Source organism: Runella limosa DSM 17973 (assembly GCF_000482465.1).
GTDB classification, from domain to species: domain Bacteria; phylum Bacteroidota; class Bacteroidia; order Cytophagales; family Spirosomataceae; genus Runella; species Runella limosa.
Genome location: NZ_AXVJ01000044.1, coordinates 1 through 57,671, shown reverse-complemented (window position 1 = coordinate 57,671; position 57,671 = coordinate 1). Strand labels below are relative to the sequence as shown.

Below are 57,671 nucleotides of genomic sequence, written 5' to 3'. Positions count from 1 at the left end.
AGCCAAGTAAACTCACTGCTGTGCCCACTACGTTGGCGTATGGTTTACAAGATGAGTATTTGGTACAAATTGATACCAAAAAATACGAAGAAGATATACGAATGGCCATTCCTCATTTAGAGGTCGTCACGTTTGAAGGCCGCCACACTGTTGACAGTGCTGTCTTACACCAAATTGTGAAAGGATAAATACCTATTTATTACCACAGCCATCAATATAGGCCGTAAAAACACTGCCAGCTTCGGCCTTAAAACCAGGGTTTAACTGTACGTATTTTTGGGCGTCGTAGGTCACTTTTGTCGTGGCCATGACTACGTTTTTGGCTTGAATGTTAGCGCTCACTTCAAATTTTACAGCTTCCGTAATGGGGTGATTTAAAAGCAAAACGGTTGTACAGGGATCGATTCGGTACAAAATTTTATTCACCTCCAGCGTCGAACTTGCGGTGTTTTCGAGTAATGCCCATGCCGTGTTGGCGTCGGCGTTGTGGCTGGCTAAATTTTGTTCAAGACTAATCGTAACCACTTTATTTTCAATGGATTTTAAGTATAAACTATCAAGGAGTTGATTGACGGTGGTGTAATTTTTGAAAGAACGCCCCACCAAGTTATTGTGCAAATCCATGGCGGAAGCCGCATTTTTTACCAGTGCTGTACCTGCGTCATTGTATTCATAAGCCGAGGTAAACTGCCTTACAATTTCGGTAGCCGTAGCTTCGGTAGCTCCGATGTCTTTAAGTTTTTTGACGGAAAGGGCATTCCAAACCGAGTGCCGAAAGGCATTAGAGCTATTGTCGTTTTGCGCCTGTGCACCCGCCCCAAAGCGTTGGTCGGTATAGGTGTTGGCTTCGTTTCCTGCGTCAAAAATTAATTGGGCTTGAACGGGATACTGATAGGCCAGTGCTTGAACGCGTGGATTAAATCCCAAAAATAAACTAGGGAAATGTCCTTTGGAATGAACCGAAAGTACGACAAAAATCAGCAGTAGCGACGTAATAAAACGACGTAGCATATTGGTTGGTTAGGGAGGAGTTAGGCTAGTAAAGGTACGTGAAAATAGGGATATTTTACAACAAAATACCCGACCCACTCTAAATTGGCGGATCGGGTATCAATGTCCTTGATAACACCACAAAAAACAGAAGGCTTTTGCTTGTACCAAACGCCTTTGTTTGATGTTCAAAGCTGCAAAAATATTCTTAAAACAAGATTAAATTGGCCTTAAACTTTACTTAAAATATAATTTTGGCGACTACGGGCTGATGGTCAGATGGATAGCGTTGGTCTTTGGCATCGGTTAAAACGCCGTATTTCAACACTTTGATGGGCGCACTGACAAAGATATAGTCGATGCGCTGCTTCATGGGAGCCTCAAATTTGAACGCGTTGAAAGTTCCTTCGGGGCCATAGGCTGGAGTTGCTGATACGTCGTGGGTATCGTTAAGTGCGCCTTTCATGAGTTGAATTTGCTCAGTTTCGGGGGTTGAGTTAAAATCTCCCGTACAAATGACCAACGCATTCCCCGCAATTTCCTTCATTTTTTTGACCATCAAATGCCCCGATTGACGGCGTGCTTCTACGCCTTGGTGGTCGAAGTGGACGTTGAAAAAGTAAAACTCTTTTTTGGTATTGAGGTCTTTAAATTTTGCCCAACTACAAATCCGATTGCAGCAAGTCGCGTCCCAGCCTTTGCCTGGGGTTTCGGGGGTTTCGCGAAGCCAAAAGTCACCCGATTGAAGCAATTTGAAACGGTCTTTTTTGTAGAAAATAGCCGAGTGCTCGCCTGCTTCTTTTCCGTCGTCACGGCCTTTGCCTACAAATGCAAATTCAGTCAATTCAGCAACGCCGTTGAGCTGATGACGCAAGGCTTCTTGCGTGCCAAAAATATCCCATTCGTGAAAACGTACGAGGGCTTTGACGTTTTCTTTGCGGTTGGGCCAAGCATTCGGGCCATCGTTGGGGGTATCGTAGCGCAAATTGTAAGTGGCTACATTGATGGCCTTTGATGGCTGTGCGTGACTGGCAAAAAATGCACAAAGCGCGAGAATTGGAACTAGAAATAGTGTTTTCATTTATTTACGTTTAAGACTGGATAAATACTCAATTAAATCAACCAACTCTTGCTGACTCATAGATTCATGCAAACCAGCCGTCATCAGCGATTCGTCAAGTTTTTTCATCGAAACTACCTGACTCATTTTATAACTTTGGGAAGTTCCTCCTGGGAATTTGAGCAGCAAGTCAGTTTCGGTTTTGCTGGCTACAATTCCGACCGTCGTGCTGCCATCTTTGAACTTCACTTCGTAGCCTTCGTAGCCAAAACTTACCCCTGCACTTGGGTAGAAAATAGCCATGTATTGACCATCTTTGCCAAGTTTGCTACCAATTTCGGATAATTTAGGCCCAAAATCTGACCCTTCGCCGTTGACTTGGTGGCAAATAGCGCAGTAGTTAGCAAACACCGTTTTGCCGTTGGCTACGTTTCCTGTGAGGGTCATTAGCTCGCTGACGGGAGGGAGTTTTTTGCCCGTTTTGGTTGGAGCTGCGTCGAGGTATTTGGCGGCCTGAATCTTGACGTTTTTGCGCCAAGCACCGCTTACGCCTTGCACGGCCACCGCTTTGTAATCGTTGGCGATTTTACCTTGTTGGAGCAAGTCGAGCACGAGGTCTTCGCCGTCCATGCTTCCACCCAACGCTCGCGTAGCTTCCGTCCGAATGGCTTTGGAACGTTTGGAGTCTAGTGCTACGGTTTTTAGGATGTCTAATGATTGTTTGCTACCAATTCCACGAAGTGCAATCAACGTATTTTGGGCTTTGGCGGCGTCTTTGCCATTGATAGTAGCCCAAAGAAGCGGAGTTTGTTCTTGTTTCAACAATTGGCGAGCCGCGTCGCGGCCTTCGCGTTGCATGGGTTTGTCGAGGGCGAGTTGCAACAACCGTTTTGCTTCACTGGCAGGCTCAAACCGTTGTACCAAATCCATGTATTCACCCGTACCGTAGCTGGCGTCGAGCAGCTTTTGGAGGTTTTGCTGTGCCAAAGGCGAAGTTTTAACAAAACCTGGGTCGAGGTGGCGGAGGCAAAGTTTGGTAATTTCGGTGTCGGTATTCGTTTTCATCAAATCCAGCAACGCTGTCGATTTTTCAGTCGCCCCTGGGTTAAAATCAAAAGCCCTGAAATAACGAAGACGGTCTTTCAACGCCACGTTTTTATCCCCCGCCAACGAGGCCAACAACGGCACCGAAGCAGCCGTCCGTGCCCGCCAAACGAGGTCTTTTCCTTTGGCTGAGGCAGTTGGGTTAGGCCCTGCAAGTTTGAGCCAAGTGCCAAAAAACTTATCCCATTGACCATCGGCCGATACCCCCAATGCTTCGAGGTACCAGCGGTCTTGGCCATCGTAGCGGTTGGCCAATTGAGCCCAAATATCCGCCGCGAGGTCGTCGGTATTATGACGAATCGCTAATGCCACTTCACGACGAACCTGCGGTTCTGAGTCAGAAGCTAAGAGATTCAATTGCTCAACAGTCAACGGCAATACCCCTTTGGCCGTAATTTGGCGCGCGGCCCGAATGGCGGTAATGCGTAAATCAGCGTTGGCATCTTTTAAAGCCGCACTGACGTAGTTATGTCCATTGGGAAGTTTGCTCAACAACCACAACGCGCGCGCTTTCATGCGGGGGTTGGGCGATGTTTGGTACATTTTAGAAAGCTCACCTTCGGCACTTTGGCCTAGGCTACGAATTTTGTTCCACGCCAAATAACGAACCGAAACGCTGGGGCTTTGAATGGCTTTGAGCGCACCTTCCAACGTTGTGAAATCGTGGGCAGGAATTTTGTAAGAGGTATTTTGGGGTGTGATTCGGTAGATGCGCCCACGGTTCAAATCGCCCGCTTGGTGGCCACCTACGCCTGGGTCGTACCAGTCGGCGGCAAAAAGCGAACCATCAGGAGCGACGCACACGTCCGACGGGCGAAACCATTGGTTGCGTTTTCCGTACAGTACATTTACGATATTAGCTTTGTAACCTGCGCCATTTTTTTCAACGGGATACGAACGAACCACGTTAGGCCCCGCATCGCAGTGAATCATTTGGTTTTGGAAAACGCTGGGCAGCATATCGCCTTCGTAAATGACCATGCCCGTAGGCGAACCAGCGCCCGTTTGGAGTAAGTTCGGAACTACGCCAGGGTCGTTGAGGTGCCAGTGACGTAGGGGAATTTCGGCTTCGATGTTGGTGCGATTGGCACTCCAGCCAGCCCCCGTCATTTCGTCGGTATAACCGTAGTTGCCGTATTCCATCACGTAATTGATACGGACTCCCTTGTTACCATCGTCGTCGTTGTCCGACTGCCACATAGTGCCATAGCTATCCACGGCCACTTCGTAGTTATTTCGGAAATTGTGTCCCAGCACCTCTACGTTTTTGAAGTCAGGGTCACAGCGGAACACCATGCCTTGCTTGTATTTTTTGCGGTCGATGGGCTGCCCATCTTGGTCGAGTACAGGCTGACCTTTGCCGTCTAGTAGCTGATTGCCTTCGTTTCCGAAGTTAAAATACAGTTTTCCGTCGGGGCCAAAGGTAAAAGCGTGCATTCCGTGGTCGTGCTGTTCGCCCTTAATTCCCTGAAAAATAATTTCTTTTTTGTCGGCTTTATCGTCACCGTTTTCGTCGGTAAAGAGCCACACATAAGGGCTTTGAGATACCAGCACCTTATTGCCCATGACCAAAACTCCCAGTGGAGCAGCCACTTCTGGCCCTTGATAAAACACTTTACTGGCATCAGCTTTGCCGTCTCCGTTGGTATCTTCCAAAATAAGGATGCGGTCACCTTCGGAATGGGTGGGATTTCCCGTAATGGCAGGGCGGTAGTTGTAGGCTTCGAGCACCCATACCCGCCCCCGATGGTCGATGTCGATATTGGTGGGGTTGGTAATCAAGGGTTCGGAGGCAAAAAGATTGGCTTCTAGGCCATCCGCGACCTCCAACGCACCTACCGCATACTTGAGGTCGTGTTTTTGCTCTTGCGTAAGCTTTGCATACACACTGTCGAGGCTGTTTTGTGCGCCTCGACTTGGGTTATCGTTTTGATAACTAGCGACTAATCCACTGGTCATAGCCAGCGCGCCTAGTCCCCAAAGGTATTTTTTCATGGAGGTCGTTCATTTATGTGATGGTACAACAACTTCAGTAAAAGAAAAAAGCTCTTTCTTTTTAACCTATCTGTGGGTAACTAACTGGTGTTAAGCATTGGTAATAATTCAGGTTGATAGAGGCAGCCCTCGGGATGCTTGCGCCTAAGAAATAGGAGAAAATTGAAGAAAACGCTACCTTTAGGGCTTATTTAAAACGTACAAAACAGATGTCAGCAAATCCAAAAGTTTTCTTTGATATTACCGCCGATGGCGCTCCGTTGGGTAGAGTTATTTTTGAACTTAGGGCAGACGTGGTGCCCAAAACCGCCGAGAATTTCCGAGCATTAGCTACGGGCGAAAAGGGCTTTGGCTTCAAAGGAAGCGTTTTCCACCGCATTATTCCTCGTTTCATGCTCCAAGGGGGCGATATTACCAAAGGCAACGGAACGGGTGGAAAGTCTATCTACGGAGAAAAGTTTGCCGATGAAAATTTTCAGTTGAAGCACATAGGGCCAGGAATCCTGAGCATGGCCAATGCAGGCCGCAATACCAATGGTTCTCAGTTTTTTATCACGACGGTTACGACCGAATGGTTGGACGGAAACCACGTGGTGTTTGGGGAAGTGGTAGAGGGAATGGATGTGGTGCTACAAGCTGAAAGCTACGGCAGCCCGAATGGACGGACTTCTAAGAAGGTTGTGATAAGTGATTGTGGTGAAATTAGTACTGTGAGCTAGTGGGCGTCGGAGACGCTAGACCGAGTGCGCCCCAAATTGTAGTTTGGGGCGAGGCTCGCCAGTGTCTTTTCCATCTTCCACTATGACGGCTTTCCACGTACCGACTAGGTTTTTTTCAATGGTGGGGGCAACTCACTCCTCGGATTTGGAGCTACAGCCGATAAATAAAACAGCAATAATGAAAAAAGCAGCAAGGTGTTTGAACATAAATAAATGGTTAAATGAAATGAATTATTGAATGTGTTTGGGGGCATAAAATGTTGATGGATGGGATTGCAGTTATAAAATGCTATTTATTTGGGGTACACAGCATTCAAAGAAAACTACGCACAATTGGGTTGCACAATTACGTATTATTATCTATCATAATACCCATGTGCTACAAAAAAGTCCTCCAACGAATCAGCCAATTTGATTAAAATAGGTACGTCTTTTTCATCTACTACATCATAATCAGCATAGTATATTTTGTTTAAATAGGGTTCTTTATAGCCTATAAAAACCGATGCACCCGAGTATGGTGTACTGGCAATAGGTAATAAACAGTCTGTATAAAAATAAGTATTTGAACCTTTTTCAATATCTTCTTTCAATATATTGAAATCAAAATCAATACGCGCGATAGTGAAAAAAGCAGCAAGGTGTTTGAACATAAATAAATGGTTAAATGAAATGAATTATTGAATGTGTTTGGGGGCATAAAATGTTGATGGATGGGATTGCAGTTATAAAATGCTATTTATTTGGGGTACACAGCATTCAAAGAAAACTACGCACAATTGGGTTGCACAATTACGTATTATTATCTATCATAATACCCATGTGCTACAAAAAAGTCCTCCAACGAATCAGCCAATTTGATTAAAATAGGTACGTCTTTTTCATCTACTACATCATAATCAGCATAGTATATTTTGTTTAAATAGGGTTCTTTATAGCCTATAAAAACCGATGCACCCGAGTATGGTGTACTGGCAATAGGTAATAAACAGTCTGTATAAAAATAAGTATTTGAACCCTCTTCAATATCTTCTTTCAACATATTGAAATCAAAATCAATACATGCAAGAGAATAAAATTCAAGAGCACAGTTTGCTTCAGATTCGCTTATTTGAAAATAAAGATTATTTTCATCTGTGAATCTAAGGCCGTTTGACTGCAATAAAACTTGTTTGTAACCATTAGGAATACTAATACCGTATTTTTCCTCTATTTTGGTTATTTCTTCAAAAGTAGCCTGCGGGCGTAACTCTGTTCTCTTTAATTTTTTAATATCCATATTAAAAACAGTTTTTAATAAATTTAATTGCTTCGGTTGGCGAAGGTAATCTCCCTATTATATCTTTCCCAAGGCTGACCTCCTTAATAAGAGAATAACCTCCTAAATGTGCTACTCTATTAACATTCTCTGGTATCAACATCATGTGCATACCATCTTCATGATGATGCCATACATGTTTTATTCCATTGATTGTTCCCTGATATACAGTGTTTGGAGAATCTCCTATTAAGGCTGCTAACTTTTGGTTGGCTTTTGCATAATCAGAGTTTCTATCATTGCCGCTACCCATATTGTCAATCTTAACGATAGCACTAACTCCATTAGCCATCGTTGCTATGAATGGGGTCATATCAGGAAAACCATATTCTGTAAAACATACAGAATTACGCCCATATACTCTTTTTATATCTCCTGTTTCATCAACGATTGCTTTGGCTTTTGATGGTTTAAGAAGGCGGTTATTTTCTCCAACAAATTTCTTTAAATAAGTATTATTATCAACAAAATCCCACCAGTCTTGTGGTTTTTTGAAAAATTTCAAACTTCCATTAGCAACCCTCCAAAGTAAATTACAAGCACTTACCTGTGTCTCTGCACTCATTCTCAATCCTTCACAACCACCGCCATCCACGAGTTCTAAGTCTCCTATAACCTCGTTGTTGCTGTTAGGCATTTTGTATTTTACACCATTAAGGCGGCGAATTACTTTTTTGCTTAAGTCGGTGGTAACGTACTGCCCAAGTGGTTCAATAAGCCCATTTGTTACTTTGGCTATTTTTGTGCCTGTGGCAGATAGCACATCCACTACCCCGCGTGAGGCCGTTTTTACAAACTTCCCACCAAGCCCATTAATAGCATGGTGAATGACCTTGATTTGGTCACTGATATTATCAACTGCCTTTAGAATTTTGGTAAATTTAGCGGCTTGTAGTCCTGCCTTCAACTCACCAATACCTACAAACATACTTGCTACTTCAAAGGCTATTTTACCCTGTTCGTAGCGGCAAGAGTTTTGTAAACATACCGTTTGGTCGATGTACTGGCCTGCCTGTTTTTTGATTTGAACCCATGCTTGGTCTCTGACCGTTTTATTGGTGACCAATTCCCGAATCATGTCAAAAGTCTCAAAGGTTTTTGTCATGATTTCGATACACTTAGGCGAAGGATTAAATGTACCAACGTTTGGGGAATAGCAGGTGGCTATGTCGAGTATCGAAACGGCAGAAGAGAACAATTGGCCAACGGTACTATAAGCACCATCTATAAAGCCCGCTACAAAAGCAGGGTCAGCTTGGTAATAAGCTAATGGTGGAGCAATGGGTACATCCCACAAACATTTAGGAATGATACCATCGGGGGCTGTGGCAAAACCACTGCTTGCACAAAGTTTGAGCACCTCATAAATTTCTTTCCAACCCCAACTTTGAATCTTAGTTGTACCTTGATAAACAGCGTTTTTGGCTTGACAGACAGTAGTAACTGCTGCTAATCTGGCGATACGCTGTTGGTCAATTTCGCTGCTAAATGTGGTATCAATGGGCTCATTACAATCTATGCCGCTGGTATCGGCAACAAGAAAACTAAGACCTTCTAAGGACTGATTATATCCCGCCAACATAGCGGCTTTAGCTTCTGGAGAACGGGTTGTGATAAGTGATTGTGGTGAAATTAGTACTGTGAGCTAGTGGGCGTCGGAGACGCTGGGCCGTGTGCGCCCCAAATTGTAGTTTGGGGCGCGCTTTTAGTTTGGGGCGAGGTAAACTAAATAAAAGGAAAGGCTGTTTTTAGGAAAAAATAGATAAATGGCCCCAAAAAACAAACTTCCCCAACCCACCCTCAAAGACCGTTTTGCGGCACTCAAGTATTTGCCCCCGTTTTTTAAGGAAATTTGGAACACTCACCCGTGGATGACAGCGGGCAATGGGCTGCTGCGTTTGGTACGTTCGGCTATTCCTTTTGGTACGTTGTATTTGGGTAAATTGATTATTGATGAGGTAGTAAGACTAATCAATTCCCACTCGACGGATACGTCTTGGTTGTTGTGGTTGATTGGCCTTGAGCTTGGGCTGGCGGTGTTGTCGGATGGCCTCAACCGCGCCACTTCCTTGCTCGATGCGCTCTTGGGCGATTTGCACGCCAATCGTTCTTCCATTCAAATCATGGAACACGCCGCTACCCTCGATTTGGCCCAATTTGAAGACCCCGTTTTTTACGATAAACTCGAACGCGCCCGTCAGCAAACCGTCGGACGCACGGCTTTGTTGGCCCAAACGTTGGCGCAGTTTCAAGACATTATTACCATTGGTTTTCTAGGGGCGGGCTTGGTGGTGTTTAGTCCTTGGCTGATTTTGATACTGATAGTGAGCATCTTACCCGCGTTTTTGGGAGAGTTTTACTTCAACGCCGAAAGCTACGCCCTTTCTTACCAATGGACGCCCCAGCGCCGCGAACTCGACTACCTGCGTTATGTAGGAGCTAGCAACGTGAACGCCAAGGAGGTAAAGCTTTTTAACTTGTCGAAGTTTTTGACGGAGCGTTTTCGGGAAGTATCGAGTGGGTACTATGAGCAAAATAAAAAATTGGCGATGCGACGGGCGTTTTGGGGCGCGCTGCTGACGGCCGTGGGGACGGCGGGTTACTACGGCGCTTACGGGTACATTGGACTAGAAACCGTCAAAGGAAGCATTACGCTGGGGAGTTTGACGTTTTTGGCAGGGTCGTTTCGGCAGCTAAAATCGTCGCTCGAAGGGATTCTGAACCGTTTTACGAGCATTTCACAGGGGGCATTGTACCTCAAAGATTTTTTTAATTTCTTTCACCTCCAACCCGAGGTGGCTTCGCCGCTGCATCCGCGCCCGTTTCCTAGTGTTATTCAAGAAGGTTTTGTGTTTGAAAACGTCAGTTTTCGCTACCCAAATGTGTCCAAATGGGTGTTTCAGAACCTGAATTTTACCCTAAAAAAAGGCGAAAAACTGGCGATAGTGGGTGAAAATGGGGCAGGAAAAACAACCCTTGTAAAATTGTTGACCCGCTTGTATGATCCTACCGAAGGCCGTATTTTGCTAGATGGCGTGGATTTGCGCGAGTATGATTTGGGGGAATTACAACGCCACATTGGGGTGATATTTCAGGATTATATTCGTTTGATGATGACCGCGCAGGCCAACATTGCCGTGGGCGACATCGAGCATATCCACGAACTCCAGCGCGTGCAAACCGCCGCCGAACGGAGTTTGGCGGCTAATTTGATTCAAAAATTTCCGAATGGATTGCAGCAGGTATTGGGACGGCATTTTAGTGGAGGTACGGAGCTGTCGGGCGGAGAGTGGCAAAAAATTGCCTTGGCCCGCGCCTACATGCGGGATTCTGAGTTGTTGATTTTGGACGAACCCACCGCTGCTTTGGACGCCCGTGCCGAATACGAGGTGTTTCAACGTTTCGCGGAATTGACCCAAGGGAAAATGGCCTTGTTGATTTCGCACCGTTTCTCCACCGTCCGCATGGCCGACCGTATTATTGTGATCGAAAACGGTGAGTTGTTGGAATCGGGTAGCCACGAAACGTTGATGGCTCAAAAAGGACGTTATGCCGAGTTGTTTCAACTGCAAGCCCGAGGTTATACTTAGAATGTCGAGTGAACATCCCGAAAGTTTGAAACTTTCGGGATGTTTTCATTTTGACCTAAAACTAAACCCGCGTTTTACAGCATTGTATTCACTTTATTGAAACGTAGGAGGTAGGACTTACTTACCTACGGACTCGGGCGTTGACTTTAATTCTGCCTGGCGTTACCTTTTGGTATTTTTTGAACACAATGACAAACTTAATCGGAGTGGTGTAGCCCAAAAGGTCAGAAACTTGCTTTACCGAATACCGACCGCTCTCAAGAAGCTCGCGTGCTTGTTGCATTTTGTGCTCCATAAAGTACTGATGGTAAGGTGTTTGGTACAAGCTTTTAAACACACTTTTAAACTTGCTTGGACTTACTTTAAACGAGCTTGAGACTTCGTCAATGGATGGTATTTTAAAAGAAAAATCAGAAATAATTTGCTCGTGTAATTGTTGAATTTTTTCTACAAACTCATCCTTAAATAGATATATCTCCTTGGAGGTATTAGTAGGTGCGTTTGTTGTGGATGTGCTGATTAGATTGGGGTAAATACCTACAGTAGAATGAATACAACTAAACGGAATTCGATGCTCAATGAGGAGCCTTAGAACTTGGCTTGAATCACTTTCGGAAATAACGATGCTAATGTGCTCATTAGCAGGAGATGGTAGAGGAATATTTGTAATGGTTCCAGAGTTCATAATACAATTGTTTAAAGAAAAGAGGATCATCAGTAGAATAGGAAATTAGATACTAAATACTTTGCAAATAAGTGTTGAGTTGTTCGTTTTCGTCGAGTTGTAATTTTTTCTTAATGCGTACCCGAGATAATGTAACACTTTTGGGGCTTATTCCCAGAATTTGAGCTACTTGTTTGGGAGATAAATTAATTTTTAAATAGGCGCAGTGTTTTAGATCTAATTCGGTAATTGAGCTTGAGCGTTGACGAAGTATTTCAAAAAAATGAGGTGAAACAGCTTCAAAATGAAGCTTAAACTTATCCCACTCATTTTCATTATTTGTATTGCTATCAATGGTTTTTAGAAGGTGTTTTATCTTGGTTCGTAAGCTAGGTTCGGCGTTTTCGTTGAGCTGCTCAATTTCTTTTTTAATATTTTGTAACAAATCACTTTGTTGGCTCAAATGCAGCGTAGTTGTGGCAAGTTTTCGCTGTTCAAAATCAATTTTTTGCTGTAATTTTTCTTGTTCTAATTGGGTAAGCTGTTTAGCGAGTTGGTGATTCCGATAAACCAAAAAGCCAAAAGTTAGGGTAATTAATAAAATACAAATACCAATTATGATGGCGTATCTTAGCCGAACATTGGCTGCCTGAACCTCTTCGTCTTTTTGCGCAAGCTCAAAGCTTGTTCGTTTAGCAACGGAGGTGTAAGTGCGCTCATTTGAATAAACAGAGTCACGCATTCTGACAGATTTCTGACTATTTATGAACGCATTTTTAAAGTCGCCAATTGTATAATAGTAATTGGTCAACAGATTATGCGCCCAAATCTTGGTCGAAGAGAATCGTGCTTTTTTATAAAATGTCAAATAACTTTTTTCTGCCTTCTCGTAATTTTTTTGTTTCAGGTAAATCGTCCCAAGGATACCATCAATTTCACCTGCATTAAACGGATGAGGGTGCGCCTTGTACAGTTTTTTGGCGGTAAGAATGGCCTTCAAGGCGTCATCATAACGCTTTAATTCAAGGAGTGCAATCGCATATTCGTAGTAGTGATTTCCGCATTCGCTAGGGGCATTTTGCTGACATTTAGCAATGGCTTGTTGGTGAAATGTAATTGCTTTGTTAAGATTTTCTTCGCGGGAAAATACCGAACCCAAGGCACTTTTGGCGATACTTTCTTCGAGAAATAATTGGTTCTTTTTGGCTAGTTCACTTGCCTGAAAAAAATAATACTTTGCTGTTTTAGTGTCACTGATTTCATAATGATAATACCCCATGTCATGATAAAGACGAAAAATGGTTTTTACCTTAAATACTGAGGCATTTGATTGGATGGTTTTTTCAATATTAAGTAAATAATCTAAACACGTATCACATTCTTTGGTTGTCTCGACAATGAGCAAGTCTGCTTGGACTTGCCCTTCTAAATAGCCTATTTTTTTGGCAGCCGAGGCTGCTTTTTTTGCATATTCAGTGGCAAGGGTGTTGTTGTACCAAAAGCGATAGGTTTCGGCATAGCCCAGCAGGCAAATGACTTGTGCCAATTCTGAATTTGGATGTTGTTCCTGAAACTTTTTTGCCAATGAAAAAGCCTTGCTTGAGTCTATGGCACTGTAGGTTTCAATTTCTGCCTTGGCGGTCAGCCATTCCTTGGGCATTTGGTCGAAGCCTGCGTTACGATCTTCTGTACAGTTATTTACCCCCAAAGAAAGCATTGCAAATAACAGCCATATTTTGCACTTTTGATATACCTTTTGGGCGATGATAGCCATTTGTAACCTATCATTATGGTTAAAAGGTTGTTTTATTAGGCCATTTTTGACCCTTTTGTTTTGGAATACCCTACTTGTCTCAGTTGACGTCATCTATGTTTTGAATGAATCAGAATACACCATTGAACAAATTGTTTGCAAAGTAGTTTGAGCAGCGTCCATAAATTTCGCTAAAACATTTTTGTCGCATGTAACTCAAACAGAGCTTCAACGCAGAAAAGCATATAGCTGATGCCTAATAAAATGCTTAAATCAATGTGAAAGTATTGAAAATGATACTTATGTAAAATAAATAAGGGTTAAAAAATATACGAATAGATAGTTTGGTAAAATAACATAGATATAAAAAATGTAATATTATAGTGATTTTAAAAGAAAAATGTACTTGTGTGTATGTAATTTGAAGGATGCTAGAATTTGTAATTATTAAACCTTGTTAAAAGACATATTTTTTTAGCCTGTGAGATGTTATATTTTGTTTTTGTTAGGGTGCTTATTAAGCACCTTTTCAGGAAAGAGTCAGGTGCCCGTACTTCATTACAGGGAAACGAAGACGATTTCGCTGGGAAGCTATCTTCAGTTTTATGAAGATAAAAGTCAACTGTTTGGTATAGAGCAACTTCAAAAACTGCCACCAAAAGCGTTTCAAAAAAATACTAAAACGGCTCCTAATTTTGGCGTCCGTAGCTCAAAAGTATGGTTGAAGGCATCGGTCGAAAACCATACGTCAGGCAGTCTTTATCTGCTTTGTGATGAAGAGAATATTTTCAGGATGGAAGTGTATGTTATCGACCAAAAAGGTGCAATTAGCTATTATAAAACAGGTTTTTTGGAAAAATATAACAGCCGATTTTTTCATAATAATCAGCTGACAGTACCGCTGGGGACTCATCCTCAAACAGTTTATATCGGAATAAGTGGCGATGCTACCTTGTTGGCCTCAATGTACGTGGCGTCTGAGAGAGCGCTGGCGAGTTGGCAACACAGAAATGACACTTTTGAGGGTGTCTTTTTGGGGTGGATGTTACTCGTGTTTTTGTATAATTTATTTATTTTCGTGCAGTTACGTGAACGACTTTATTTTACCTATTGCGTTTATGTCATCACTTGTACGTTTGTGGTTATTCGGCTCGAAGGCATCGGTTTTGACTTACTGTGGCCCGATTACCCGTCTTTTAACCGTTGGATTGATACACCGTCGGTGATTAATACATGGCTGGTGATTTTGTTTGCCATGCAGTTTCTTCAAACCAAAGCCATTGTGCCGCGCCTGCATCGCATCCTACAAGTATATTTGGGGTTGGTAACTTGCTTACCCTTGCTCGAAATCTTTAACATTCGGCCACTATCCAATAACCTGACGATGCTGTCTTTTTTGGTGAGCTGTACTTTGCTGATGACAACGGCCATCACCGTGTTTTGGAAAGGATTGCAGCAAGCTCGGTTTTATTTGTTGGGGTGGACGGTATTTCTTGGCTCGGTGGTCGTAATTACGTTGTGGAAAATGGGAATCATTACAAGTACTCATTTTTTGGTATATAATGCTTTTCCTATTGGGACAATGTTAGAGGCGGCACTTTTCTCTTTTGCCCTTGCTGATCGCATTCGCATTTTTCGCCAAGAAGCTGATGATGCGCGTTCGTTGTCGCTGAAACGTTTGGAAGAAAACGAAAAGCTGCTGACCGAATACCAACGAGTTCAGGAGCAAAACCGTCAATTGCAAGAGAAAAACGCCCGTGTTGTTCTCGAAGACGCTCCCCAACCGCTCAAGCGCCTATCGGTGCCGTCGATGAACGGCGTGCTGTTGTTGCCGTTATCGGATATTATTCACATGCAAGCGATGGGAAGTTATTGCAATATTTTTTTGACGAATCAGAAAAAAGTGATGGCTTCTAAGCCGTTGGCGGATTTTGAACCATTTTTGGTGGAAAATGAATTTATGCGGGTACACAAATCTCACCTTATAAACTTACGCCAAGTCGTGCGTTATGTAAAAGGCGACGGCGGAACCCTCGTCATGACCGATGAAAGTGAGGTGAGCGTATCACGCACGAAAAAGGGGGAGCTGCTCGCAATTTTAGGGATTTGACGTACCTTTGTGCTTATTAAAGGCTAAATCCCTTTCAAATGCACCAATCATTTCAACTTACGCTGCCACCCAATGTGGCACTTGACGATACGGCTTTTCAACAGTACGTGCTTCGTCATTTGGGGATTCAACAAACCGAAACCCTCACGATTCGTAAACTAAAGCAGTCGATTGACGCCCGCTCGCGGCAAGTGAAAGTCAATGTGTCGGTAGAAGTGTATGCCGACGAAGCGGCTCCCCCTGCCATTTCCTACCAAAAAAACTATCCTGACGTTTCTAATCAACCCGCAGTGGTGATTGTGGGCTGCGGACCTGCGGGGATGTTTGCGGCCTTGCGCCTGATTGAACTGGGCTACAAACCGATTGTGTTGGAACGCGGCAAAGACGTGCGAGCGCGTCGGCGCGATTTGGCGGCCATCAACAAAGACCAGATTGTTGATCCTGATTCTAATTATTGTTTTGGAGAAGGTGGGGCAGGGACGTATTCAGACGGTAAATTATATACTCGTTCCAACAAAAGGGGCGATGTACGGCGAATACTGGAAATCTTGGTGGCGCACGGAGCTACCGAACAAATTTTATACGATGCCCATCCGCACATTGGTACCAACAAGCTCCCACCGCTGATTGCCGACATGCGCGAAAGCATTCTGCAAGCAGGCGGGGAGGTGCATTTTAACACCCGAGTGACGGATTTTATACTTGATAGTCAGTCCGAAGCGATTCGAGGTGTCATCACGTCCGACGGCAAAGAGCACGTGGGATTGGGGGTGATTTTAGCCACGGGACACTCAGCCCGCGATATTTTTGAGCTGTGCCAAAAGCGAGACATTTTTATTGAAAGTAAACCTTTTGCGGTGGGAGTGCGGATTGAACACGCCCAAAGCCTGATTGATTCGTCACAGTATCATTGCGCCGATAGAGGGGCTTATTTGCCCGCAGCTTCGTACAGCTTAGTGACCCAGACCCGCGTAAACGGCGTTCAACGTGGCGTATTTTCATTTTGTATGTGTCCAGGTGGGTTCATCGTTCCAGCGGCAACGTCGCCAGGCGAGTTGGTAGTCAATGGCATGTCGCCGTCGCGGCGCGATTCCCGTTTTGCCAATTCGGGCATGGTGGTGAGTATCGAAGAAGCTGATTTAAAGCCGTATGCCAAGTTTGGACCATTGGCGGGGTTGGAACTTCAGAAGAAAATTGAGCAAAAAGCCTGCGCCATCACGGGAGGCGGGCAAATAGCACCTGCGCAACGGGTGTTGGATTTTATAAAACAACGTACGTCCAGCAGTTTGTTGGAAACCTCCTACCAGCCTGGATTGCAGTCGCTAGACTTGCGTGAGTACTTACCCGCGCACATTGCCGAGCCGTTGCGGTTGGGCTTGCAAGATTTTGGAAAAAAAATCAAGGATTATGTCTCGAATGATGCGCAGTTGATTGGCGCGGAAAGCCGAACGTCCTCACCCGTACGTATCCCTCGCGACCGCGAAACGGCAGAACACCTTCAAACCAAGCGCCTCTTTCCGTGCGGGGAAGGCGCGGGCTACGCGGGCGGCATCATGTCAGCGGCCTTAGACGGTACGTTTGTGGCGGAGTGTCTGGTGAAATTGTATGGGAAATAGTTTTTTGTCATGCCGTAGGCATCTATCTCCGTCTGAAACCTTCCCGAAAGTTCAAAACTTTCGGGAAGGTTTTTATAAATTGTGTGTTGGGATTCTCAAATCCCAACGAAGGGGTTGCTCACAACCCTGATTGTATTCACTTGTGGAATCGCGAGGATTTGAGAATCCCTGCCTACGGCTAGGTTAGAAGCCTATGAATAGGAAACACGAGCGGGAGCTTGTCCAAATAAAAGGTGAAAACATTTCCTCATGAACTCATTTCAAAAATTACTAATTATTTGTGCTATTTCTTTTAGTTGCTCTAATATGGATTTAGATATTAAAATCACTGAAAGAACGATAAGTAAACTTTCCTTTGTACCTGAAGGAGTTCCTAGTATATATGGTATCTCACCTATTTATGTTCTTCTCATAAACAATCAAATCGCTATAACAACGAATTCAAATATGTTTATCGTTTTTAAAGAGAATTATAAAGGTAAATACGCATCTTTTAAAGATTTTTTACGAGATGCACTATTGCAAAAAATATCTTTTACTCTAAAAGAAGTTAGCGTCAATTCTTATGTTGATTCATTTTCATTAAATAAAAAAGTAGAAAAAAAGTACAAATCTGAAAGCTTTGTAGAGTTTCAAAAATCATATTGCCATAGTTCTTCAAATTCACTCTGCTTAGATAAAGAACAAACAAATCCAGATGAACTGGCAAGTGTTTTGTATTTTTTATTTATCAATAATTACCAAATTAGAGAAGATGATGTAATAGGAACAATTTGCTTTACAGATTGGTAAGAAGAACAAATAATCAATTGTATTTACTTGTGGAATCGCGGGGATTTGAGAATCCCTGCTCACGGCTAGAAAGTATTATTCCCGATGGCGCGTTCGGTATGCTGGTTGTCTAAAGGTGTGTTGGGGCGTGTGTTGGGATTCTCAAATCCCAACGAAGGGGTTGCTCACAACCCCGATTGTATTCACTTGTGGAATCGCGGGGATTTGAGAATCCCTGCCTACGGCAGCGTCGGCATTGAATTTTTTTTACCCTTCAGGCAACCCATCGGGTTATTTCTGCATTTCTATCATTGAAACCAAACGAAGTAAACCTGTGTATCGCTGGCAGAAAGTTGTTGAAATGTGCAAAGAAAACAACCGATTCGCGCAGAATAGGCTGTATGAGGGCTTTGCCGCGCGACTGTTTCGGCTTTGTATGCGTTATGTTCGGCACAGCCAAGATGCGGAAGAAGTATTGATGAATGGTTTTTTGAAGTTTTTTAGGGGCTTGCCCGATTTTGACTACCGCGATGATCGCAGCCTAGAAGCGTGGCTCAAACGTATCATGGTCAACGAAGCATTGATGCATTTGCGCCAACAAAAAGCATTACCCAAATTTACGGATACCGACGAAGCGGACAGTACTTATATGGTGGAGCCCCCCGATGAGTCGATTGATGCCGAAGCGATTTACGCCGCGCTGATAGAGTTGCCTACAGGCTACCGTATGGTATTCAACCTGTACGTCGTGGAAGGGTTTAAACACGAGGAAATTGCCCAGCAATTGTCCATCGCCGTAGGTACTTCAAAATCCCAGTTGAGTAAAGCAAGAGCTATGTTGCAACAAATTTTAAAGAAAAGAGGCTATGAGCAATACGGAACAATTTGATGCGTGGCTGCGAGAGGAGATGGATAGCCTCGATAGTTTCCCCGATAACTTTCGGTCTGGAGTAGTTTGGCAGCAATTACAAGCCGAACTGCATCCCATGGCTGAAAAGAAGTCGGGATTCGCGAGATTTTTCAGATCTAAGTCAGTGTACTACCGCGTAGCAGCGGCGGCGGTGCTCTTGTTGTTGGTGGGCAATGTTGGCTGGAAAATGCAGTGGTTTGTTTTTCAACCTATTGATAAACAGTTGGTAGTGGAAAAGGCGGAATTGGTAAAGAAACCGCTTTTGGCAACAACGAATGAGAAGAATCCCGAACTGAAAGAAAAGACACTAACGCAGTCGGTGGTACGTAAATACTTACCTCAAAAAACATCCAAAATTACCACCATCGTACAGGCTTCGAGCACTTCCGAAGCGGTGCAAAATACGGAGCAAGTTCAGGAGGCCGTGTCAAGCCCCAACGAGGTGAGTCCTGCTGCTGCGGCTAAGGTTGAAATTTCGCAAGCTCCTGTAGAAATGGCGGCGGCACAGGTAATAAGCCAATCACCTAGAAACCAGACTTCAAAAAATAGAACCAAACCTGCCTTTAAAATTATCCATGCTAACGAATTGGCTGATTACCACAAAGTAGAAATGGCCGAAGCCCGCGAAAAAGAGGCAAAAGCCAAAGGGTTTGTGGTGATTAATTGGCAAACCAACAGCGGGAATCAGTCGGAAAGTAGCATCATGACGTACCTCAGAAAAAAAGATTAAAACACTCAAAATCCTCTAAATACCATGAAAACTTTCATCATAACGATGCTCGCAGCGGGCATCCTTAGCCACGCTTTTGCTCAAAATTTACCAGGAACAAAACCTTGGATGCTCGAAAAGCACAGTCGTTATCAATTTGAGTTGGAAAAAGGCAATAAGCTTATTGTATATGCCCCCAACGTGCGCAGTTTAGAACAGTTTCAAAACATCGACTCTACCCTTGCGTTGTTTGTCAGGGATTTTAAGAAAATAAAAACGGGTCTGGAAGAAACGGCCAATGCGCGCACGGTTATTTACAAACCTCTTAGTAACGAACAGTACCAACTGGATTTGAAAGAACACACCTCCGCCCAACAGCGTTTCCAACTTAGGCCGCAAAATGCCGAACCTTTGTTGCTAAAAACATCCCAAGATACGCTGCTCATTGTGCAAAATGCAACCGCTCCCGTTCAAATTAAGGTCGAGAATCCCAAGGCTAAAAATTTGATAACGAATGAGCTGGTCTATTTTTGTTTTGTGTTGAACAACCTAGAGGATGCCGAAGCACTGGCCGAAACATTAATGGCCAATGCGCACATACGAAAAGCGTTGGAGGATGTAAAAAAATACACGGGGCACGACCTTACCGACGAACGGTTTTCGTTTGAATACACGGACACGCCTTTGTCGGGAAGGAAGTTTAGGAAGGTTCAAAATAAAAAAGAAGACTTTATCGCCGTTCATCCCTCGTTTGGAATCGGTTTGTTTAGAAATCAATGGGTGCCCAACTCGCAAGTTGATTTTACGTTTGTGCCCAACAGGTACAAAACGATTGGCTACACGGTGGGATGGCGCAGTTTGTTTTTTACTGAGCGCAACGACCAGACCCAGCGTTTTACTACCCATAGCAATGGTTTTGTGCAAGTAGGCGTTACTTTTTACGATTTTAGACGCCCCTCATCGAAACAAATAAATACCCAAAAAGTGCTTTTTGGGGCGTATTTGGGGCATTCAGTAACTAGAAATGGGCCTATTTTTGATAAAAACACTTGGAATTTTTCAATGACGGTCACAACCTATGGCATGTTTAAGATACAGCCCGAAATCTATTTTAACGGTTTCTTCAAAAGTGTCCAACCTGGTTTACGACTACAAATTGGGATTTAGGAGTTTTGTGAGGGAGAGCGATGGTGCGTGCAGGTCACCCGTTCTTTAAACAAGTATTGGGTCGTGCGTTGGGATTCTCAAATCCCAACGAAGGGGCTGCTCACAACCCCGATTGTATTGTAGAATCGCGGGGATTTGAGAATCCCCGCTCACAGCTAACAGATAGGGCGACTGTAATGCTATTGAGTAGGGAGTTGTTTATACACTAACCCCCAGCAAAAGGCTAATACGAAACGTGTTGGGGGTTAGCGAAGTGAGGGATTTCGGAGCACAAAACGGCCAATACAGCACAAAAGTTGATGCGAAGTAGAATGTTCAATTAACCACTTCACTCATTATTGAGCCAAACACCCGTTAGCAATAGTTTTATCTTTTATTAAAAATTAAAATAGGCAAATTCTGATACTCTAATATTCCAACTCGATAGGAGTATTCTGGAAGAAATTTTTCAATCTCTTTTGGTTGATTCCAATGTGTTGTAAACTTAGCAGGTTCTATAAGAAACTTTAAAAAAGTACTCTGTCTTTCTTCTATTGATAATAGTTCTTTTTCAATGATTTGTTTGATTGACTCATTATTATATTTTGTCTTTGTTAGAGAAAAATTTGAACCATTGAAAAGGTAATACAAGGTTGCTTTACCAACAGACTCTTTGGAAAGAGTTACTTTAATATTTGAATCCTTAGTTGAAGACTTAAGAAATGTAAAATCAAGTTTGTATTTTTTCTTGTCAATTTCATAACCGTTCCATTCACTCATGTCAAACGTGGATTTCATAAAAGTGATTCTACTTGTATGAATTCTTAAATATGACATTTGCATAGTGTTGACATTTAATGCGGGATAATACTTATAATCCTCTAATTCAATTTGTTCTTCGTGATTTTCGCTATTTGTTTTTATCCATTTGCACAAGTTGTTGTGCTCTTGAGCAAAAAATGAGTAATAATTATAATTTGGTGGTGGGATTGTTCGTGTTAAAATTACTTCACCTTGTGCAAACCTGTAGGTTGAGTTGAAATATGAAGAGTTTTTAATTTGCTTTTCTAATTCTCTTTGATTGTAGTCAGAGATAATTTTTTCAACACTTAGGTCAAATTCCTTTTTGATTTTAGATATTTCTTCCTCATTTTTATTTAAATAAATTAATAACTCTTCAATTAACTCAGTGCTTATGATTTTTGATTCTTCTTTCCAATTATTAAGCGTTGTAATTAATTTTGAATTTTTAAATGAAGCCTCACTTATCATTCCTGCTTCTTTATTTTTTCTTCCTCTTTTTGTGAAATTTTGAGAGCCTAGTGAGATAAATGTATTGTCAACCACTAAGATTTTTGCGTGTAATCCATTAAGATTTTTTACAAAAATCCCCTTATTAATTGCCTCTTTTAAACTTTTAAGTTGATGCCCGCGTTGAAAAAGACTGTCGCCATCTAAGGCAGTTACTATTGTTACTCGTATTTGTTCTGGAACACTTTCTAAAAGAGTAATTATTGTATAATCTAAATAAGGAGTGAATACTTCAATAGAATATTCAGCTTTTCCAACTAGGTTTACCCATTTTTCGAATAAGTCACCTGCATGAAAATCAGTTGTTGATATAGATTTATCTTCTTTCAAATGTTTTTTTAATTCTGATTAAAGTTTTGTAATTAATTGATTTTCAAATGTATAAAAATATCCCTTTTATTCGATTTTTTTGTTTAAAACTTATTAGTCGTTAGCTAGATAAATCAGCTTCTCGGGAGCAAAGGGAATTATTACCAACAAGTAAATAGAAGCCACTCCATCGTTGTTAAATATTTGTAAACGCTTGGTAGGAGGCTAAGATACCTAGCACGCAACCTACCGCTTGGAAAGTCAGCTTAATTACCCATCATTCCCAAAGTAAAAATATTAGTGTAATTACTCAAGTAGTTGAATTGGTTTTTTGCCTGCACTCATTAATCTCCCCAACAACCTCAGAAGTCAATAGAAATTAACGACATAGCGCTGGTGACGTCCAAACAAAATGGCGTTACGAGCAGTTAATGATGGGCTGCGGTAGGCAATTATTTTGAAAATTGGGCAAGAAAATCATTAGTTTTTTGTAAAAAAAAGATTAATAAAAGCATAATACCGCTAAATTGCGCTTTCGTAAAAGCAATAGTAATGTAAAGATGCCGTTTCACGATTTTATACATCGCCTCGAACAACAACTGCAGTTGCCGCTGCCGGGGCAAGACGCGCATCTCAAAATGGCATCGGCCAGTCGGTTGCGGTTAAAAGCACAACCCAACGAAAAAACGCGGCGCTCTGCGGTCTTAATTTTGTTTTATCCTTACCGCGATAAAATTTTTGCCCCCCTCATTCTCCGCCCCAAATACGACGGAGTTCACGCAGGTCAAATGGCTTTCCCTGGAGGACGTTATGAAAAAACGGACGAAAACTTGATACGTACCGCACTTCGCGAAGCCCAAGAAGAAATTGGCATCAAAGCCGCCGACGTGAAGGTGCTTGGCAAACTGACGGAATTGTTTATCCCTCCCAGTAACTTCTTTGTGCTGCCTGTGGTGGGCAAACTCCCCTACAAACCCGACTTTTACCCCGACCCACGCGAAGTGGAGGCCGTCCTTGAAGTGAGTCTCGACGAGCTGCTGGATGAAGGGGTGATAGGTCGTACTCAGCTCGAAGTGCGTGGGGTCACCATCGAAACCCCTTTTTACGATATTCAGGGGCATAAAGTGTGGGGTGCTACCGCCATGATGATAAGCGAGTTGACGACGCTTCTTGGATAATATCCTTCTTTTAACAACTTTTAAGACCGACGTTTCGTCGGCTTTCTACCGAATTTGCTAATTTTGGCACGGCTTTCGTAGAAGAAAGCCAAAGTAGCATTCTAATTGGTGTCCCAATGTATTGATTGTAAACTCAAGACTTTTCACATTTCTACTAATTATTCATGTCTAAATTTAACCGAATAAACACCCTCTCTGGCTGGCTCGTATTTGCCGTAGCGCTAGTCACTTATGTACTCACCGTAGAGCGTACAGCAAGCTTTTGGGATTGCGGCGAGTTTATCGCCTGTTCGTACAAACTCCAAGTACCACACCCTCCAGGAGCACCACTATTTTTGCTGATTGGCCGTCTGTTTTCGATGTTGGCCATGGGCGATGTCACCCAAGTAGCGTACTGGATCAACATGGTGTCGGTGGTATCAAGTGCTTTCACCATCCTATTTTTATTTTGGAGCATCACGTTGTTGGCCCGCAAAATTTTGGGTAAACAAGACGACGAGCTTTCAATGGGCGAAATCATCGCCGTGGTAGGCTCAGGGCTTGTGGGCTCATTGGCCTATACGTACTCTGATTCTTTCTGGTTTTCGGCCGTCGAAGCTGAGGTGTATGGCCTTTCGTCGTTCTTTACGGCCATCGTTATTTGGGCGGTGTTGAAGTGGGAACGCATCGAAGACGAAGCCGCAGCCAACCGTTGGTTGATTTTTACCTTCTATTTGGTAGGGTTGTCAATCGGCGTCCACTTGCTCAACTTGGTGACCTTGCCTGCGTTGGCATTGGTGTATTATTTCAAAAAATACAAACCTACCTTGTGGGGTGGAATCGCGGCGTTTGTAGGAGGTTTGGTGGTGCTTGTTATCATCAACTCGGGCGTGATTGTGTGGTTGCCGTCGATTGCGGGTAAATTTGAAATTTTCTTTGTTAACACCCTAGGCACACCTTATTCGGTGGGTATCGTGGTGTTTTTGTTATTGTTTGTGGGTACCTTGATTTGGGGAGTTCGCTACACGGCCAAAAAAGAAAACGAAATTTGGAACGTGGCACTGTTGTCATTTACGTTTGTTTTGATTGGCTACGCTTCTTATTTCTTGGTGTTGGTTCGTTCTAACTTCAATCCACCAATCAACGAAAATGATCCAAGCGACGTCATCAGTTATGTTTCGTACCTAAAACGCGAGCAGTACGGTAGTCGCCCATTGTTGTTTGGCCCTGTGTTTACGGCGCGTCCAATCAATTCGGAACGCGGAGAACCGATTTACCGTAAATCAAACGGTCGTTATGTCATTGCCGATTACCGTCCAGAATACGTATATGAGAAAAACCAGCAAATGTTGTTCCCTCGCGTACACAGCAACCAAGGGAACCACCCGCAGTTGTACCGCGACAAGCTTAATTTGGCTGAAGGTCAAAAACCAAGCATGGGCGACAACCTGTCGTTTTTCTTCTCGCACCAGTTGGGACACATGTACTGGCGTTATTTCTTGTGGAACTTCGTAGGCCGTGAAAGCGACGAAGAAGGCGCAGGCGGACTTCGTCCGTGGGATACCAACGAAGGGTTGCCCGACGTCATGGCCAGCAACCGCGCCCGTGATAATTTCTACATGATTCCGTTTATTTTGGGTCTTTTGGGTATTGTGATTCAAGCCTTCCGCCGTCGTACCGATTTCTTGGTAACGGGCTTGTTATTCTTGATGATGGGTATTGCCCTCGTCGTTTACCTCAACTCGCCACCAGTAGAACCGCGCGAACGTGATTATATTTACGTAGGTTCGTTCTACATCTTTGCGTTCTGGATTGGGCTCGGGGTATTGTTCATTTACGATTTCTTGACCAAGTTTTTGCCATCAGCCACTACCCGCGCGGGGATTGCTACTGCTTTAGGATTGTCGGCGCCGTTGCTGATGGGGGCTAAAGGTTGGGACAACCACGACCGTAGCCACCGTTATCATTCAGTTGATTTTGCCAAAAACTTGTTAAATTCTTGTGCGCCAAACGCCATCTTGTTTACGGGAGGCGACAACGATACCTTCCCACTTTGGTATGTGCAAGAAGTAGAAGGCTTCCGTACCGACGTGCGCGTTTGTAACTTGAGCTTGTTGGGTACCGACTGGTACATTGGCCAAATGAAGCGCAAAACCTACGAGTCGCAGCCGCTACCTATTTCGTTGAATTACGAAAACTTTGCGGCGGGTAAAAACGACATCGTGCCTTTCTACGAAATGCCAGCTGTGAAAAATGGTATCAATTTGAAAGAATACATGTCGTTGGTAAAACAAAACAACGCGGCGATTCAGGTGCCATTGACAAGCGGCGAAATGACGAGCATCTTGCCATCGTCGGTGTTGGTGTTGGGTATTAATCCAGAACAAGTGCAAAAGATGAACATCCTTAAATCGGAGTTGGCGTCGTTTGTAAAAGATACCATGCAGTGGAACATCGGTAAGCGCGATTTGTACAAGTCTGACCTTATTATGCTCGACATCATCGCAACCAACGACTGGAAGCGTCCGATTTATTTCTCGGGAACGTTGACCAACGAAAACTACCTCAACTTGAAAGAGTACATGCAGTTGGAAGGTTATGCGTATCGCTTGTTGCCAGTGCGTGTACCTGGCGCATCAGACGGTTACGTAAACACCGACATCATGAGCGAAAACTTGATGAAGAAGACCTTCTGGCGTGAGCTTGACAATGCCAATACGTACTACGACGGTACGTTCAAAGGCTCGCCAGCGTTCTCGGCGCGTATTGCGTTCATGCGTTTGGTTGATCAGTTGATTCGTGAAGGTAAAAACGATAAAGCCAAAGCGGCGATGAACTTTATTTTGGCCAAAATGCCAGACAAGACCATTCCTTACGACCAAATTTCGGCCAACTACGTAGGGTTCTTGTTGAACTTGGGCGAAACCAAAAAAGGACTTGAGATTGCCAACACAATGGCTACGCGGGCAGAGTCGGTGTTGAAATACAACATTCAGCATCATTCTAACCAAGACAGCAATATCCAATTGTACATCCTTCAAACGCTTGCCAATGCGTGTCGCGAAGGAAAACAAGATGCCGCTGCCAAGAAATACGAGGCGTTGTTGCAACAATACATGACAGCACTCGGTGGCTAGTCGGTGAATACTATAAAAAAAGGCTGCCCAACAAGGCAGCCTTTTTTTATGAAAATGTGCGCTTACTTTTTGCCAGCGGCGAGGAGAAGAAGCACCCAGCCGATGATCATCAGGGTACCTCCAATGGGTGCAATGGCGCCAAAAGCACGAATGCCGGTAAAACAAATGGTGTACAACGAGCCCGAAAAAATGACAACGCCCACTAAAAAGGCATAGCCCGACCAGTTGTAAAAGCGCTCGGCATTGACGGCGCAGTTTTGGAGCAAAATACCAACCAAAACGAGGCCAATGGCGTGGTAAAACTGGTATTTAACGGCCGTTTCGAAGGTGTCGGCTCGGCCGTTGGTTTCGAGCATGGCTTTGAGTGCATGGGCGCCAAAAGCCCCTAGCGCCACGGCAAGTGCTCCTAATAAAGCGCCTGCTTGGATGAAAAATTTATCATTCATACAAATTGAAAAAACGTTTTTGAACCAAAAATAGATTACTTTCTTTATAAATCCGTTTTTAGGCTAACTTTGTAGATAGAAACTTACCATAGGATTTTGACTTCCAACGGCATGAGCTTATCAGATTTTGTTACACTTTGGAAACATCGCTACCGAAAATATACCTACATAGCACAAGAATACGTACTTGCATTTGCTACAATCGTACGTTTTTTTGGGTTAAAATTGTCTTTTTTGGGACGTAAAAAACTGGTGGCTATCATTCGTACGGAGCATTTTGGCGACATTGTGGCGGCCGAACCCCTTGCGCGTCAGGTACGAGAAGCACACCCAAACGATTATATAGTGTGGGTTGTAAAGCCTGCTTTTAAAGAGTTGGTCGCAACCCATCCTGCCATCAATGAAGCCTGGGCACAGCCTACGGTATTACGCCGTTTGTTGGTTTTTAATTCGGGTATTTTTGATAAAGTGTATAACCTTGAATTTTGGCAAAGTAATTTGGACGCCATCAGCGGAAGGGTTCACAAAAACGAAGTTGCGGCTGCAAAAGATATAACCGTATTTAATTACTTTGGAAAAGGTAATTTGCTGACTATCTTTCAGTTGTGTGCTGAGTTGCTCGTCAAAGATGACGTTCCTCAATTGTACATTCCAGCGGCGGATGCACAAAAAGTTGCGAATTTAAACCTGCCTCAGAAACTAATTGTCATTCATTGCAGTTCCAATTATCCAGCCAAAGATTGGTCAGTTCCTAATTGGGAAAAGCTAATTGATTGGCTGACTGAAGACTTGGGCTATACGGTGGTAGAAATCGGGCTAAAAAGCAAAAATTTGGTGAGGAGCGCTAAGTACATGGATGCCTGCGGGAAGTATTCGTTGTTACAAACGGCGGAAATCATTCGTAGGGCTCAGTATTTTATTGGGATAGACAGCGGGCCTGCGCATTTGGCAAATGCCGTAGGTACGTATGGTATATTGCTTTTTGGTAAATTAAATAACTTCGATACGTACATGCCATACTCAGGCAACTATCAAAATGGCACAAACGCTCGTTTGTTGTGGCAAACGGGTAAAACGTGTGCCGCGCTTGAATATCAATGGGTACAGGAACAAATAGAAGGTATTTTGGCAAAAGAGACCAAGGAAGTAACGGTGTAATTGGGGATAAATGGCAATCAGTGAGTTAAGGCAGGTAGTATTTTTTTGTTGGTAAAAAGTAGTTCATTATCCTAAATTTTGGAGTATCATTGTAGTTGATTTTGACACAAATGGAAAACGATAAGTCCCATAATTTTCTTCGAAAAGGCACGTCAGGATATGGCTCGCGAGCGGCAAATAATAACCGCTGGTTGGAGTCGGGGGCGGGTACAGGAAAACTTCCACCTCAAGCACTTGAGCTGGAAGAAGCAGTGCTGGGGGCTTTGATGATTGAGAAAGACGCGCTCAATGCGGTTATTGATATTTTAAAGTCAGACAGTTTTTATAAAGAAGCGCACCAACGCATCTATAATGCGATTATTACGCTCTTTACAAACTCTGAACCTATTGATTTGTTGACGGTTACGACGCAGTTGCGTCAATTGGGCGAGCTAGAAGTGGTGGGCGGAGCACAGTACATCACGGCGCTGACTACCAAAGTAAACTCAGCGGCCAACATCGAATACCACGCTCGGGTCATTGCGCAAGCGTCGATGAAGAGAGAAATGATTTCGGTGGCATCAAAGATTTTGCAAGATGCGTTTGAGGATACGACCGACGTTTTTACGCTGCTAGACACCGTAGAGCAGTCGCTTTTTAAAATTTCTGAATCCAATATCCGCAAGAATTACGCCGACATGAGCGCGCTCATGACCGAGGCATTGCGCGAGTTGGAGCGCCGTCGCGAACAAAAAGACGGTCTGACGGGCGTTCCGTCAGGTTTTACGCAACTCGACCGCCTCACGTCGGGTTGGCAGCCTACCGAACTTGTGATTCTTGCAGCTCGGCCAGCGATGGGAAAATGTCTGGGGAAAGGAACAAAAGTAGTCATGTTTGACGGTACACTTCGCAATGTGGAAGATGTACAAGTCGGTGATTTGCTAATGGGAGACGACTCGACGCCTCGAAAAGTGCTATCATTGGCGCGAGGTAAAGAAAATATGTACTGGGTGCATCAGAATAGAGGGATAAGTTATCGGGTAAATGAAAGTCATATTTTGTCGCTCAAACGTAGCCGAAATGATGGCGGTCACCAAAAAGGCGATGTACTCAATATCGAAGTTCGAGATTACCTTAAAAAGTCGAATAAGTTTAAGAGTAATTACAAAGGCTATAAAGTTCCGATTGAACTTTCGGAAAAAGAGGTTGAAATCGACCCTTATTTCTTTGGCGTTTGGTTAGGAGACGGACATTCATACAGCTCTCGTGTCACAAATACTGATCAAGAAGTTGTCGCTTATTTGGGCACATACGCTGAGGAGTTGAACTTACAACTTGTTAAGTACCAGCAAAAGGGTAAAGCCCCCAATTATGGAATTACTTCAGGCCAAAGAGGGGTAAAAACCGAAGTGTGTTTGCAGCAGGAGCTATGGAAGTTGGATACGATTGGCAACAAGCATATTCCTGACAGTTATTTGTACAATTCTTCTAAAAATCGACTCAAGCTTTTGGCAGGGTTGATAGATAGTGACGGCCATTACCAGAGTGACTATGACTGCTACGAAATTACCCAAAAAAACAAGCGATTAGCCGAACAAATTAAATATTTAGCGGATTCGCTTGGATTCAGGGTTTCTTTGAACGCTAAAAAAGCGTCTATCGCCTCTATTGGTTACGAAACAGAAGTGTATCGTGTCAGAATTAGCGGCGATTTGACCAAGATACCCGTAAAAATTGAGCGGAAAAAAGCGCGCGAAAGACGCAGCAACATTGATTGGCGGGTAACAGGAGTTCAAGTGGAGTTCGATTGTTTTGATGATTATTACGGCTTTGAAATAGACGAGAACCACCTGTTCTTGTTGGAAGACATGACCGTCACGCATAATACGGCCTTCGTTGTTTCAAGCCTAAGAAATGCTGCTGTGGATTTTGGAATGCCCGTGGCAATTTTCTCTTTGGAGATGTCGGCGGTACAGCTGGTCAATCGTATGATTTCGGCCGAAGCCGAGATTGACAGTGAAAAACTAAAGAAAGGAAACTTAGCCCCGCACGAGTGGACCCAACTCCACCAGCGCATCGACCGCTTGATGCGTGCCCCTATCTATATTGATGATACGCCTGCCTTGTCGATTTTGGAGCTACGGGCCAAATGTCGCCGTTTGAAACAACAGCATGACATTCAAATGGTCGTCATTGACTACTTGCAGCTCATGCAAGGCGACAGCAGCAAAGGGGCAGGAAACCGTGAACAAGAGATTGCGTCGATTTCGCGGGCGTTGAAAAACTTAGCCAAAGAGCTGAACGTACCCGTGATTGCCTTGTCGCAGTTGAGTCGTGCCGTCGAAACCCGTGGTGGTGATAAGCGTCCGCAGCTGTCTGACTTACGTGAATCGGGATGTGTGACAGGAGATACGCTTATTATTAATGCAGAAACGGGAGAAAGAATGCCTATTAGGCAACTTGCTGAACGAACAAATCCCAAAGATAAAGTCCCCTGTTTGGGGGTAAATGGGCAGTATAAAGTCGGGGCTCAAGAGATTACAAATGCCTTTTATTCGGGGAAAAAAGAAGTTTTTGAACTTACTACAAGGTCAGGTAAAAGTATAAAAGCCAGTGCAAACCACCCTTTTTTGAAACTTCAGGGGTGGAGTCGTTTGGATGCGCTAAGGGTTGGTGATAAAATCGCAGTTCCTCGCCGTATCGAGGTCAGTAAGCCCGCGAATCCCCTCGTTGATGAAGAACTGATTTTGCTGGCTCACTTGATTGGTGATGGTTGTATTTTGCCAAAGCAACCTTATCATTACACAAGTGCTGACGAGAAAAATATTGAGATTGTAGCGTCGGTAGCCCAAAAATTATTTGGCATAGTAGGTAAAACTGTGCCACAAAACAACTGGCAACATTTGTATTTGCCGTCTCCGTATCACTTGACACACGGTAAAAAACATCCAATTACCCTGTGGTATGAGCAGTTGGGATTGGAGCGTGTGCACTCGTACAATAAGCGCCTTCCTGAACAACTTTTTAAGAGTGACAACCAAAAAATCGCTTTGTTCCTCCACCACTTATGGGCAACGGATGGAAATATAAGTTGGAAAAAAGCGCAAGGGCGGAAAGACGCTGCGGCGATTTATTATGCTTCCTCAAGTAAACAATTGGCCGAGCAAGTTGCGCATTTGTTGCTACGATTGGGAATACGTACTACGGTAAAGAGGATAAAGTCAGAGAAGTACAGAGATATGTATCATGTTGATGTTCAAGGAGTAGTGGCTCAACTTGATTTTTTACAACAAGTTGGTTGCTTTGGTCAACGCGGTCAAATCATTCCTGAGCTTATTGCGGCACTTCAACAAATTGAGGCAAACCCTAATGTGGATGTTTTACCCAAAGAAGTGTGGGATCTGTTTATCAAACCACTAAAAGAAGAAGCTGAGTTAAGTTGGCGTCATTTTGCGGATAAACTTCAAGTGGCTTATAGTGGAACGAGTTTGTTTCAAAAGGGAGTTTCAAGGACTCGTTTAGAAAAAATCTGTCAATTATTTCCTGCGGCCGCAATGCTTAAAGCCCTGTCCGAATCGGATGTATTTTGGGATGAAATAGTGTCTATTGTTCCACTAGGGGTTGAAGATGTGTATGATGCTACTGTCGCGGGGGTACACAATTTTGTGGCCAACGATATTATCATCCATAATAGTATCGAGCAGGACGCAGACATGGTTGCGTTTTTGTATCGACCTGAATATTACGGGTTTACGCAAGATGAAGCTGGTAATTCAGTACAAGGAGTTGGAGAAGTAATTGTCGCCAAAAACCGTAGTGGTTCATTGGATACCATTCAGCTGCGGTTTATTGGTAAATACACCAAATTTGCGGATTTGGATGGTTTTTACGGCGCTGTTTCCTCACCTACGCCATCGTTTAATCCCGAAGCCAGGGCACAAGCAGCAAGTTCGTTTGATACGCCACCTGCTTCGACGGGCGGAACGTTCAAAAGCAAAGCCAATGATTTGGGGGATATGGGGATGAATTTCCCTCCGCCAAACCCGCTGGATGAACCTCCGTTTTAAAATAAAAGGGTTGTGGATTTGTCCACAACCCTTTTTGTTAACTGATAACTATTTCGTAGCGCATTCCTTTAGCCCCAGGGCCAATGGGCACCATAAACAGCGGCAATTCGCCTGCGGTAGGATGAACGAGCACAAAAGAGCCCTGTAAATAATATTGCCGAGTAAGGTCGGTTTCTAATTCTAACGTAAAGGGTTGTCGAAATTTATCGGAAGCGCTTCCCCATGGAGTCACTTTGATGAGTTCGGCAGGATGGCTAATTTCCGACGCAAAACGAATGGTGAGTGTTTGGTTTACGAGCGGCTGAAAATCAGAAATTTTAAGGGTCTCTAACATAATCTTCAATAATTAAGAAATACCATTTTTAGGTTTCCACTCCATTAGGTAATAGTAAGTATTGAACTCACCAATTTTTACAAAACCCAGCCGTTCGTAAAGTCGTAGGGCAGGATTATTACACTCTACATGGATGGTGGTTGATTTTCCTAGCTCCGTCCCTTTTTGAATGACCGCTTGAAGTAGCTGACTTCCAAGGCCATGCCCTCGGTAAGGAGGCAAAATCGCAATATCCATGATGCGAACTTCAGAAGGACTATAATTCCAATGCACATAAAGCCGACCAATGGCGGTATGATTGGCCTCCAGAAGCTGTAAATCGGCTCCTACATAAAACTCACGGTAGTACTTATGTTGCGCGTAGAATTGTTGTTCTACAAAGTCCCTTTTTTGTTCTTCTGACCACGCTGGCACCAAGGCCAATTCCTCGGCCCTGGTGCTGGCATAAATTTCTAACAAATCAGGCAAATCAGCCTCAACAATGGGTCGTGATGTGATTTCCATCATTACGCTATTATCCTCTCGGTGGAAAAACTCCCTGTAAAGCTATGTTAAAATAAAATGTGAGATAAGGCATCATGTTGTTGTGCGGCTGGTCGCCTCCTGCGGGGGTTACAGCGTTTGCTGACATAGCCACTGTTGACCCACCAGGGTTAGTGTTATAAAAGTTTGCCCGTGCGGGATATGCTCCAGTAGGGCCTGATTGCAAACCACTATCATTTAAGGCATGGACAGTGTGACTATGCGAGGGAATTTCAGACTCTAGCAAAGATACAGTTTCGGAACCATTCATTTCACCCAAATCATGGAGTGATAACCCTGGTCCTTGGCCTGGGTGCATGGGCGTTCGGCCTTGCAAATCTGGTAAGGCAAAATTTGATTTTCCATTTCCTCCGTAGGTAGTTCCTAAGAGTGAAAAAAGAGCGGTATTTTGGGAAAGAGGTAATAATTGGCCGTCACACCAAGCCCAGCCTCTAGGGGCAAAATTGAATGGGAATATGCGTATTTCGGCAACAAATGGATCTGCCATGGTCGTTGTTGAGTTTAGGGTAAAATCAAATAAGATTTCACAGTTTGAGTAAATTTTACGGCGCTATCTAATTGATAATTAATTGCTTACGTAGAGTTAATTGCCGCCTGTTAACGATGAATTGTTCGTAAGCAATTAGCACTAAGTTGGCGAAGGAAAAATACCAAATAGTGAAATAATAAAGTTTACACAAAGGTAAGGTTGAAAGTTAGTGTGCGGTTGAGAACCTCCTGTCGAACTCATTGTACTTGGCGCTAAATTACTGAGTCCAACCGACGTGTCAGTTGAATAGAAATTGGCAGAGGCGTTGCGAGCAAAGGTCGTTCCCGCTGGGCTTCCTGTACCTCCTGAGTTCTCAGTACCTAGAAAAACATGGCTATGGGCTGGAATTTGAGACACAGTTAGTGTAATCTCCTCCGCACCGCCTGTTTCGGCCAGTATAAACCCATTGCCTTGGTGGATGGGAATCCGCCCGCGTAAATCGGGAAGAGCAAACGTAGATTGACCATCACCCCCATAGGTTGTCCCGATTAAATTAAAAAGGGTTTCATTTTCTGAAATAGGCAACAACTGCCCTCCGCAAAACATCCAGCCAGCGGGGGCAAAGTTCCCCCCAAACATGCGTATTTCTCCAACATAAGGTTGAGCCATTTTTGTAAAGTGATTAAAGGGTTTAAAAAAAAATTAATTAACAGACACCGTGTCCAACCTAAGTTGGGCTTGGGAAAATACCCTGTAAAGCAACACAAAAACTAAGCGTCAAAAACGGTTGCATGTTTAAATGGGCTTGCGAGCCTCCTGTAGCAGTAATCATTTGGGCTCCCATAGCTACCAAATTACTACCGCCTGAATATAGTTCTGAGGGGGTAGTATCGGCAATACGAGCATCAGTAGGCGCAATCGTATTTTGGGTTGTGCTGGTTGCGTTGGCTACGTGTGTGTGTGTAGGTAGTTGGGCTATACTTAACGTATGAGCCTGCTCACCACCAGGCTCGCCTAGCGTATGTCCGCTCCCCACGTGAATGGGTGTACGGCCGCGCAAATCGGGCAATGCGAAATTTACTCGCCCGTCGCCTCCAAACGTAGTGCCTAAAAGAGAAAATAGGGCTTGATTTTGGTTGATGGGTAGAAGCTGCCCATTGCAGAGTGCCCAGCCTTTGGGAGGAAAGACGAAACTCATGATCCGAACTTCGGACAAAAAAGGTTCTGCCATAACATTTGAGGGTTTAGTGAAACAATTTGAAAAACTAAGATAAATACTTTGATTCCCAGCGGGTATATACGTCTTCTTGGAGACGAATGTTTGTCACAACTTGCTTATCTGCGCGAAGGTACGATTGGAGATATACTTCACCATTGGCGCTCAGGTAGCGCCCTGTTTTACTTTCCTTTAATGGAACGAGGGCGTCAAAAGTTGAAGTGCCTAATTGGGCGGAAGCTTCGGCGATGGCCTGTAATTCAAACAAAGACCAATACGCGATTGTTGCCCAATTTCTCGCTGCTTGGCGCTGCCAAAACGGAATTATCAAGTCTATTGTGCCTAACGTTGGATGTGTTTTTTCAAATACTTGAAAGCAATACTGCTGTTCTTGATAAAAGTAAACTTGGTTGTTTGCCGCTGCAAATTCCCCCGACGTAACTGCGGATGGGGGCGTAGGTAATGTACCAGCTAAAGCAATTGAAACTGATTCAATGGGACAAACACTGACAACTTGTGATAACCATTGAGGCCACGTATGGGGAGGGGAGGTAGGCAATTGAGCAAACCCCGATAAAAACGGAAAGCTGCCCAAAGAAGTGCCTAATAGCTTGATGAACGGCCGTCTTTGCATAACTGAGTAAAAGTTTTTCTACGTTGAAGGAAAAATCTAAAAACTACTTACCAAGTATGACTTATTGGTATAGTTTTTTTTAGCTCCACGAATCAAAGATATGAAAAATAGTATATTGAAATTATTTTTTTTGGTTTTTTTTCGACTACTTTTGATTAATTAATTTGTGTTTACTCAATTTTTGAAAAACTAATACGTCATGAAAAACGCTATCCCCATTACGGTGAGTCTATTGCTCAGTGTACTCATCCCCTTTTTTTCGCGCCCTGAAGAAAAATATCAGCTAAATACTGCTACAGTTTCTAAAGAACAAATGGCTAAAGGAAACATTAAGGCCAATCTTAATACAAGGCGAAAAGTTCCGATACTCAGCCCTTTAGCGCCGCCCCCCAATGAAACAAATGTCGCTGCCCAGGTAAAAACCTGGTGGTTAGCGCCCTCTATTTCTGCTTTAAAAACAGCAACCCAAGTAGGAACCGATGTCGGTACCACTGGTCCGACGCCAGGGGATGTGTTAGAATATACCATAACAATTGCCAACGCATCGACGGTGGATGATGCCACGGGCGTAAAATTTACCGATACTGTTGATCCCAATACCACACTTGTACCAGGCTCGGTTAACTCATCACCCATTGCGGTCAATGACTCCTATTCTACCGTAGGAAACGTTTCTATTGAGGTTCCAGTAGGTACTGGGATGTTGGCCAATGAAGTTAATTTGGATGGAGAACCGCTCCAAGTAACAGGAATAGACGCGTCATTAACGCAAGGAAATGTTACACATAACTCCAATGGAAGCTTTACTTTCAACCCTGCTCCAGGGTTTGAAGGGCAAACCACCTTTCTCTACACCGTTACAGATGGTACTTTTAGCGTAACAGGCAAAGTAACTATTACGGTGACGGGCATGATTTGGTTTGTCAATGCTAGTGCAAGTACGAATGGCGATGGGCGTCTCAATTCGCCATTCAATAACATGAACGCCTTCAATGGTAGTGCATTGGATGGTACAGGCGACAACATCTTCGTATATACTGGCACTTATACCAATACGACAAGTACTGTCTTGCTGGCGCAACAAAACCTGATTGGTCAAGGGGCAGTAGGGGACAACCTTGCAGCCTTGGCTGGGGTGACTTTTTCGGTACATCCACCCATGGGTGGAGTGAGTATTCCTAGCATAAATGGTACACGCCCAATCATCAATCAGGCAGGGAATACCATCAATATGCAATCGAACAACGAAGTGCGGGGGGTAAACATCAACAATACTGGCGGAACTGCTCTACAAGGAAATGGTTTCTCCACTGCTGTCGTTCGTGAGGTGAGCATCACCAATACGGGGGGAACCGCAGTCAATTTCAACAGTGGGGCTCTGAATGCAATCATTCAAAGTGTCTCTTCTTCCAATGCCGCCGTGGGAATAAAATTAACTGCCACCACGGGTAGCTTCCAAGTAACAGGAACAGGCACAACGGATGCTTCTGGCGGAACGCTATCGAGTATCACAGGGTATGGTGTGGAGTTAAGAAATGTTACAAACATCACGCTGAAGAACATGAATCTACCTTCTGCCAATACCACAAGTGACGGAGGGAGCGATGGAGCTTGTGACGAGAATGATGTCGACGCCTGTTTTGCTGCTATTTACATGAATATAGCAAGTACAGTTTCTTTAGATAATATTGACATTGGCGCTACTGAAGAACATGGTATCATGGGGTTGAGCGTGAGCAATTTGACAATCAATAATTGCACAGCGACTAATAATGGGAATTTGAATGAAGAAAATGCCTTGAAGTTCAGAAATTTATCAGGGACTTGTTCCATCACCAATTCATCGTTTCAGAACTCCGCTTTCCGAATCTGCCACATTATAAATACAACGGGGAATTTGACTTTAACCGTTAACAACTGTACGTTGAACAACACCGCTTCTTCGCCAGTTGGGGCAGACTGTTTCGAAATGCGTACGCAGGGTACAGCTACTGCCACAGTTACATTGACCAATAATCTATTTCAAAGGGCTAGAAGTAAAGGGGTTCAAGTGTTTGCTGAAGACAATTCTACCATGAACTTCAACATGACGGGCTGTAGTGTGCAACGTTTTGGTGGAGCGATGGCGGGGGTCGAAGTAGGCTCAAATGGTACTACTGCGACCATGAACTATAATGTTAACAACAACTCAGTCATAGAGTCTTCGGGGGAAGTAGCCTTTCTTGCTTCTACTTTTAGTACCTCCGACCTCAATGGCCGTACCAACAACAATACCAGCATTACGAATAATAACTCAACGGCTACGATCTTTGCGGGGGTGCGTGTTTTACACGAAAATAATGGACAAGCCATTCTTGAGTTTAAGAATAATCCTAGCATTGTCACTTCTAACACCGATCTTCCCATAGATTTTACGGCAGTCAATGCAAGTACCGCCAGTGGGCGTTTGGATGTTACTTTTGAAAGTAATAATGTTACTAATTCCACGACTACTGTAGCGGGCCTTGAAGGGGTTATGTTGACATTGGGAGATAATGTTGGTGGTGACGCTAATACAATGTGCGGTCATATTCGTAGCAATGCGCTCACTTTGCCCACAGGTTACCCACGGGCTTTTCGGGTGCGTCACTTCAATTCTACGGTTGTTATGTTACAAGGGCCAGGGTCAGGGTCAGATATTGCTGCTAACTGGTCAGGCAACTCAAATAGCAATACAAACGGTACAACGACTGCGTATGGCCCCAATACGACGGGTGTTACTTTTGGGGTTACGTGTAATGTTCCCAGCCATGCTCCCGTCCGCATTGCAGTCGAGCCCCTTGCTATCGACCGCCCACAAACTGAAACGGCCGAAGTAGCCCAAGTGGTTGAAGTGTCAAAACAAGAAATTGATAACCAAGCTACGGCTCCTACCGCAGAAGCGATTCAAGAAGCCCTCGACGAAACTGCCCGCAAGTCTGTAGTGCTTTCGGGAGATCAAGTATCAGTAGGTGGTGTGAGTGGATTTTTATTGCCTGCGGAGAAAAGCATCACCATCAAGTTTCGGGTCACAATTGATGACCCACTGCCCCTAGGTAAGTGTCAAATATCTAATCAAGGCACAGTCACAGGAAGTAACTTTGGTGATGTTTTGACCGATGAGGTAGCTGGCGCACCCATAAGCGCTACCGTGACTCAGTTGATGAAACACTCCTTGGGAAATTTGGTGTATCAAGATGTCAACAAAAACAGCCTATTTGATGGTGGTGATTTGGGCATCAACGGTGTTTTGGTCAACTTGTACCGCGACAATGGAAGTACGCCTGGGAGTTTGGATGCTGGTGATACGTACATTACCAATACTACTACCGCAGGAGGAGGGTTATATAACTTCCCTAATCTCTGTTCTGACAAATACATTGTCCAAATTCCGTCTTCTGAGTTTGGGGCGGGCAAACCACTCAATGGTTTAATTTCAAGCCCAGGGGGCATCGCTCCTGATCCCGAGAATAATACCGACAACGATGACAATGGCCAAGACGCCATCAACAGTTCCATTGCTAGTCAAGCCATTACCTTGAATTATACTGGAGGTGCTGTTGAAAATAACACTACCCTAGACTTTGGCTTTAGAACCCCTACGTTGATAACCATTAATGATGTTACGAAATCTGAGGGCTCAGGAGGCGGAACAACTGTTTTCGCTTTTACAGTGAATCGTAGTGATAATTCAGGAACTTTTGGCCTAACCGTAAACACAGCAGCGGTTTCAGCTAATAACGGTGATTATACGGCTATTTCTAACGGAACAGTGAGCTTCACGGCAGGTGATAACCTCAACGCTACAGTTTCTGTAACAGTCAATTCCGACGACATCGTAGAGCTTAATGAAACCTTCAATGTCGTGCTTTCGGGGGCGCCTGATGGGGTCATCATCACTGATGCAACGGGCGTAGGAACGATTACCAATGACGACCAAGCTACACTAACCGTTGGTGATGTATCGAACTCGGAAGGGAATAGTGGTACAACAATTTTCACATTTACGGTTACTGCTGATAAAGTGGTGGATGTACCATATACAGTCAATATAGCTACGGCAAATGGAACAGCAACAGTAGCTGGTTTAGATTATAATGCGAATAATGCAACACTCAGCTTTACTGGTAACGCGGGGGAATCTCATACTTTTGAGGTCACAGTCAATGGGGACGTATTAGTGGAGCCTAATGAAAATTTCTCGGTAGCTTTTAGCAGTTTAGCGGCTTCTGGGCGGGATATAATTCACTCGGATATAGGTATTGGTAGTATCTCGAACGATGACAACGCTGCAATCACCATCAACGATGTGTCTCAAACGGAAGGAAATTCAGGCACTACAAATTTTGTATTTACAGTTTCGTTAAGCAATCCTGTGAGTGCCACTGTCTCTGTAGATTATGCCACAGCTCCTGGAACAGCCACCGCTGGTACTGATTATACAACCACCAATGGTACGCTTACGTTCGCCGCTGGAGAAACGACAAAAACAATCTCCGTTCCAGTCATTGGAGATGCAGTAGGAGAAGCCAACGAAACTTTCTTTGTCAATTTAAGCAATCGAGTAAGCACTTTAAGCTCAAACATTACAATCTCAGATGCCCAAGGTTTAGGAACAATAAACGACGATGATCTTCAGTTTTCTATCAATGATGTGACGGCAAATGAAGGTAATTCAGGAACGACCAATTTTACGTTTACCGTACATCGTACCAGCACAGCCACGGCCGAAACCATTAACTATGCCACTGCCGATAACACCGCTACGACCGCCGATAATGATTATACGAGCACGAGTGGTACACTAACCTTTGCCGCAGGAGAAGCAGACAAAACAGTAACTGTTGCCGTAAATGGAGATAATAAAGTAGAGCCTAACGAAAGCTTTTTTGTGAATCTTTCGGCGCCAAGCAATGGTGCAATTTCGGACGGACAAGGACAAGGAACGATTACCAACGAAGATTTCGCTACGTTGACTTTTAGTACCGTAGCAGCACAAAATGAAGGCGCTTTGGGAACAGTTGCCTATGCCTACGACCTCACTTTAGACAAAGAGGTAGTAGGAGGGTTTACCGTTAATTATAATACCAACAATGGTACAGCAACGACAGCCGATGGCGATTACCAAGATAATGATGGCTCAATAACATTTACTGGAACGGCGGGAGAAAAACATACCATCACGGTACTCGTCAATGGAGATTTAAAAGTTGAATTGGACGAAGAGTTTACAGTCGTTATTGGTTCAATATCAGGTACGTTGTCATCTTCTGTTAGCCTGAGTGGTAGCCCGACTAGAACGGCTACCATTACCAACGATGATGCCGCAACGGTATCGTTAGTAGGCAATGTAAGCCAAAGTGAAGCTGTCACCCCACAGGTATTTACGGTCAGTTTGAGCAATCCAGTGGATGTGGACGTTACCTTGAATTTTGCCACGACGGATGTCACAACAACATCAGCCGACTACACGTCGGTCAACCAAACGGTAACTTTCACTGCAGGTAGCACTACAGCTCAAACTGTGAATGTAGCTGTAACAAATGACAATATTGTAGAACCTAACGAAACCTTCAACGTCACGTTGAGTAGTTTGTCAGCATCAGGTCGAAGTGTAAGCTTGGGCGCTACCACTACAGGAACTGGTACAATTACCAATGACGATAACGCTACAGTCACCCTCACGGGGGCTATTGCGCAAGCAGAAGGCAACTCGGGTACGGTGGATTATTCCTTTACCGCTACCTTGAACAATCCTGTACAAGGGGGATTAACCGTCACCTATAACACCAACGACGGCACTGCCACAGTCACTGATAATGATTATATTGATAATGATGGCTCGTTGACCTTCGCTGGCGTGGCAAGTGAAACCAAAACAATCATCGTAAAAGTCAACGGAGATTTAAAAATTGAGAACAACGAGAATTTTGTGGTCGCTTTGGGAGTAATTACCAGCGCTCCTTCGGGAGTGACCGTGGGTGGAACATCACAAACGGGAACCATCAACAACGACGAACTAGATTGGGGCGACGCGCCTACGACAGGCCAAAGTGGTTTTGCCAGTTCGTACCCAACGACATTGACTGACAACGGTGCCCATCATACGCTCACACCAGGAGGCGTATTTTTGGGGGCTACTGTGACTGCTGATTTGGATGGTCAACCTACCGCAACCGCCAATGGCGATGCTACGGGCGACGATGGAGTCACGTTACCAAGTGCATTTATTATCAATACCACAGGCAGCGTCACTGTGACTGCTTCGGCGGTTTCTAAGCTAGATGCGTGGATTGACTTTAACCGTGATGGCGATTGGGATGATGCCAACGAAAAAGTAGCGAATGGAGCAAACTTAGTGGCTGGTGCTAACACTATTCCTGTCAATGTACCTGCGGGTGCAATTTTGGGTACATCCTTTGCCCGTTTCCGAGTTAGTACCGCAGGAGGTCTATCTCCAACAGGCTTTGCCGCAGACGGTGAAGTGGAAGATTATCAAGTATCTATTTTAAATAATCAGTTCTCTATCAACGATGTTTCTATCACTGAAGGAAACAGCGGAACAACCAATTTGACTTACACCATCAACCGAACTTCCAATGCAACGGCATCGTCCGTAAGCTATGCCATCACAGGCGGAACAGCAACCTCGGGAAGTGATTACCAAACATTTGCTTTGGGAACCATTAACTTCACCGCAGGAGGTTCATTAACGCAGACCATCTCGGTGGTAGTCAATGGTGATGTGGTCGTGGAAGACAATGAGACGGTGATTGTTACTCTTTCAAACCCAACCAACGGAGCCATCAGCACCGCAACGGGAACGGGGACTATCAACAATGACGACGCTGCTACTTTGACATTAACGGGAGGTGTTGCCAAAAATGAAGGCAACAGCGGAAATACTGCCTATACCTTCACGGCCACACTATCAGCTCCCGTACAAGGTGGTTTCGAAGTCGCCTATGCTACTGGAAATGGCACTGCAACAGTGGGAACAGACTATACCGACAACGATGGTAGCTTGACGTTTACTGGAACCGCTGGTGAAACTAGAACGTGGACGGTAGATGTACTAGGTGATAATTTGGTAGAAGCTACCGAAACGTTTGAGGCTGCGTTAGGGGCAATTAGTGCAACAAGTGCTACTCAAGCAGCTGTAATAGCGATTGCTGGAACTCCTCAAACTGCCACCATCACCAACGATGACCAAGCAACGGTATCATTGGCAGGCAATGTGAGTCAGAGCGAAGCTGTCACACCGCAGGTATTTACGGTGACTTTAAGTAATCCTGTTGACATAAATGTAACTGTGAATTTCAGTACTTCTGATGGTACTGCTACAACCGCCGACAACGACTACACAGCCGTAACCAACCAAACAGTAACGTTTACGGCAGGCAGCACCACTGCCCAAACCGTGAATGTGGCTATTACACCTGATACCAAAGTAGAGGCCAACGAAATCTTCAACGTAGCTTTGAATAGTTTATCCGCCCCGAGCCGTAACGTCATTCTAGGTACGGCAACAGGTACGGGAACTATCAATAACGATGATGCCTCAACGGTCACTTTGACGGGTGGAACGTCAAAACCTGAAACCAACACGGGAACAGTCGCCTATACCTTTACCGCTACCTTGACAAATGCCGTACAAGGTGGTTTCACCGTAGTCTATACAACAAGCGATGGCACAGCAACCGTGGCTGACAATGATTACGTTGACAACGATGGGACTTTGACCTTTGCAGGTACGGCAAATGAAACCAAAACAATCACCGTACAAGCCAATGGAGATCTGAAAATTGAAACCAATGAGGACTTTGTGGTCGCTTTGGGAGCAATTTCTGGAGCACCTTCGGGAGTGACCGTAGGGGGAACATCACAAACAAGCACCATCGAAAACGACGAATTAGATTGGGGTGACGCGCCTGATAGCTACAAGACATTGTCGGCAAGCAATGGCCCACGTCACGCAAATGCCCCAGGAGGTATTCATTTAGGATTGGTGGTAGATGCGGACTTAGACGGACAACCAAATCCAACTGCAACGGGTGATGGTACTGACGATGATGGCGTGACACTGCCATCGGTATTGGTACTTAACACCACAGCCAGTGTAGTAGTCAATGCCTCCGCAGCGGGTAATCTTGATGCTTGGGTGGACTTTGATAACAACGGAACGTTTGAGGTAAGCGAAAAAATATTTATTAGCACACCAGTGAGTGCAGGTGTTAATAACTTGACCTTCCCTGTTCCTGCAGGCGCAACGCCAAGCAATAGTTTTGCCCGTTTCCGTATCAGTTCCACTGGTGGGCTAAGTCCCGAAGGTCTGGCGATTGACGGAGAAGTAGAGGATTATGCCATTCAAATTGTAAATACTCAATTCTCGATCAACGATGTAACCATCACCGAAGGGAATAGCGGTACTACGAACTTGACTTTCACCATAATTCGTACGGTCAATGCCAATGCGTGTTCGGTGAAATATGGTATCACTGGAGGAACTGCTACGTCGGGTACAGACTATCAAACGTTTGCGGATGGAACGGCTTCATTTACGGCAGGAGGAGCGTTTTCGCAAACCATCACGGTGGTTTTGAACGGTGACAACACGGTTGAGCTAGATGAAACCATCTTAATGACGTTAAGTGATCCTATAAACGCGGCAATTTTGGATGGCTCGGGCACTGGCACTATTACCAACGACGATGCCAGTGTGCTGACCGTTTCAAGCCCATCGGTGTTTGAGGGAAGTACAGGAACAACGACCATGACGTTTAACTTGAACCTTTCTAATCCTTCCGATGCCACAGTAGTAGTCAACTATGCTACGGTTGACGGCACTGCTACCATAGCCGATAATGATTATGTAAGTACGTCAGGCACCCTAACATTTGCGGCGGGTGAAACCACAAAAACAGTAACAGTTACGATAAACGGAGATTGTAAAGACGAAGTTAACGAAACCCTTCTGCTACGCTTGAGCAGTCTAAACGCCAGCGGCCGCAACGTAAGTTTGAGCGGAGGCGGAGCTACTTTAGATGGTACAGGCACCATCGTAAATACGCCGCTGCCTACGGCGACGATAGCGGGGACAACGACAGTATGTCTCACGGGAGCAGCACCAATGGTGACTTTTACGGGGGCAAACGGTACATCGCCTTATACCTTCAATTACCAAATCAACGGTACACCTCAAACGTCATTGGTTTCAACGGGGAATACTGCTACGACGACAGCTCCAACGAGCGTTCCTGGAATTTACACCTACACATTAGTGAGTGTGAGCGACGCCAATGGATGTAGCTCGAACGTAGGAACCTCCGTAACGGTGACGGTTCAAGGCAAACCAGAAATTAGTTTGTCAACCCAGCAACAGATTTTAAACGAAGGAAATACTCAAACTTTTTGTGACATTGATGCGAACCCTGTGAATAGTTTGGCGTTTACGGTTTTGACTTCGTGCGTGGTAGGAAATCCAGTGTGGCGGGTACAAGTAGGCAGTGGCGCTTGGAGCGCTTGGTCATCTACAGCCCCAGTTTCCCAGTCATCCAACAACCAACCCCACCACTATCAAGCGGCTTGCGATGCGAGTTGTCCAACGACATATACAGGAATTATTACATTGACAATCAATTACCGAGCATCGATTCCACAAAATGTGTCTTTGGTATCCGATGGTGTTACAGTGGCGGCGGGTGAGTCGAAGGTACTCTGTGATTTGCCTGGAACAAACATCACCTTCAATGCCACTTGTGCCGCTGGGGAAATAATTTTGTATTCGGTTGATGGGGATAGTTACAGTACGACAGTGCCTACGCAGTTGGTAGATGGCCTCGTTCACAATTACCGCGTTCGTTGCCGAAAAGCGGACGGAACACCATCGTGTGTTGAAACCGAATCGGCTCCGATGAGTTTGAGGACCGTAACAACCTTAGCAACGCCTGTTGTGAGTCTAAATTCAACCAGTAGTTGCGGTGGTGCTGTACCGATGACGAGTACATCGACCTGTGTAGGAACGACAACAATATGGTTCAACGCGGCGACAAACGTGGCTTTGCCTAGTTTGCCAGCAATGAGCCCTACAACAACGACATCTTATTATGCGCGCTGTCAGACAGATGCGGGTTGTTTGAGTGAGAAGAGTAATGTCGTGACATTCACAGTAGCGCCAGTGAACACCGCACCAGCGGTGTCGGTTTCAAACACCATCGTTTGTACGGGTACTTCAGTGACGGTTTCGGCCAATTGTCCAGCAGGTAGTAAGGCGTTCTGGAACACTGGAGTGAACGAAAATAGTTTCCAAGTGGCGTTTAGTAATGCAACGCAGCAAAGCTACTGGGCTAAGTGTATTTTTACCGACGGTTGCCAAAGTACAGAAAGTGTTCGTATGACGGTAATTTGGAAAGCTTTTGAGTTAACCCTCATTAATATTGGTCAAACTAAATCAGGCATAAAAGCCGCCAATGATAAGTCACTTTGGACAAGTCAATTTATCACCCGTGACGGAGGGCCAGAGCTAGAATTTAGTACTCAAACCAACCCAACGCTGTACTACGTGGAGAATGTAAACAAGACTGCACCACGTTTTTGGACAATCTTCGCAGATGTGTGTGACTTGGGGACCAATGGTTCGTTGACGTTCGACATGTTGGCCACTCCTGAGGTAGGTGTACCACGTTCGCTCAATACCCACGAAAACAATGCACCGTATTTCATGTATGCCAACCGCGAAGGTTGGACGGAGCTGTACGCTCAAAATCACCCTGCTTACGGCTTCTACGAAGACAATGGTGCAGGAGGTAATACCTACGATACTGGCTTACCAAAAGGATTGTATAAGTTGGGGGTTCGTTATTGGGATCAAAAGGGCTGGGGAAGTATTTATCCATCAACCCGTAAACCCCAAGGTAATGTACTAACCTACCAAGAGTACTGGTTCAGAATACAATCGAGAGATGGGGTAGGTGTAGGGGGAGTGAGGACGGCGGTTTCGGACAACGGACAACAGATGACCGATCACGCCTCTTTTGCAACGGTTATGCCAAACCCAGTTTCAAAAATCCTTCGTCTCAAAGTAGCCAATAGCAAAGGCAAAGAGGTAAAGGCGACGTTGATGGATGCTGCTGGGCGTACAGTACAAAACCGATTGTTTGTGGCAGAAACCAATGCACATCAAGAGGAGTTTGACGTAAATGACTTGCCAAACGGAATGTACCTTTTGAAAGTAGCAACTTCGGAAAAACAAGCCACCTTGAAAGTGGTGAAAGTAGAATAATCGCTTTAAAACAATTTTTGCAAAAGGCTGTTTCCATTTCGGAGGCAGCCTTTTGTCGTTTACGGATGTTCGTAGTACCTTTCGCTTTTGATACTTGACTCAATGCTCCGAAGTTTAATCTTTCTTGTATTTGTAGGTTTTCTGCAAACAGCGTTAGCGCAAACAAATTTTGAACAGTTTGATTACCTGACCATCACTGAGGGGTTGCCACACAATACCGTATTTTGTCTAACCCAAGACCAGCAAGGTTTTATTTGGGCGGGTACCAAAGATGGTTTGGTGCGGTTTGATGGATATGAGTGTCGGGTTTTTCGGCAGTCGGGGAGTGGTATGCCTTCATTTCAAGGAAAAAGTGTGCACGCCATTTTGGAAGATTCCAAGGGGAATCTCTGGGTAGGGACACAAACGGAAGGGCTTAATTTGCGGGAAGCCAACACGGGTGAGTTCAGAAATTTGAGCAATGAATTATCATTTAAACCTTTGGAAAAAAAATGGATTAAGCACCTGTTTGAAGACCGAAAAGGCCGCATTTGGATTGGAACGATTGGGGCGGGTGTATGGTGCTATGAGCCCAAAGTAAAGAAAATGAGGCATTTTGATGCGTCAAATTCTCCGCTGGCCTTCAACGAAGTATCCAACATTAGCCAAGACAACCAAGGTCGAATTTGGCTGGCAACCAGTGGAAAAGGCGTTTATTATTTTGATGAAAAAAGCATTCATCAATTCCATTCAAGCGCGAAAAACGACACTGATTTTGAGAGTTTTGGAAAAGTCTTTTTTAACGATAAAAAAGGAAACTTATGGGTCGGAACGCAGGGGTCTGGCTTGTATAAAATCAACCTAACTACTTTAGAGGTTCGTCGATACACAATGAAGGATGGCCTTTCTTCCAACAACGTCATGGGGATTGTACAGGCTCCGAGCGGCGAACTGCTTTTGGCAACGGATGGAGGTGGTTTGAATATTTTTGATCTAAAAAACGAGACGTTTTCTTCGGTTCAGTACGGAAAAATGCAAGGAAAATTAAACTCAAATGCTTTGCTGAATATCCTCGTTGACCGCGATGCAAACGTATGGATTGGGACGTTTAATGGGGGAATCAACGTCTATAAAGCGCATAAAACGCGTTTTGAAACATTTACTCAAACGGGTAGCAAAAAGGGGGAACTGAGCCATCGCTCGGTCTTGAGTATTTGCGAGGCCAAAAATGGTCAAATATACATCGGTACCGACGGCGGAGGGCTCAATAGGTTTGACAACCGCCTGAAGACTTTTTCGCCCATCCCCAACCAGCCCGTAGGCTATGGAAGCGTGGTCAAAACCATTTTTGAAGACTCCCGTCAACGTTTATGGTTGGGGTATTTTGAGAATGGTTTGAGCTACTTTGAACCCAAAACGCAACGTTTTAAACATTTTCGGTTTAACCCAACTGACCATACTACCATCGGAGGAAATAACGTATGGACAATGACGGAAGACCGTTCGGGGCGGTTGTGGGTGGGCGTTTTGGGAGGAGGTTTGGCTAGATTGGATGATGTAGCACAGGGAAAATTCACCCGTTTTAACCATTATCCCAAAGACCCTCACAGCCTTTCGAGTGATGATATCATGGTGATTTTTGCAGATAAAAATGACCAAATTTGGGTAGGTACCGATACCAAAGGTCTAAATATTTTTGATACAAAAACGGCGAAATGCCAACGGTTTCAGCATGAAAGAGAAAATTCTAAGAGCCTATCTGCCAATGATATTCGGTGTGTTTTTCAGGATTCTAAAGGACGGCTTTGGGTTGGTACCGAAAGCGGTGGACTGAATCTTTGGCTTGGCAATGATCAATTTCGACATTTTACGGAGCAACAGGGCTTGATTTCCAATGCTGTCATGGGAATTATGGAAGACAAAGAGGGTTATTTATGGGTAAGTACGTTTCGGGGTGTCAGCCGTTTTGAGGTTGACTCGAACCAGTGGCTTAACTTTGACTTTACCAAAAACTCTTACCTGACTTCTAACCAATTTAACCAAGCTACGGGTTTACGAAGCGACAATGGGGTACTTTACTTTGGAGGTATCAACGGTTTGAGCTTGATTCGTCCCGAAGAAGTGCGGTATTTGAAAAAAACGCCTAAATTGGTGTTGACTGACTTTAAACTTTTTAACCAATCCGTTCCAACAGGAAAGTTGCCCGATGGGCGCACCGTTTTGAATAACCCGTTGGAGCACGCCTCCGAAGTAGAATTGTCGTATGCCGATAACGTATTTTCAATTGGGTTCGCCGCCCTTGATTTTACCGACCCACTCAAAAACCAGTATGCTTTTCAGATGGTGGGTTTTGACCGTGAGTGGCGAATGGCGAACAGTGACCAACGACTCGTCACCTACACAAACTTAGAACCAGACACCTACGTGTTTCGAGTGAAAGGAACCAATAATAATGGCGTTTGGAGCAATGAAAAAACGCTGACCATTGTCATTACTCCTCCTTTTTGGCAAACGTGGTGGTTTAAGCTAGTCATCGGGCTTCTGACTTTGGCCTTGGCTAGGTTGATTTTACAAATATATACCTCGCGCCGCGAAATGGCATTAAAACAAAAAGTGCTGGAATCTGACCGTGCCATTTTAACCCTGACCAACGAAAATTTAGCGGCAGAACAAGCCATTTTGCACCTGCAAAACGAAAAATTAGAAACCGAAATACAGTCAAAAAATACGGAACTAATGGCAACGGCCGTGCAAATGGCACATAAAAATGAAATCCTTATCAGCATTGTAGAGCAACTGGAAGACATTCGGAACGTAGAAGAAACAGAAAAAATTAAACGACTCAAAAGCCTTAAAAAGACGATTGAAACCGAAATTGAAGGAGAACGAAGTTGGGAGCAGTTTACCTTGTATTTCGATGAAGTCAATCAAAATTTCACAACCGAACTTCTAAAAAAACACCCATCGCTTACTCAGAACGACCTTCGAATGTGCGCACTTACGCGCCTAAATATGACAAATAAGGAACTGGCGGCTATCCTGAATATATCGGTAACTGGGGTGGAAAAAAGCCGCTACCGACTTAAAAAACGGTTAGACCTAACGCCTAAAGACGACCTAGCAGTTTACTTGAGAGGGTTCTAACAACTCAAAAAACTGGATTTTGAACCCAATTTTTGCCCTGTCCAGTTAATGTCCAAGTAGTTTTTGGTAATAAAATGAGAAAAAATTGAATGTTTGCGAGCAATTAGCGACGCGTCTCGCATTTAACCTATGATTTCTGATTTTCTTACCTTAACTGTTACTTTTAAAATGAAAAACAATGTACGCCATGTTTTTTGTCTCAGTGCGATGCTCATTGGGATGTTAGTGTGTTTTTCGACGGGAAGGGCTTGGGGGCAAGCGCCTCCAGGGTACCGATTGATTTGGAGTGACGAATTTAACGGAGCTACCATCGACCCTGCCAACTGGGGTTTCGACATTGGTGGGTCGGGCTGGGGAAACAACGAATTGCAGTACTACACCAATCGCCCCGAAAACGCTTTTTTGAACAACGGAAATCTTGTCATTGAAGCCAGAAAAGAAAGTTATGGCAACAACGAATACACCTCAGCTCGTTTGTTGACCAAAGGCAAACGCGACTTTCTGTTTGGCCGCATTGATATTCGGGCAAAACTACCCAAAGGGCAAGGCGTTTGGCCTGCGCTTTGGTCGCTTGGGAAAAATATTGACCAAGTGAGCTGGCCTGCTTGTGGTGAAATGGACATCATGGAGCTATTGGGACATGAACCTAACAAAATGTACAGTACCGTTCACTGGGCACCTCCAGGAGGTGGGTCAACCAATCTACCCGCAAATTATGTAATGCCATCGGGTGATTTTTCGCAAGATTTTCACGTATTCTCAATGGTTTGGGAAAGAGACATCATCAAGTTTTACGTAGATGATAACCTCGTTACTACTGTCACAAGGGCAAACATCACGGGAAATTATCCTTTTAATGACCCATTTTTTCTTATTTTTAACGTTGCAGTAGGAGGAAATTGGCCAGGAAATCCGAATGAAACAACTACATTCCCCCAACGGATGTACGTGGACTACGTTCGGGTATTCCAACAAGAAACCAGCTTGGCGGGGCCAACTGTAGCGGCTCCTACGCCAATTGAGCCTGCCTCTCGCGTGATTTCGTTGTTCAGCAATCCTTACACCAATGTTGCGGTGGATACGTGGTCGACATCTTGGGACATGGCCGATGTAGAAGAAGTCGCTGTGGCTGGAAATGCAACCAAAAAATATTCCAACCTTACGTACGCTGGTGTAGAGTTCCATACGCCAGGGCCAGTGATTGATGCCAGTTCGATGGAGCGCTTTCATGCCGATATTTGGACGCCAGACGCCAGTACTTTTAAGCTTAAATTGGTCGATTTTGGGGCCAATGGTACTTACGGCGGCGGCGATGATACCGAACATGAATTGACTTTTTCGCCCACATTGGGCAACTGGTATTCGATTGATGTGCCTCTTAGCAATTTTACGGGCTTGACTTCGCGTGCTCACTTAGCGCAATTAATCATTGTAGGGGATGGAGGTAATAAATCAGTTTGGGTTGATAACGTCTATTTTTATAAGTTACCCCCAACTCAGCCAACCGTAGCTGCCCCTACACCTACGCATCCTGCGGCCAATGTGAAATCGTTATTTAGTAATGCCTACACCAACCTCGCAGTCGATACTTGGTCGGCTTCGTGGGATCAGGCGGAGGTAGAAGATGTGATGATTGAGGGAAATACCACCAAAAAATATTCGAACCTAAATTACGCAGGCGTCGAATTTCATACGCCAGGATCTGTAGTGGACGCAAGTATCATGGAGCGTTTTCACTTGGATGTTTGGACAGCCAATGCCAGTACTTTTAAGGTGAAATTGGTGGATTTTGGCGCGGATGGTGCCTTTGGTGGTGGCGATGATACCGAACACGAGTTATCGTTCTCGCCAACGTTGGGAGAATGGTTTGCTATCGACGTACCATTGACTGCTTTTGCCAATATGACCTCACGTTCACACCTTGCCCAGTTAATTTTTGTGGGCGGGGGAGATAAAACCGTATGGCTAGATAATATTTATTTTTACCGAACAAGTGAAGCTCCGACTGAACCAATGGTCGCAGCACCAACACCGACGCAGCCGTCGTCGAACGTTATTTCATTGTTCAGCAATGCTTATACCAACGTCGCCGTAGATACATGGTCGGCACCGTGGGACATGGCGGATGTAACAGATGTGATGGTGGCAGGCAACGCCACGAAGAAATACAGCAACCTGACCTTTGCAGGCGTGGAGTTTCATACGCCAGGCCCTGTGGTGAATGCTACGACGATGGAGCGTTTCCACGCGGATGTATGGACAGCTAATGCCAGTACATTTAAGGTGAAATTGGTGGATTTTGGCGCCAATGGTACGTTTGGAGGTGGCGATGATACCGAACACGAGTTGTCCTTCACGCCAACCCTTAACACATGGTTTGCCATAGATGTACCGTTGAGTAGTTTTACAGGAATGACTTCAAAAGCCCACGTTGCTCAGTTGATTTTAGTGGGTGAAGGTGGTGGTAAAACCGTATGGGTGGACAACGTTTATTTTTACAAAACAACGCCCATAGCAAGCGAGCCTACAGAAGCCGCTCCTACGCCTACGCAGCCATCGTCGAACGTGATTTCGCTTTTTAGTAATGCTTATACCAACACAAACGTGGATACTTGGTCAGCCTCGTGGGACATGGCAGATGTGTCGGATGTGATGGTGGCAGGAGATGCGACCAAGAAATACAGCAACTTGACCTTTGCAGGGGTGGAGTTTCATACGCCAGGCCCTGTGGTGAATGCCACAACGATGGAGCGTTTTCATGTCGATGTGTGGACGGCTACAGCAAGAACATTTAAAGTAAAGCTGGTGGATTTTGGTGCCAATGGTGCATTTGGCGGTGGCGATGATACCGAGCACGAATTGTCGTTTACGCCGACGCTTGGCACTTGGTTTTCGATTGATGTACCATTAAGCAACTTCACGGGCATGACCTCTCGTTCGCATGTCGCGCAATTGATTTTTGTGGGTGATGGTAAAACGGCGTGGATTGACAACGTCTATTTTTACAAATTACCCCCAGTAGAACCAATGGTGGCGGCCCCAATGCCTACCCAACCGTCGTCGAACGTGATTTCGTTGTTCAGCAATGCTTATACCAATGTCGCCGTAGATACATGGTCGGCACCGTGGGACATGGCGGATGTGTCGGACGTGATGATTGCGGGAGATGCGACCAAGAAATACAGTAACCTGACCTTTGCAGGGGTGGAGTTTCATAGCCCAGGCCCCGTGGTGAATGCCACAACGATGGAGCGTTTCCACGCGGATGTATGGACGGCTAATGCGAGTACATTCAAGGTGAAATTGGTGGATTTTGGTGCCAATGGTACGTTCGGTGGTGGTGATGATACCGAACACGAGTTGTCTTTCAATCCGACCTTCAACGCATGGTTCTCAATTGACGTGCCTTTAAGCAATTTCACAGGTATGGCTTCAAAAGCCCACGTTGCTCAGTTGATATTTGTGGGTGAAGGTGGTGGTAAAACCGTATGGATTGACAACGTTTATTTTTACCGTAGCACAGCACCTGCCCCAACAGTGAGCCTTTCTCCGATGGGTAATTGCGGAACTCCTGTTGATTTTTCAGGTACTGCCAATTGCGGAAGTTCTGCGGTGGTGTGGTACAATGCCACTACCAACGAGGCTTTGCCTAATTTGCCCGCCAAAACTCCTACAGCCACTACTTCTTACTACGCTCGTTGTAAGTCGGCCGACGATAAATTAAGCGACAAGAGTGAAGTGGTTACCTTTACCGTTGTATCACAAGTTGCAACTCCAACAATTACGGTTTCACAAGCCGCTGTTTGTACAGGAACGACTGTGACGGTTTCGGCCAATTGTCCTGCGGGTAGTAAAGCGTTTTGGAATACGGGTGTCAATGAAAACAGTTTCCAGGTAGCTTTCAACAACGTAACCCAACAGACGTTTAAAGCAAAATGTGTATTTGCAGGAGGCTGCGAAAGTGGTGAAAGTGCTGCTAAAACAGTAAGATGGAAAGCGTTTGATTTGACTTTTATCAATATTGGTCAAAGTAAATCAGCGGTTAAAGCATCGAATAACCGCAGTGAATGGCAAAGCCAATTTATCACTTCAGATGGCGGGCCGTCTTTGGAGGAAAGTACCCAGCAAAACCCAACCTTGTATTTTGCAGAAAATGTGAACAAAATGGCACCACGGTACTGGACTATTTATGCCGATGCTTGTGCCTTGGGAACAGAGGGCTCATTGACGTTTGATATGAGAGCTACTCCAGAGACGGGCGTGGTACGTTCGTACAACACCCACGAAAACAATGCTCCTTACTTTATGTACGGCAATCGCGATGGTTTTACGGAATTGTACGCCCAAAACCACCCTGCGTATGGTTTTTACGAAGATAATGGTGCAGGAACGAATGTTTATGACGCGGGCTTACCCAAAGGATTGTACAAACTGAGCGTTCGCTATTGGGATCAAAAAGGCTGGGGAAGCATCTATCCTGCGACCCGCAAACCCCAAGGAAACGTGTTGGTTTACCAAGAATATTGGTTCCGTATCCAGTCGAAAGACGGTATTGGAGTGGGTGCAGCGAGAGTTGCAGATAGCAGTCAGCAGCCAGCGGATAGTAAGGAGCTGGCAGTCCTCCCCAACCCAGTGACTAGCCTTCTCCGTCTTCAGGTGCAAGACAGCAAAGGCAAAGAAGTGAAAGCAACGCTGTTAGACGCTGCGGGTCGGAAAATTTTGCACCGACAATTTACGCCCGAAACCAACACCCACCAAGAAGAGTTTGAAGTTGGAAATCTTGCCAGCGGAATGTACTTTTTGCAAGTGATAACCCCTGAAAAACAAGCAACCCTGAAAGTAGTAAAAGTAGATTAATAACGGTTTGCACCAATGATAAAGGGCTGTTTCGCAAGAAACAGCCCTTTTGTTATTTAGATAATTCGTAATTGTAAATTCCTAATTACTTATAAACCTTCTCGTAATATTCCGCCACCATGCGGTCAGCGTTAAAGAAATCTCCTACTTCATTCATGCTTGTCAACACTGTTTTATACCAGTCTTTGGGGCGTTGGTAATAAAGCGGCAAAATCTCGTTTTCGAGCATATCAAGCATGTTGGAAATATCCTCTCCATCACGGTTGTGATCAGAAGCTACGGGGACAATAAACGAGTTTTCGCCGTGGCGGGAGAATTCGCACACCCAGCCGTCGTAGGTTGAAAAGTTGAGACTGGCGTTCATCGCCGCCGTCATCCCGCTCGTACCCGAAGCTTCCCGCGTTACCACGGGTGTATTGAGCCACACGTCCGAGCCTTCCTTGAGCTGTTTCGACAAGGCCAATTCATAACCCGTCAGCACCGCCATGTTGGGGTAGAGGTGACTCAGGTAGTACAAATGATTAAACGTCTGAATAGCGCCCTCGTCTTTGGGATAAGGCTTCCCTGCCCAGATAAACTGAATCGGCAGGTCTTTATTCCGCATAATTCGGTCAAAGCGTTCTTGGTCGCGGGTGAGTAAATCGGGGCGTTTGTAACCCGCAAATCGTCTAGCCCAAACGATGGTAAGCACATTCGGGTCAAAGAGCTTTCCTGCTTGGTCGGCTACAGTTTTAAACAATTGCCCTTTTAGCGCTTTTTTACGCTTTTCGAGGGCTTTTAAATCGCTTTTTTCGCGGGCTTTTTCTAAGTCAGCATCCGCCCAAGAGGCTTTGTGTTGGGAGTTGGTTACGTGGGTAATTTCACAAATATCTTTGGCCCAACCCCACATCTGCCGCGACACTTCCCCGTGAAGTTTTGACACGGCATTGGCTTGGTGACTCAATCGAAGCGCGGCCAAAGAGTGATTAAATACATTGTCGGAAATGCCCGTAATCTTGCGGACCTCGTCTAATTTAAGACCCGCAAAAAAGCTAAGATCGTTCAAAAAGTGAATGTCATGTTTTTCATTCCCTGCTTCCTCGGGCGTGTGCGTAGTGAAAACAAACTTCTTCTGAACGGCTTCTTTTTTGCCCAATTTTTGGTACATATAAAAGACCGACGAAACGGCGTGGGCTTCGTTCAAGTGGTAAATGTCGGGGTCATAACCGAGTTGGTTCAAAAATTTCGCCCCTCCAATTCCCAAGACCATGCACTGCATCACTTTGATGGCAGGGTCGGAGTCGTATAACCGATACGAAATTTGACGCGCCCAAGTATCGTTGCCGTCGGTATCGGTGGTCAAGAAAAACATCGGAACTGTACCAAAAGTAGTGGGGTCGAGAAAATAGGCCGCTACCCACACAGGCTTATTGGCAATCGTAATTTGGAAGCGGATGCCCGTATCTTTCAAGAAACTGTACATTTTTTCCCGAAACTGAGGCATCATGCTATTGTCAGAATTGCGCATTTGGTCGTAGTAGCCAAATTTCCACAACATCCCGACACCAATGAGGTTTTGACGTAAATCGTGCGCGCTTTTCATGTGAGAACCCGCCAAAAAGCCCAAACCACCCGAATACGTTTTGAGGGCTTGGTCAATGGCAAATTCCATTGAAAAATAGACCGCAGATTTTTTAAAGCGAGCATCGAAAGCATACGGATGTGCGTAGGCCGCAGGAAGTTTTTTTGCCATAAAAGTAAGTCATCATAGGTTTAAGGCTGCTAAACTAAGAAAAAAATACCTAAATATGCAGCAAGTGGCTCTCTCGTGTGCAGCGGGTTACTCATTCGTGTGTGGCAGGTTGTTCATTTGTGCAGCAGGTTTCTCAAAACCTGCTAAATTCGTCGAAATATGTGTGGTGGTTTTGCGAAACTACTTTACACGAAACAGATTTTATTTATTAACCAACGCAAGTAGCCATCAAAAACGCACAGCCTAAACCCGAAGACAGGGTGAAGGCAAACGGTCGGCAAGAAGCCTCAGCGAGGTGAAATCTTAGTAGCAAAAGGTGAATTATCACTTCCATATTTATTTTTGTTACTGGGATGTAGCTCCTCTGGAGCAATAAGTAGTAGCTTTTTATTTTAATGCGTTCAACCTACTTGCGAATGTAAAGTTCATTTTCTACTTTTGCACCCACAAAATACCGAATAGGTATTTTTAGGGCCCATAGCTCAGTCGGTTAGAGCATCTGACTCATCAATTAAAAGTTCTTTGAATTAATGAACCGCGTTTGTGTTGTTTGTCAAACTCAGATTTATGGTCAAAAGCAAAAGTACTGTAGTAATACATGTAAGCAAAAAGACCATTATCACAGAGTAAAAAAACAGACAAATACATATCACTCTCAAACTCTTCGATCAATTTCTCGAAAAGTGGAATTAGTCCGAATTTTTGGAGGGAAATGTAATAAATGCGGTTATAGCGCAAATCTGGCTGCATTACATTTTCATCATCTAGATTCTACAACAAAGCATTTTAAACTTGATGCCCGAATTCTCTCTAATAAAAAATGGGAGAGCATTGTAGAAGAAGCTGATAAGTGTGTGCTGTTATGTTCTAACTGTCATGCAGAAGAACATAATCCAGAACTTAGCGTTGAAAATGTTCAAAGAATTTTAAATGGTGCCGCTTTTGTGTAAGCAAAAGATGGAATAGGGGTTAATTCAGGGAAGCCTTAACGAGTTGCGTCGATGGTAATCCTGAGCCAAGCCAAGTGAAAGGTTTAAGAGTAACTTGGAAGGTGCAGAGACTAAGAAGTGAGGAAACCAACCAATAAGCTTCTACTAACGCCCCTCACCCTAATTTCGAAAGTCTTCGGAAAGGGTGGTGAGATAGTCCTACTACTTTGGGAAACCAGAGGAAAGTGAATCAGGTGGTCGCAGGTTCGAGCCCTGCTGGGCCCACTCTAAAGCGTCTAATTTGCTTATTTTTAGCGAATTAGACGCTTTTTTTATGCTTTCTATTTGACCCAATATTCCGCCTTAATACGACATGCGTAGAACTTAACAGGAAAGGGAAAGCTCGTTAATGCAAAATCAGTAGTGTGCTAACCGCTAATTATTGGACACGTAAATGATAGAAAGTTAGAGACTTCAAGCACAGATTTTTGTCTTATTTTGAGTTAAATTTTTCAT

The 57,671-nt window shown here is 44.4% G+C and carries 34 protein-coding genes (1 of these 34 running past the window's edge); 17 read left to right on the top strand and 17 right to left on the bottom strand.

All coding sequences use genetic code 11. The features are described from left to right. On the top strand, positions 1-188 hold the end of the coding sequence (locus tag K339_RS0104835) for an alpha/beta hydrolase (RefSeq protein WP_028522608.1). Its footprint begins 460 nt before the window's first position; only the last 188 of its 648 coding nucleotides appear in the window; its start codon lies off the left edge, out of view; it ends in the stop codon at positions 186-188. A gap of 4 nt (positions 189-192) precedes the next feature. Here K339_RS0104835 and K339_RS0104830 read toward each other — a convergent pair whose 3' ends face one another. The 3 genes from K339_RS0104830 to K339_RS0104820 form a co-directional block, all read right to left on the bottom strand. Next, positions 193-1,011, bottom strand: coding sequence for a DUF6973 domain-containing protein (locus K339_RS0104830; RefSeq protein ID WP_028522607.1), 819 nt, complete (start codon positions 1,009-1,011; stop codon positions 193-195). A gap of 220 nt (positions 1,012-1,231) precedes the next feature. After that, on the bottom strand, positions 1,232-2,071 hold the full coding sequence (locus K339_RS0104825) for an endonuclease/exonuclease/phosphatase family protein (protein WP_028522606.1): 840 nt from the start codon (positions 2,069-2,071) through the stop codon (positions 1,232-1,234). Then, positions 2,072-5,149: a PVC-type heme-binding CxxCH protein gene (locus tag K339_RS0104820; protein WP_028522605.1), complete on the bottom strand. Its 3,078-nt coding sequence runs from the start codon at positions 5,147-5,149 to the stop codon at positions 2,072-2,074. A gap of 209 nt (positions 5,150-5,358) precedes the next feature. Here K339_RS0104820 and K339_RS0104815 point away from each other — a divergent pair, with 209 nt between their 5' ends. After that, entirely contained in the window at positions 5,359-5,868 is a 510-nt protein-coding gene (locus K339_RS0104815) for a peptidylprolyl isomerase (protein WP_028522604.1), read from the top strand. A gap of 356 nt (positions 5,869-6,224) precedes the next feature. Here K339_RS0104815 and K339_RS0104810 read toward each other — a convergent pair whose 3' ends face one another. The 3 genes from K339_RS0104810 to K339_RS0104800 all read right to left on the bottom strand — a co-directional run bounded on the left by K339_RS0104810 (position 6,225) and on the right by K339_RS0104800 (position 8,768). Further along, on the bottom strand, positions 6,225-6,521 hold the full coding sequence (locus K339_RS0104810; RefSeq protein WP_028522603.1) for an SMI1/KNR4 family protein: 297 nt from the start codon (positions 6,519-6,521) through the stop codon (positions 6,225-6,227). 149 nt (positions 6,522-6,670) lie between these two features. Beyond that, on the bottom strand, positions 6,671-7,147 hold the full coding sequence (locus K339_RS0104805; RefSeq protein WP_028522602.1) for an SMI1/KNR4 family protein: 477 nt from the start codon (positions 7,145-7,147) through the stop codon (positions 6,671-6,673). A 1-nt stretch (position 7,148) separates the two neighbouring features. Continuing rightward, a complete protein-coding gene (locus K339_RS0104800; protein WP_028522601.1) occupies positions 7,149-8,768 on the bottom strand; it encodes an HNH endonuclease in 1,620 nt (539 codons plus the stop codon). A 184-nt stretch (positions 8,769-8,952) separates the two neighbouring features. Here K339_RS0104800 and K339_RS0104795 point away from each other — a divergent pair, with 184 nt between their 5' ends. Then, a complete protein-coding gene (locus tag K339_RS0104795; RefSeq protein WP_028522600.1) occupies positions 8,953-10,776 on the top strand; it encodes an ABC transporter ATP-binding protein in 1,824 nt (607 codons plus the stop codon). Positions 10,777-10,897: 121 nt separating this feature from the next. Here the strand turns inward: K339_RS0104795 and K339_RS0104790 are convergent, their stop codons facing one another. Together K339_RS0104790 and K339_RS0104785 are read right to left on the bottom strand one after the other, a co-directional pair. Continuing rightward, a complete protein-coding gene (locus tag K339_RS0104790) occupies positions 10,898-11,461 on the bottom strand; it encodes a helix-turn-helix domain-containing protein (protein WP_028522599.1) in 564 nt (187 codons plus the stop codon). Positions 11,462-11,513: 52 nt separating this feature from the next. Then, a complete protein-coding gene (locus tag K339_RS0104785) occupies positions 11,514-13,214 on the bottom strand; it encodes a tetratricopeptide repeat protein (protein ID WP_028522598.1) in 1,701 nt (566 codons plus the stop codon). 523 nt (positions 13,215-13,737) lie between these two features. Between K339_RS0104785 and K339_RS0104780 the strand changes: the two genes are divergently transcribed. The 6 genes from K339_RS0104780 (at position 13,738) to K339_RS0104755 (ending at position 20,476) form a co-directional block, all read left to right on the top strand. After that, positions 13,738-15,303 carry a 7TM diverse intracellular signaling domain-containing protein gene (locus tag K339_RS0104780; protein ID WP_028522597.1) on the top strand — a complete coding sequence of 522 codons (1,566 nt, stop codon included), beginning with the start codon at positions 13,738-13,740 and terminating at the stop codon, positions 15,301-15,303. Positions 15,304-15,341: 38 nt separating this feature from the next. Next, positions 15,342-16,919, top strand: a complete 1,578-nt coding sequence (locus K339_RS0104775) for an NAD(P)/FAD-dependent oxidoreductase (RefSeq protein WP_028522596.1) — start codon at positions 15,342-15,344, stop codon at positions 16,917-16,919. Positions 16,920-17,168: 249 nt separating this feature from the next. Further along, the gene (locus K339_RS0104770; RefSeq protein ID WP_157607472.1) at positions 17,169-17,711 is read left to right on the top strand and encodes a hypothetical protein; all 543 of its coding nucleotides are present in this window, start codon (positions 17,169-17,171) and stop codon (positions 17,709-17,711) included. A gap of 235 nt (positions 17,712-17,946) precedes the next feature. Next, complete coding sequence (locus tag K339_RS0104765; protein ID WP_229598694.1) at positions 17,947-18,579, top strand: RNA polymerase sigma factor; 633 nt, start codon at positions 17,947-17,949, stop codon at positions 18,577-18,579. Continuing rightward, positions 18,557-19,330: a hypothetical protein gene (locus tag K339_RS0104760; RefSeq protein WP_028522593.1), complete on the top strand. Its 774-nt coding sequence runs from the start codon at positions 18,557-18,559 to the stop codon at positions 19,328-19,330. Before K339_RS0104765 ends, K339_RS0104760 begins: the two co-directional genes overlap by 23 nt. A gap of 24 nt (positions 19,331-19,354) precedes the next feature. Next, positions 19,355-20,476, top strand: a complete 1,122-nt coding sequence (locus tag K339_RS0104755; RefSeq protein ID WP_157607471.1) for a hypothetical protein — start codon at positions 19,355-19,357, stop codon at positions 20,474-20,476. A 366-nt stretch (positions 20,477-20,842) separates the two neighbouring features. Here the strand turns inward: K339_RS0104755 and K339_RS0104750 are convergent, their stop codons facing one another. After that, positions 20,843-22,096 (bottom strand): phospholipase D-like domain-containing protein, encoded by a 1,254-nt coding sequence (locus tag K339_RS0104750; protein ID WP_028522591.1) that lies wholly within the window; start codon positions 22,094-22,096, stop codon positions 20,843-20,845. Positions 22,097-22,635: 539 nt separating this feature from the next. On the opposite strand from K339_RS0104750, the gene K339_RS0104745 reads away from it, so the two are divergent. Both K339_RS0104745 and K339_RS0104740 read left to right on the top strand, forming a co-directional pair. After that, positions 22,636-23,253: an NUDIX hydrolase gene (locus tag K339_RS0104745; protein ID WP_028522590.1), complete on the top strand. Its 618-nt coding sequence runs from the start codon at positions 22,636-22,638 to the stop codon at positions 23,251-23,253. Positions 23,254-23,417: 164 nt separating this feature from the next. Next, entirely contained in the window at positions 23,418-26,369 is a 2,952-nt protein-coding gene (locus tag K339_RS0104740; RefSeq protein ID WP_028522589.1) for a glycosyltransferase family 117 protein, read from the top strand. Positions 26,370-26,431: 62 nt separating this feature from the next. On the opposite strand, the gene K339_RS0104735 is transcribed toward K339_RS0104740, so the two are convergent. After that, positions 26,432-26,815, bottom strand: coding sequence for a DUF423 domain-containing protein (locus K339_RS0104735; RefSeq protein WP_028522588.1), 384 nt, complete (start codon positions 26,813-26,815; stop codon positions 26,432-26,434). A gap of 111 nt (positions 26,816-26,926) precedes the next feature. Between K339_RS0104735 and K339_RS0104730 the strand changes: the two genes are divergently transcribed. Both K339_RS0104730 and K339_RS36565 read left to right on the top strand, forming a co-directional pair. Next, a complete protein-coding gene (locus K339_RS0104730; protein ID WP_028522587.1) occupies positions 26,927-27,973 on the top strand; it encodes a glycosyltransferase family 9 protein in 1,047 nt (348 codons plus the stop codon). Between the two features lie 110 nt (positions 27,974-28,083). Continuing rightward, the gene (locus K339_RS36565) at positions 28,084-32,019 is read left to right on the top strand and encodes a replicative DNA helicase (protein WP_084332108.1); all 3,936 of its coding nucleotides are present in this window, start codon (positions 28,084-28,086) and stop codon (positions 32,017-32,019) included. A 37-nt stretch (positions 32,020-32,056) separates the two neighbouring features. Here K339_RS36565 and K339_RS0104720 read toward each other — a convergent pair whose 3' ends face one another. From K339_RS0104720 to K339_RS0104695, 6 genes are all read right to left on the bottom strand, one after another. After that, on the bottom strand, positions 32,057-32,353 hold the full coding sequence (locus tag K339_RS0104720) for a DUF6916 family protein (protein ID WP_037299246.1): 297 nt from the start codon (positions 32,351-32,353) through the stop codon (positions 32,057-32,059). A 12-nt stretch (positions 32,354-32,365) separates the two neighbouring features. After that, positions 32,366-32,860, bottom strand: coding sequence for a GNAT family N-acetyltransferase (locus tag K339_RS0104715; protein WP_211243779.1), 495 nt, complete (start codon positions 32,858-32,860; stop codon positions 32,366-32,368). A 7-nt stretch (positions 32,861-32,867) separates the two neighbouring features. Further along, the gene (locus K339_RS0104710; RefSeq protein ID WP_028522584.1) at positions 32,868-33,383 is read right to left on the bottom strand and encodes a phage tail protein; all 516 of its coding nucleotides are present in this window, start codon (positions 33,381-33,383) and stop codon (positions 32,868-32,870) included. 141 nt (positions 33,384-33,524) lie between these two features. Then, positions 33,525-34,034 carry a phage tail protein gene (locus K339_RS0104705; RefSeq protein WP_028522583.1) on the bottom strand — a complete coding sequence of 170 codons (510 nt, stop codon included), beginning with the start codon at positions 34,032-34,034 and terminating at the stop codon, positions 33,525-33,527. Positions 34,035-34,092: 58 nt separating this feature from the next. Continuing rightward, positions 34,093-34,596, bottom strand: a complete 504-nt coding sequence (locus K339_RS0104700; RefSeq protein WP_028522582.1) for a phage tail protein — start codon at positions 34,594-34,596, stop codon at positions 34,093-34,095. Between the two features lie 34 nt (positions 34,597-34,630). Further along, entirely contained in the window at positions 34,631-35,215 is a 585-nt protein-coding gene (locus tag K339_RS0104695; RefSeq protein ID WP_028522581.1) for a hypothetical protein, read from the bottom strand. Between the two features lie 199 nt (positions 35,216-35,414). On the opposite strand from K339_RS0104695, the gene K339_RS32555 reads away from it, so the two are divergent. The 3 genes from K339_RS32555 to K339_RS35735 all read left to right on the top strand — a co-directional run bounded on the left by K339_RS32555 (position 35,415) and on the right by K339_RS35735 (position 54,494). Further along, the gene (locus K339_RS32555) at positions 35,415-46,514 is read left to right on the top strand and encodes a Calx-beta domain-containing protein (RefSeq protein WP_037299244.1); all 11,100 of its coding nucleotides are present in this window, start codon (positions 35,415-35,417) and stop codon (positions 46,512-46,514) included. Positions 46,515-46,616: 102 nt separating this feature from the next. Then, the gene (locus K339_RS0104685; protein ID WP_028522580.1) at positions 46,617-49,637 is read left to right on the top strand and encodes a two-component regulator propeller domain-containing protein; all 3,021 of its coding nucleotides are present in this window, start codon (positions 46,617-46,619) and stop codon (positions 49,635-49,637) included. Between the two features lie 168 nt (positions 49,638-49,805). After that, positions 49,806-54,494 carry a family 16 glycosylhydrolase gene (locus K339_RS35735; protein ID WP_051397807.1) on the top strand — a complete coding sequence of 1,563 codons (4,689 nt, stop codon included), beginning with the start codon at positions 49,806-49,808 and terminating at the stop codon, positions 54,492-54,494. Positions 54,495-54,579: 85 nt separating this feature from the next. Here the strand turns inward: K339_RS35735 and glgP are convergent, their stop codons facing one another. Continuing rightward, a complete protein-coding gene (glgP, locus tag K339_RS0104670; protein WP_028522579.1) occupies positions 54,580-56,226 on the bottom strand; it encodes an alpha-glucan family phosphorylase in 1,647 nt (548 codons plus the stop codon). 530 nt (positions 56,227-56,756) lie between these two features. Here glgP and K339_RS37670 point away from each other — a divergent pair. Further along, positions 56,757-57,176, top strand: coding sequence for a hypothetical protein (locus K339_RS37670; protein WP_211243778.1), 420 nt, complete (start codon positions 56,757-56,759; stop codon positions 57,174-57,176). Positions 57,177-57,671: the final 495 nt, after the last annotated feature.

Coding starts and splice junctions, on each gene's coding strand:
- K339_RS0104785 (WP_028522598.1), bottom strand. CDS start 13,214: ATGGCTATCATCGCCCAAAAGGTATATCAAAAGTGCAAAATATGGCTG.
- K339_RS32555 (WP_037299244.1), top strand. CDS start 35,415: ATGAAAAACGCTATCCCCATTACGGTGAGTCTATTGCTCAGTGTACTC.
- K339_RS0104685 (WP_028522580.1), top strand. CDS start 46,617: ATGCTCCGAAGTTTAATCTTTCTTGTATTTGTAGGTTTTCTGCAAACA.
- K339_RS37670 (WP_211243778.1), top strand. CDS start 56,757: ATGAACCGCGTTTGTGTTGTTTGTCAAACTCAGATTTATGGTCAAAAG.
- K339_RS0104715 (WP_211243779.1), bottom strand. CDS start 32,860: ATGATGGAAATCACATCACGACCCATTGTTGAGGCTGATTTGCCTGAT.
- glgP (WP_028522579.1), bottom strand. CDS start 56,226: ATGGCAAAAAAACTTCCTGCGGCCTACGCACATCCGTATGCTTTCGAT.
- K339_RS0104695 (WP_028522581.1), bottom strand. CDS start 35,215: ATGCAAAGACGGCCGTTCATCAAGCTATTAGGCACTTCTTTGGGCAGC.
- K339_RS0104745 (WP_028522590.1), top strand. CDS start 22,636: ATGCCGTTTCACGATTTTATACATCGCCTCGAACAACAACTGCAGTTG.
- K339_RS0104795 (WP_028522600.1), top strand. CDS start 8,953: ATGGCCCCAAAAAACAAACTTCCCCAACCCACCCTCAAAGACCGTTTT.
- K339_RS0104760 (WP_028522593.1), top strand. CDS start 18,557: ATGAGCAATACGGAACAATTTGATGCGTGGCTGCGAGAGGAGATGGAT.
- K339_RS0104830 (WP_028522607.1), bottom strand. CDS start 1,011: ATGCTACGTCGTTTTATTACGTCGCTACTGCTGATTTTTGTCGTACTT.
- K339_RS0104740 (WP_028522589.1), top strand. CDS start 23,418: ATGTCTAAATTTAACCGAATAAACACCCTCTCTGGCTGGCTCGTATTT.
- K339_RS0104815 (WP_028522604.1), top strand. CDS start 5,359: ATGTCAGCAAATCCAAAAGTTTTCTTTGATATTACCGCCGATGGCGCT.
- K339_RS0104710 (WP_028522584.1), bottom strand. CDS start 33,383: ATGGCAGATCCATTTGTTGCCGAAATACGCATATTCCCATTCAATTTT.
- K339_RS0104730 (WP_028522587.1), top strand. CDS start 26,927: ATGAGCTTATCAGATTTTGTTACACTTTGGAAACATCGCTACCGAAAA.
- K339_RS0104805 (WP_028522602.1), bottom strand. CDS start 7,147: ATGGATATTAAAAAATTAAAGAGAACAGAGTTACGCCCGCAGGCTACT.
- K339_RS0104775 (WP_028522596.1), top strand. CDS start 15,342: ATGCACCAATCATTTCAACTTACGCTGCCACCCAATGTGGCACTTGAC.
- K339_RS0104735 (WP_028522588.1), bottom strand. CDS start 26,815: ATGAATGATAAATTTTTCATCCAAGCAGGCGCTTTATTAGGAGCACTT.
- K339_RS0104800 (WP_028522601.1), bottom strand. CDS start 8,768: ATGTTGGCGGGATATAATCAGTCCTTAGAAGGTCTTAGTTTTCTTGTT.
- K339_RS35735 (WP_051397807.1), top strand. CDS start 49,806: ATGAAAAACAATGTACGCCATGTTTTTTGTCTCAGTGCGATGCTCATT.
- K339_RS0104755 (WP_157607471.1), top strand. CDS start 19,355: ATGAAAACTTTCATCATAACGATGCTCGCAGCGGGCATCCTTAGCCAC.
- K339_RS36565 (WP_084332108.1), top strand. CDS start 28,084: ATGGAAAACGATAAGTCCCATAATTTTCTTCGAAAAGGCACGTCAGGA.
- K339_RS0104720 (WP_037299246.1), bottom strand. CDS start 32,353: ATGTTAGAGACCCTTAAAATTTCTGATTTTCAGCCGCTCGTAAACCAA.
- K339_RS0104790 (WP_028522599.1), bottom strand. CDS start 11,461: ATGAACTCTGGAACCATTACAAATATTCCTCTACCATCTCCTGCTAAT.
- K339_RS0104825 (WP_028522606.1), bottom strand. CDS start 2,071: ATGAAAACACTATTTCTAGTTCCAATTCTCGCGCTTTGTGCATTTTTT.
- K339_RS0104810 (WP_028522603.1), bottom strand. CDS start 6,521: ATGTTCAAACACCTTGCTGCTTTTTTCACTATCGCGCGTATTGATTTT.
- K339_RS0104820 (WP_028522605.1), bottom strand. CDS start 5,149: ATGAAAAAATACCTTTGGGGACTAGGCGCGCTGGCTATGACCAGTGGA.
- K339_RS0104700 (WP_028522582.1), bottom strand. CDS start 34,596: ATGGCAGAACCTTTTTTGTCCGAAGTTCGGATCATGAGTTTCGTCTTT.
- K339_RS0104705 (WP_028522583.1), bottom strand. CDS start 34,034: ATGGCTCAACCTTATGTTGGAGAAATACGCATGTTTGGGGGGAACTTT.
- K339_RS0104770 (WP_157607472.1), top strand. CDS start 17,169: ATGAACTCATTTCAAAAATTACTAATTATTTGTGCTATTTCTTTTAGT.